At 43.2% G+C, this 53326-nt stretch carries 47 protein-coding genes and 2 tRNA genes; 9 read left to right on the top strand and 40 right to left on the bottom strand.

From position 1 onward, the window contains the following. Positions 1-6: 6 nt before the first annotated feature. On the bottom strand, positions 7-582 hold the full coding sequence (locus tag B5J93_RS01980) for a DUF4424 family protein (RefSeq protein ID WP_079324184.1): 576 nt from the start codon (positions 580-582) through the stop codon (positions 7-9). Between the two features lie 84 nt (positions 583-666). On the opposite strand from B5J93_RS01980, the gene hemB reads away from it, so the two are divergent. Continuing rightward, a complete protein-coding gene (hemB, locus tag B5J93_RS01975) occupies positions 667-1674 on the top strand; it encodes a porphobilinogen synthase (RefSeq protein ID WP_079324189.1) in 1008 nt (335 codons plus the stop codon). A gap of 180 nt (positions 1675-1854) precedes the next feature. On the opposite strand, the gene B5J93_RS01970 is transcribed toward hemB, so the two are convergent. Both B5J93_RS01970 and B5J93_RS01965 read right to left on the bottom strand, forming a co-directional pair. Beyond that, complete coding sequence (locus B5J93_RS01970; RefSeq protein ID WP_079324183.1) at positions 1855-2916, bottom strand: mechanosensitive ion channel family protein; 1062 nt, start codon at positions 2914-2916, stop codon at positions 1855-1857. Between the two features lie 33 nt (positions 2917-2949). Next, on the bottom strand, positions 2950-3825 hold the full coding sequence (locus B5J93_RS01965) for an energy transducer TonB (protein WP_228144834.1): 876 nt from the start codon (positions 3823-3825) through the stop codon (positions 2950-2952). Between the two features lie 163 nt (positions 3826-3988). On the opposite strand from B5J93_RS01965, the gene B5J93_RS01960 reads away from it, so the two are divergent. Continuing rightward, positions 3989-4079 (top strand) — tRNA-Ser (locus B5J93_RS01960). 41 nt (positions 4080-4120) lie between these two features. Here the strand turns inward: B5J93_RS01960 and B5J93_RS01955 are convergent. The 11 genes from B5J93_RS01955 to B5J93_RS01905 form a co-directional block, all read right to left on the bottom strand. Then, positions 4121-4429: a DUF3817 domain-containing protein gene (locus tag B5J93_RS01955; protein WP_079324182.1), complete on the bottom strand. Its 309-nt coding sequence runs from the start codon at positions 4427-4429 to the stop codon at positions 4121-4123. A gap of 66 nt (positions 4430-4495) precedes the next feature. Further along, positions 4496-4870: an MliC family protein gene (locus tag B5J93_RS01950; RefSeq protein WP_079324181.1), complete on the bottom strand. Its 375-nt coding sequence runs from the start codon at positions 4868-4870 to the stop codon at positions 4496-4498. A 108-nt stretch (positions 4871-4978) separates the two neighbouring features. Next, on the bottom strand, positions 4979-7666 hold the full coding sequence (gene topA, locus B5J93_RS01945) for a type I DNA topoisomerase (protein WP_079324180.1): 2688 nt from the start codon (positions 7664-7666) through the stop codon (positions 4979-4981). Between the two features lie 110 nt (positions 7667-7776). Then, the gene (locus tag B5J93_RS01940) at positions 7777-8304 is read right to left on the bottom strand and encodes a hypothetical protein (protein ID WP_079324179.1); all 528 of its coding nucleotides are present in this window, start codon (positions 8302-8304) and stop codon (positions 7777-7779) included. Positions 8305-8323: 19 nt separating this feature from the next. Then, entirely contained in the window at positions 8324-8707 is a 384-nt protein-coding gene (locus B5J93_RS01935) for a response regulator (RefSeq protein ID WP_079324178.1), read from the bottom strand. 69 nt (positions 8708-8776) lie between these two features. After that, entirely contained in the window at positions 8777-10777 is a 2001-nt protein-coding gene (locus B5J93_RS01930) for an ATP-binding protein (RefSeq protein ID WP_158080661.1), read from the bottom strand. Between the two features lie 240 nt (positions 10778-11017). After that, positions 11018-12010, bottom strand: a complete 993-nt coding sequence (locus B5J93_RS01925) for a galactose ABC transporter substrate-binding protein (RefSeq protein WP_228144833.1) — start codon at positions 12008-12010, stop codon at positions 11018-11020. A gap of 498 nt (positions 12011-12508) precedes the next feature. Then, on the bottom strand, positions 12509-12949 hold the full coding sequence (locus B5J93_RS01920; protein WP_079324176.1) for a roadblock/LC7 domain-containing protein: 441 nt from the start codon (positions 12947-12949) through the stop codon (positions 12509-12511). Between the two features lie 47 nt (positions 12950-12996). Next, complete coding sequence (locus tag B5J93_RS01915) at positions 12997-13524, bottom strand: GTP-binding protein (protein WP_079324175.1); 528 nt, start codon at positions 13522-13524, stop codon at positions 12997-12999. A gap of 257 nt (positions 13525-13781) precedes the next feature. Next, entirely contained in the window at positions 13782-14900 is a 1119-nt protein-coding gene (locus B5J93_RS01910; protein WP_143823472.1) for a hypothetical protein, read from the bottom strand. A gap of 779 nt (positions 14901-15679) precedes the next feature. Further along, on the bottom strand, positions 15680-16357 hold the full coding sequence (locus tag B5J93_RS01905; RefSeq protein WP_079324173.1) for a DUF4230 domain-containing protein: 678 nt from the start codon (positions 16355-16357) through the stop codon (positions 15680-15682). 162 nt (positions 16358-16519) lie between these two features. Here B5J93_RS01905 and B5J93_RS01900 point away from each other — a divergent pair, with 162 nt between their 5' ends. Both B5J93_RS01900 and B5J93_RS01895 read left to right on the top strand, forming a co-directional pair. Continuing rightward, positions 16520-18247: a proline--tRNA ligase gene (locus B5J93_RS01900; protein WP_079324172.1), complete on the top strand. Its 1728-nt coding sequence runs from the start codon at positions 16520-16522 to the stop codon at positions 18245-18247. Between the two features lie 126 nt (positions 18248-18373). Then, entirely contained in the window at positions 18374-20521 is a 2148-nt protein-coding gene (locus tag B5J93_RS01895; RefSeq protein ID WP_079324171.1) for a M3 family metallopeptidase, read from the top strand. Positions 20522-20667: 146 nt separating this feature from the next. Here the strand turns inward: B5J93_RS01895 and queF are convergent, their stop codons facing one another. From queF to B5J93_RS01870, 5 genes are all read right to left on the bottom strand, one after another. Further along, complete coding sequence (gene queF / locus B5J93_RS01890; RefSeq protein ID WP_079324170.1) at positions 20668-21525, bottom strand: NADPH-dependent 7-cyano-7-deazaguanine reductase QueF; 858 nt, start codon at positions 21523-21525, stop codon at positions 20668-20670. Positions 21526-21605: 80 nt separating this feature from the next. Beyond that, a complete protein-coding gene (locus tag B5J93_RS01885) occupies positions 21606-22376 on the bottom strand; it encodes an ABC transporter permease (RefSeq protein ID WP_079324169.1) in 771 nt (256 codons plus the stop codon). Next, positions 22369-23349, bottom strand: a complete 981-nt coding sequence (locus B5J93_RS01880) for an ABC transporter ATP-binding protein (RefSeq protein WP_079324168.1) — start codon at positions 23347-23349, stop codon at positions 22369-22371. The genes B5J93_RS01885 and B5J93_RS01880 overlap by 8 nt, the downstream gene beginning before the upstream one ends. A 95-nt stretch (positions 23350-23444) precedes the next feature. Then, the gene (locus tag B5J93_RS01875; RefSeq protein ID WP_079324167.1) at positions 23445-24128 is read right to left on the bottom strand and encodes a metallophosphoesterase; all 684 of its coding nucleotides are present in this window, start codon (positions 24126-24128) and stop codon (positions 23445-23447) included. 83 nt (positions 24129-24211) lie between these two features. Then, a complete protein-coding gene (locus B5J93_RS01870) occupies positions 24212-24757 on the bottom strand; it encodes a c-type cytochrome (RefSeq protein ID WP_079324166.1) in 546 nt (181 codons plus the stop codon). A gap of 192 nt (positions 24758-24949) precedes the next feature. On the opposite strand from B5J93_RS01870, the gene B5J93_RS01865 reads away from it, so the two are divergent. After that, positions 24950-25026: transfer RNA gene (locus B5J93_RS01865), tRNA-Arg, on the top strand. Between the two features lie 49 nt (positions 25027-25075). Here the strand turns inward: B5J93_RS01865 and gloA are convergent. From gloA to B5J93_RS01815, 10 genes are all read right to left on the bottom strand, one after another. After that, the gene (gene gloA / locus B5J93_RS01860) at positions 25076-25609 is read right to left on the bottom strand and encodes a lactoylglutathione lyase (protein WP_079324165.1); all 534 of its coding nucleotides are present in this window, start codon (positions 25607-25609) and stop codon (positions 25076-25078) included. Between the two features lie 55 nt (positions 25610-25664). Then, positions 25665-26288, bottom strand: a complete 624-nt coding sequence (locus B5J93_RS01855) for a carbonic anhydrase (RefSeq protein ID WP_079324164.1) — start codon at positions 26286-26288, stop codon at positions 25665-25667. Positions 26289-26343: 55 nt separating this feature from the next. Beyond that, the gene (locus tag B5J93_RS01850) at positions 26344-27345 is read right to left on the bottom strand and encodes a hypothetical protein (protein WP_079324163.1); all 1002 of its coding nucleotides are present in this window, start codon (positions 27343-27345) and stop codon (positions 26344-26346) included. Positions 27346-27390: 45 nt separating this feature from the next. Beyond that, positions 27391-28491, bottom strand: a complete 1101-nt coding sequence (gene aroB, locus B5J93_RS01845; protein WP_079324162.1) for a 3-dehydroquinate synthase — start codon at positions 28489-28491, stop codon at positions 27391-27393. 46 nt (positions 28492-28537) lie between these two features. Continuing rightward, complete coding sequence (locus B5J93_RS01840; RefSeq protein WP_079324161.1) at positions 28538-29146, bottom strand: shikimate kinase; 609 nt, start codon at positions 29144-29146, stop codon at positions 28538-28540. A gap of 121 nt (positions 29147-29267) precedes the next feature. Continuing rightward, a complete protein-coding gene (locus B5J93_RS01835) occupies positions 29268-31364 on the bottom strand; it encodes a type IV pilus secretin PilQ (RefSeq protein ID WP_079324160.1) in 2097 nt (698 codons plus the stop codon). 32 nt (positions 31365-31396) lie between these two features. Next, positions 31397-31927, bottom strand: coding sequence for a pilus assembly protein PilP (locus tag B5J93_RS01830; RefSeq protein WP_079324159.1), 531 nt, complete (start codon positions 31925-31927; stop codon positions 31397-31399). Next, a complete protein-coding gene (locus B5J93_RS01825) occupies positions 31924-32778 on the bottom strand; it encodes a type IV pilus inner membrane component PilO (protein ID WP_079324158.1) in 855 nt (284 codons plus the stop codon). The genes B5J93_RS01830 and B5J93_RS01825 overlap by 4 nt, the downstream gene beginning before the upstream one ends. After that, positions 32747-33640 carry a PilN domain-containing protein gene (locus B5J93_RS01820; protein ID WP_079324157.1) on the bottom strand — a complete coding sequence of 298 codons (894 nt, stop codon included), beginning with the start codon at positions 33638-33640 and terminating at the stop codon, positions 32747-32749. Before B5J93_RS01820 ends, B5J93_RS01825 begins: the two co-directional genes overlap by 32 nt. Beyond that, positions 33640-34695 carry a pilus assembly protein PilM gene (locus B5J93_RS01815; RefSeq protein ID WP_079324156.1) on the bottom strand — a complete coding sequence of 352 codons (1056 nt, stop codon included), beginning with the start codon at positions 34693-34695 and terminating at the stop codon, positions 33640-33642. Before B5J93_RS01815 ends, B5J93_RS01820 begins: the two co-directional genes overlap by 1 nt. A gap of 261 nt (positions 34696-34956) precedes the next feature. Between B5J93_RS01815 and B5J93_RS01810 the strand changes: the two genes are divergently transcribed. Further along, on the top strand, positions 34957-37668 hold the full coding sequence (locus B5J93_RS01810) for a penicillin-binding protein 1A (RefSeq protein WP_079324155.1): 2712 nt from the start codon (positions 34957-34959) through the stop codon (positions 37666-37668). A gap of 309 nt (positions 37669-37977) precedes the next feature. On the opposite strand, the gene B5J93_RS01805 is transcribed toward B5J93_RS01810, so the two are convergent. The 9 genes from B5J93_RS01805 to ribH form a co-directional block, all read right to left on the bottom strand. Next, a complete protein-coding gene (locus B5J93_RS01805; RefSeq protein WP_079324154.1) occupies positions 37978-39291 on the bottom strand; it encodes a CitMHS family transporter in 1314 nt (437 codons plus the stop codon). A 713-nt stretch (positions 39292-40004) separates the two neighbouring features. Further along, a complete protein-coding gene (glmU, locus tag B5J93_RS01800) occupies positions 40005-41360 on the bottom strand; it encodes a bifunctional UDP-N-acetylglucosamine diphosphorylase/glucosamine-1-phosphate N-acetyltransferase GlmU (protein ID WP_079324153.1) in 1356 nt (451 codons plus the stop codon). Between the two features lie 98 nt (positions 41361-41458). Next, positions 41459-42166 carry a hypothetical protein gene (locus B5J93_RS01795; RefSeq protein ID WP_143823471.1) on the bottom strand — a complete coding sequence of 236 codons (708 nt, stop codon included), beginning with the start codon at positions 42164-42166 and terminating at the stop codon, positions 41459-41461. Further along, on the bottom strand, positions 42103-42954 hold the full coding sequence (locus B5J93_RS01790) for a hypothetical protein (RefSeq protein ID WP_079324151.1): 852 nt from the start codon (positions 42952-42954) through the stop codon (positions 42103-42105). The genes B5J93_RS01795 and B5J93_RS01790 overlap by 64 nt, the downstream gene beginning before the upstream one ends. A 17-nt stretch (positions 42955-42971) precedes the next feature. Further along, positions 42972-43553, bottom strand: coding sequence for a phosphatidylglycerophosphatase A family protein (locus B5J93_RS01785; RefSeq protein WP_079324150.1), 582 nt, complete (start codon positions 43551-43553; stop codon positions 42972-42974). A gap of 13 nt (positions 43554-43566) precedes the next feature. Then, positions 43567-44268, bottom strand: coding sequence for a hypothetical protein (locus tag B5J93_RS01780; RefSeq protein ID WP_079324149.1), 702 nt, complete (start codon positions 44266-44268; stop codon positions 43567-43569). 30 nt (positions 44269-44298) lie between these two features. Next, on the bottom strand, positions 44299-45276 hold the full coding sequence (gene thiL / locus B5J93_RS01775; RefSeq protein WP_079324148.1) for a thiamine-phosphate kinase: 978 nt from the start codon (positions 45274-45276) through the stop codon (positions 44299-44301). A gap of 35 nt (positions 45277-45311) precedes the next feature. After that, entirely contained in the window at positions 45312-45884 is a 573-nt protein-coding gene (nusB, locus tag B5J93_RS01770; RefSeq protein WP_079324147.1) for a transcription antitermination factor NusB, read from the bottom strand. Between the two features lie 165 nt (positions 45885-46049). Next, a complete protein-coding gene (gene ribH / locus B5J93_RS01765; RefSeq protein ID WP_079324186.1) occupies positions 46050-46544 on the bottom strand; it encodes a 6,7-dimethyl-8-ribityllumazine synthase in 495 nt (164 codons plus the stop codon). 112 nt (positions 46545-46656) lie between these two features. Between ribH and B5J93_RS01760 the strand changes: the two genes are divergently transcribed. After that, the gene (locus tag B5J93_RS01760) at positions 46657-47289 is read left to right on the top strand and encodes a DedA family protein (protein ID WP_079324146.1); all 633 of its coding nucleotides are present in this window, start codon (positions 46657-46659) and stop codon (positions 47287-47289) included. A 43-nt stretch (positions 47290-47332) separates the two neighbouring features. Here the strand turns inward: B5J93_RS01760 and B5J93_RS01755 are convergent, their stop codons facing one another. Together B5J93_RS01755 and B5J93_RS01745 are read right to left on the bottom strand one after the other, a co-directional pair. Beyond that, positions 47333-49957, bottom strand: a complete 2625-nt coding sequence (locus tag B5J93_RS01755; RefSeq protein WP_079324185.1) for a bifunctional aconitate hydratase 2/2-methylisocitrate dehydratase — start codon at positions 49955-49957, stop codon at positions 47333-47335. A 258-nt stretch (positions 49958-50215) separates the two neighbouring features. Further along, the gene (locus tag B5J93_RS01745) at positions 50216-50932 is read right to left on the bottom strand and encodes an alpha-ketoglutarate-dependent dioxygenase AlkB family protein (RefSeq protein ID WP_079324144.1); all 717 of its coding nucleotides are present in this window, start codon (positions 50930-50932) and stop codon (positions 50216-50218) included. Positions 50933-51304: 372 nt separating this feature from the next. Here B5J93_RS01745 and lipA point away from each other — a divergent pair, with 372 nt between their 5' ends. Together lipA and B5J93_RS13260 are read left to right on the top strand one after the other, a co-directional pair. Continuing rightward, positions 51305-52369: a lipoyl synthase gene (lipA, locus tag B5J93_RS01740; protein WP_079324143.1), complete on the top strand. Its 1065-nt coding sequence runs from the start codon at positions 51305-51307 to the stop codon at positions 52367-52369. Between the two features lie 124 nt (positions 52370-52493). Then, a complete protein-coding gene (locus B5J93_RS13260; protein WP_143823470.1) occupies positions 52494-52853 on the top strand; it encodes a hypothetical protein in 360 nt (119 codons plus the stop codon). The last annotated feature ends 473 nt before the right edge of the window (positions 52854-53326 follow it).

Below are 53326 nucleotides of genomic sequence, written 5' to 3'. Positions count from 1 at the left end.
TAGTTTTTAAGTTCGGTTGGTATAGATTGCCTGCGACTTCCAATGCGTGTCTTTTTCGGTGATAAGGCGATATAGCGCTGGGTGCTTGTAGGCTCGGATTTTGGCGTATATATTGGGCAAACTTTCATCATAATTAACATGATGATACGCAGACAAAATCTCTTTATCCGAAAAACCGCATTGCCTAAACGCATCCGTTACATCAAGCTCTGATTGCTCATCATGTCCTTTATGCAAAAGGGCTCGCACGTGCATTTTTGGGGTAATGGCTTTGCCGTTCGCCCACACCTTAAAGCTGTTAAGTGTCTCCTCTGTGTCCGCAAAATCCCCATCGTGTTGAATGCTCATCTTTGGCAAGGGAAACGGCACCGTTTGGCGAATGTCTTTATTGGTTAGGTTTTTAAATTCGTACGCCACTTTGATGATGTCTTTGCTGATGTACAAATCCTCGCTTTTCATGGCGATATTGGGATTTTTGATGTATTCCACCCCGCCTACGCCCACATAGCCCGTGCTGTCGTTGGCGTGGACTGTGATACTTAACAATAATAGTGCCAATAGGGAAAATTTAAAACGTTTCATGATTTATCCTAATAATCCTAAAAAAGGTGTATAATTATCTTGCTATCTTTTAATATCTTTATCAAGCTTATCAAGGTCAAAAATATGTCAAATTACACCTTTAACCGCACTTTTCCCCATACCCGCCTACGCCGTTTGCGTGTCTCGGACGGCATTCGTGAGATGGTCGCCGAAACTCATCTAAAACCTTGCCATCTCATCGCCCCTGTGTTTGTCATCGAAGGGCAAAACCAACGCCAAGCCATCAAAAGCATGCCAAATATCGAACGGCTATCCATTGACCTACTCATCAAGCATTGCAAAGAACTGTATGAGACGGGCGTGCGAATGGTGGATATTTTCCCCGTGATTGACCCTACCCTAAAATCGCCCAATGGTGATAATGCCTATGACGCAGATACCCTCGCCGTGCGTGCCGTCTCTGCCATCAAGGACGCCTGCCCCGAGCTTATCGTCATGACTGATGTCGCCCTAGACCCCTACACCACACACGGTCAAGACGGCATTATTGATGAGTCAGGCTATGTGGTCAACGACATCACCACCGAAGCACTCATCAAACAAACACTTGCCCACGCTCGAGCAGGGACGGACGTCATCTCGCCATCGGACATGATGGATGGTCGCATTCGTGCCATGCGTGATGCCCTAGAAGCAGAGGGTTTTGTCAATACTGCCATCATGGCATATTCCGCCAAATACGCCTCCGCCTACTATGGACCTTTTCGTGATGCGGTCGGCTCATCAGGCAACCTAAAAGGACACAAAAAACAATACCAAATGAACCCTGCTAACCGAGCCGAAGCCTTACATGAAGTCGCCCTTGACATCTCTGAGGGGGCGGACATGGTCATGGTAAAACCCGGTCAGCCCTATTTGGACGTGGTGCGTGAAGTTAAAGACAATTTTGGCGTACCAACCTTTGCCTATCAAGTCTCTGGCGAGTATGCCATGCACATGGCGGCCATTCAAAATGGCTGGCTCACCGAAGCGGTCATTTTAGAGAGTCTAATCGGATTTAGACGGGCAGGCTGTGATGGGGTATTAAGTTATTTTGCCTTACCTGCTGGGCGAATGCTTGCCGAGATTTAAACCTGCCATACCCCAGAAACTTAAAAATTACTACAAATTCAATGATGTATAGGCGTAGGGGCGTGCTGAGCACGCCTTGTAAAATAATATCACAAAGGGCATGTTCAACACACCTCTACAAAGCCTATGGTAAATATTGAGTTCGTTAGGTATATAAAGGTAGGCACATCCGTGTCGTTATTATTTCATTTCTATCTCATGGGCATCTGCCTTGTCATCTCCCACATGAGTCATTATCTTATCAAGCCCATCAATTTGCACCGTACGAATGGGAAAGGGAATGTTAACCCCCGCTTCATCAAAGGCATATTTGATACGCTCTAACAGGTCGCATTGCACCGCCCACCAGTCATTATTATTTGTCCATACATACATGATAAGATTTACCGAACTGTCGGCAAGCTCGGTAACACGCACGATAGGCTCTGGGTCTTTTAGTACCAACTCATGCTCTTGTGCCATCTGCATCATGATGTGGCGCGCAGTCTTAATGTCACTGTCATAACCGATGCCAACAGGCACTTCTATACGACGGTTGGGCAGGGATGAATAGTTGATACTTGCCGATGTCATGATGTCGCCATTGGGAATGATGACTTCATGGTTATTAGGCGTGCGTATGCGAGTATTTACCAGTGTAATCTCCTGCACCGTGCCTGTCTGCCCACCCACTTCTACATAATCACCACGACGAAACGGATGGAATACCACAATCAACACGCCTGCCGCTAGGTTGGATACTTGGTCTTTTAAGGACACACCAATGGCAACTGTCATGGCACCAAGTACTGCCACAAAAGACGTGGTACTGATGCCAAGCTGGTTTAAGGATGCCAAAATGACCGCTGCCAGCATGACCCCATAAAGTAAATTACCTAGAAAACTGACCGCCGTGCCGTCCACCGAGCTACGCACCATGGCACGTTTGGCAAGATTGACAATGTGTTTACCAATCCACTTGCCCACATAAAAAATGATGATGGCAAGCACCGCTTTGACGGCAAATTCGGCAGAGTTGGCGATAAGTGTGCGAGTATCCACCGTAATGCCCAACAGCTCCAAAGTGTAGTCACTGGCAGTCTCTACGGTTCTGGTCGTACCTGTCACGACTTCTCGGGTGGTTTCCGCCACCACTTCGCCTGTTCTTGACGCTGTGGTTTCTAGGCGTTCGGCAGACTCTTCGGCACTGTTTTTTAGTTCACCAAGAATCGGTGACGGGGTTTGTTTGGTATCTTCAGTCATGGTCGGGTACATTAATTATTAATTGGTTATTGATTAATTAGTCACTTCAATCTTATCACTATATCGCCATGTGCGAATAATTCTAAGCTCGCTAAGCTCACCCATCTCTTCATCGAAATGCCCATAAGGAGCAGATTGGCGTACCGACTGCTTGGCGGCTTCATCCAAAATGGCAGAACCTGATGATTCAAGCAAGCGAATGGCTTTAACATAGCCATCAGGCGAGATGACCACCATCAGACGGACATCGCCCATGATGTTGTTGCGACGTGCTTCGCTAGGATAATACTGGTTAGCAATACGCTCCACATGGCGGCGAAAATTCTCCAAATATCCTGCCGCCACCCCATGCGTGGTCGCATTGCTATTGACCGTATGAATGTTAGATTTGGATGCAAAGACTTGCTGTTTTTGGGACAGCTGAGCTTCTAGCGTGCGGATTTTTTTGCGGATACGCTCTTCTTGAGCTTCTAGGTCGTCTTGCTTTTTCTCGCTGTCATTGTCATTTTGGCTATTGACATAACGCACAGACAGCGTGGTGCGAAGATAGCTTTCTTGGTAGGCTTGCTGACGGCTTTGTTTTTGTAGGTTGATGATGTCTTGGGTCTCTTCCATGTCATCACTGGTGTCAGGACTAATCTCGGTCGTCTCTTGACGCAACTGCTGGCGTACTTCTCCGCCCCCTTCTTGACTGGCGTTCGCCACAAAGCGTGCGTCTTCGTTTTTCTCTTTGTTGTCGCTTAGCACCGTTGCCACTTCCTGTGCCATCTCATCGAGTGACATGCCTGCACTAAACCCTACCCCAAAAATCACAAAGGCATGCACCGCCACTGCAATGACGGTCGCCATGGGAATGTCTAGGTTTTTGTCTGCTAAAACATCTCTTAGTGAATCAGGCAAGCTAGGCACAGGCTTTCTCTTAAATCAAAATGGCTCATATTTTACCTTATTTTACCAAAACTGACAAATAAAAAAGCAACAAACTGCCGATGGGTATTTTTATGATTTTATCACGAATAATCAACAAAAAAGATGACAAACCTCAAAAACTCTGCTATAATTCGCCCCCATTGGTGACGTGGCTGAGTGGTTGAAAGTGCACGCCTGGAAAGTGTGTATACGTTAATAGCGTATCGAGAGTTCGAATCTCTCCGTCACCGCCATATTTTAAGCCCTGATGTTTGTCAGGGCTTTTTTATTTTTATCATTCATCTGCCATCAGCTCATCTTCTGCCAGTTCAAGCTTGTAGATATACCGCTCAAACCAAAATGGAGCAAACGGCAAAATCGATGCCACAAGCCCGATGACAAATACCTTCAAAGACCAGCCCTTGACCTGACACACCACAAGCAGTAGCACGATAAAAGCAACAAACATCACGCCATGAAACATACCTGCATACGGCACCAAAAATGGCTTGTCCATCATGTATTTTAAGGGCATGGCAACCCCTAAAAGTAGGATAAAAGATATCCCTTCCAAAAAACTTACCAAACGCAATAACTTTGTCATCGTTTTTCCTGTTTAAAAAATAAAACAAAACACCGAACGAGCGGTGTTTTGTGGGTAGGCTGTTGGTTATTCTGCGGTGCAGTTCACTTGGGCAGGAGTGCCGTGTACGCCTTTGTAGCTAAATACCGCCATGTCGCCTTTTTGGTGCCATTCACCGCTGTGACCGAAGATGCCAGCATCTGTCACATAACGCTCGCCTGATGCTGAAGGTGCGATATTTAAGGTGGTGGTCACGCCTTCTAAGGTTAGCTGGGCTTGGCTGTCGTTAGGGTAGTACAGAGATGGTGCGATGCCGTTATCGCACAAGAAAGCCTTGGTAAATGGCTGATATTCTGATGCCACAACCGCTGATGCACTGGCAGTTTCATTAAGTGCTTTGGTGTTGTTACAGCCTGTCAATACAAGGGCAACAGCCGTTAGGGCAAATGCAAATTTTTTCATGGATAGCTCCTTAAAAGCATGGTTAAAAATAAAACAAATTGAGAATTATTTAACCATTGTACGGGAAAATTAGGAAAAATGCAACTTTATTACAAAATTCCCAAAACATCACTCACCAACCCAAGCCCCGCCTCTCCACACCAACGCAAACTTGGTCGCCTTACCGTCCTTTTCTGAGCCGACATATTGCTCGGCATTTTTGCGAGACCAACGTAATATGGTCGGGTTGCCGTCATTGTCGGTTGTGGGGGCGGACAGCAGGTAGTGGAATTTGGGGTCAAGCTCGCCTTGTATGGCTTGTAATTCTGCCACTTTGGGCGGACGGGTTTCACGGATTTTAGGGAACTTGGACGCTGCCAAGAACAGCCCTGCCGCCCCTTCACGCAAGATATAATGGTCATCAAACCGCTGTGAGCGTAAATGCGGCATGGGAATTGCCGTCATGCGTGGCGGTGCAGGTTGTCCGTCTTTTTGGACTTTGCGGGTATTGTCGCATTTTTGGCAAGCAAAATACGCCCCAAACCGCCCTGTTTTTAACTCCATTTGCCCATCGCATTTGTCGCAGTCAATGGTCGGTGCGTCATTGCCTTTGTGGGTGTCAAACACACCTTTTTCTAACAAATAGCCATCGCAGTCAGGATTATTACCACAAACGTGCAACTTCAGCCCACCGTCCACGATATAGCCGTCCATTGCTGTGTGGCATTTTGGGCAACGCTTTTTTTCTAATAACGACAAAATCTCGTCCGACTCATCGTCTACCGTCTGATTGGCGAAGGCTTCCACCGCCATGAGATTTTTGGTTCCCTTACACCGCTCTTTTGGCGGTAAGTTATAGCCTGTACAGCCCAAAAACACGCCTGTACCACCTGTACGAATCTGCATGGGGCGACCGCACAAATCGCAATGCACGTCAGGCACGTCCGTGGGGTCGTTGGGTTTCATGCCGTCTTTGGCTTTGGCGGTTTCTAATTTGCCCTTAAAATCACCGTAAAACTCATCAAGCACCGCCTTATAATCCACGTCCCCTTCTGCCACATGGTCAAGTTTATCCTCCAAATTGGCGGTAAAAGTGTAGTCCATCAGGTCAGGAAAACTGCCTGTCAAGCGGTCGGTTACAATGTCGCCCATTTTTTCGGCAAATAGGCGTTTGTTTTCGGTGCGGACATAGCCACGCTCTTGAATGGTGGAGATGATAGACGCATAGGTGGACGGTCGCCCAATGCCACGTTTTTCAAGCTCTTTGACAAGGCTCGCTTCGGTATAACGGGCTGGCGGTTTGGTAAAATGCTGGCTTGGGATAATCTCATTTACCGTCAAACTCTCGCCCACTTTGACATCAGGCAGTAGCACGTCATCGCTTTTGGCAGGGGGCTGGGCTTTGGTATAGCCATCAAAGGTCATGACACGCCCTTTTGCCTTTAATTCCACATTGCCAGACGACACGGTCAAGGTCATGGATAGGTACTGGGCAGGAGGCATTTGACACGCCACAAACTGTCGCCAAATCAGCTCATAAAGCCTTTGGGCATCTCGCTCCATGTCTTTTAGATGAACCGACAACACCGCCACATCAGACGGACGAATGGCTTCGTGGGCTTCTTGGGCGTTTTGTTTATTGCCATAGACGTTGGGGCTTTTTGGCAGGTATTGACTGCCGTAACTGGTCTCAATGTACGTTCGTACACTTGATAAAGCGTCCGCACTCAAAAACGTGCTGTCGGTACGCATATAAGTGATATAGCCTGCTTCGTACAGACGTTGGGCGAGCATCATCGTTTTTTTGACATTAAAGCCAAGGCGTGTGCTTGCCGACTGCTGTAGGGTGGACGTGATAAAGGGGGCGGACGGCTTGGACTGGGTGGGCTTTTGCTCACGGTCAGACACGATAAAGGGGTTGTTGTTTAAAATATCAACGACCGCCACCGCTTCTTGTTCATTGGCAAGGCTTAACTCTTTGCCGTTTTGGCGGACGGCTTCTAGGTAAATGTTTTCTTTTGAACTGCTTAATGTATCGGCATGAATTTGCCAATATTCAGTGGGCGTAAAGGCACGAATCTCACGCTCTTTTTCCACGACAAGGCGAGTGGCAACCGACTGCACACGCCCTGCCGACAAGCCACGAGCGACCTTCGCCCACAGTAGGGGCGACACCATAAAACCGACCACACGGTCAAGAAAACGGCGAGCTTGCTGGGCGTTCACACGGTCATAATTTAAGCTACTGGGGTGTCTAAAGGCTTCGGTAATGGCGGATTTGGTAATCTCGTTAAACACCACACGACTGTATTTACTGTCGCTGCCGCCAATGACTTCCTTTAAATGCCATGCTATTGCCTCTCCCTCACGGTCTAAGTCCGTTGCCAGATAAATGGTATCAGCGTCTTTGGCAAGGGCTTTTAGCTCTTTGATGACTTTGGTTTTGTTGGGCAAAATCTCATAGACCGCCTGCCAATCGTTCTCAGGGTCAACCCCCATACGGCGAACCAGAGCGTTATACGCCTTCTGTTCACGAGACAGTCCCGACTCGTCCGCTTTTTCGGCTTTGCCCGTCCCCGATACAGGCAAATCACGCACATGACCCACACTAGACCGCACGATATAGCCCGAGCCTAGATATTTGTTAATGGTTTTGGCTTTGGCGGGGGATTCCACGATAACTAGGGCTTTGCCTTTGCCTGACACGGGGGTATCTACCATGTCGTCCTTGGCGGCTTTGGTTGTTTTTTTGGTGGGTGCTTTTGTGGCTTTGACGGTATTTTTGGTGCGTGTGCTGGGTTTTTTGGGAAGTGCCATGAGTTGCCTATTTGTCTTATAATGTTAAAATGTTCACTTTATAAGGGGGCTTTGGCATTTTGTCAATAGTCTGGTAAAATATTTTAACAATTTTATACACAAGTGGTCGCCTAGCGGGACGATTTTAGAGTATTGATATTTTGCACGCTTTGCAAAAAGGTTTTGAGTGCCAATAAATCCTGCTCCATGATTGACATCGCTTGCTCGTCTTTGATGGCAAAACTTTTGGCGTATTTTTCATCGTGCCAGTAGATGGTTATGCTATTGGCTTTGGTGGTCAGTCCTTGGATATAGGACAGTAGTGGCTCGGGGGGTATACCCACACTGATAGGCACGCCATCTTCGTTTTGCCAGTCGCCCCCCGTCCACAGCAGGCGTTTGGCAGGCAACTGCCAGCTGTCATCAATGACAGTGTACTGGGCTATCATGCCGTGATTATTTGTCTGCTTGTCCTGCCTGCTCTCTTTGTGCTGTCTTAGCCAATCGGGCATGGCAACCAGTTTGGGATGCAAGTCTATCTTGCGGGCAAACATTCGCATGTCGCCCACTCGCACCTCACTCATCTTTGGCTTTAAGCCCATGATGTTGCCAAGCACAAACAGCACGGCAACGATGACGACAATGACCCCGATACTCACAACTGGCTACTTATTTTACTTATTTCTTAGCTTTGGCACTAAGTTCAATCAGGCGTTGCATGCCTGCAATCAGCTCTTCGTCATTAAACGGCTTATAAATAAAGCCCCTTGCTCCGACTTGCAAGGCTTGTAGTGCCGTCATACGGTCAGAGAGTGCCGAGACAACCAAAATACTCACGCCCGTTCCTTTGCCCACGATACGCTTGATGCATTCAAGTCCATCCATCTGTGGCATGGTCAAGTCCATGGTAATAAAATCAGGACGAAATTCATCAAATTTTAATACGGCATCCACGCCATTATTGGCGGTCGCCACAATCTCAATACTACCACCCTCAAAACAACGCTCAATGCGGTTACGAATAATATTAGAATCATCAACAATCATCAGACGATAAGCCATTCTTTACTCCAAAATCTAAAAATCACAAGCAGACCTGAATCTGAATATTCAGGTCTGTTTTTATTTATATTACTGTGCATCAAAGTTGATGACAATCTTTGTATTTAGCCCTGGCTGACTCTCGACATTGATTTTGCCATTAACTTCTTTGACCCACTCACGCACGATGTCCATGCCCACACCACGCCCACTGTCTTCATCGACACCATTGGCAGTTGAGATACCTGAGCGGAACATCAAGGCATACAGACGGCTGTCGGGCAGACTTGATGCTTGTTCAGCAGTCATAAGATTCATCTCAATGGCTTTTTGACGTAGTTTTTGTAAATCCACACCTGCCCCATCATCAATGATACTCATGCGTAGCTGACTGCCATACTGTAAAAGCATTAGCTTGATTTGACCTACTTTGCTTTTACCTGCCTGCACACGCACATCAGGTGTCTCAATGCCATGAGCAATGGCATTTTTAAGTAGCTGAATGCCGACATCTTGGCAGAACTTTTTGAGCTTATCGGTCATCTGAATATCTTCAAAACCTGTTAAGTTGACCTTAACTTTTTTGCCTTGACGTTCGGCGATTTGCTGAGCATAATCACCAAAGTAGCTTTGCCAATCTAGCGAATGACTACTTGGAGCGACAGTAGCAGGCTTGCCATTTGTTTGTGCCATGACACTTTGTACGCTTTGACCAACATCATCTTTGTCTATTTCTTTTGCCACACGGCTAATGCGTTGCAAGAGTTTTTCGACAAACTGGTTTAGGTCTAGGATTTCGTTTAGAACCATGGTAAAACCCAAAAAGTCCTGACCTGAGACCGTGCTTTGGTTGCGGATTAATACCAGTTTTTCTTCTGCCTGCTCAGCAAGACGTACAAAACTACTCATCTTAATGGCAGATGCTTCACCTTTTAAGCTATGCATTTTTCTAAATAAGGTCTGAGCTTTATTATGTAGCTGACCCTCGACTCGTAGCACCTCGTTCATCTCATTAACACGCCCATAAGTATTCTCAATAAACTCGTTAAGCACGTTAATATCCACATTAAGGATATGCCCAATCATCTCAATCTGACGGTCATGCTGTGCTTTTTCACTCTCCAAAGTTTTTTCAAGCAACACCGAGTCGGTCACATCAACAACACTCACAAAGATTTCTTCAACTTCGTCATTTTCACTCTCCTGAACACGCAGGAAACTAAACGACAGGTATTTGACCACCGTATCATCTTGGTCGTCAACCACATTAACCTTAACCTGTTTGAGCGGGTTCAGATCGCTAATCAAGTCTGAGACCACCCAAGGATTGTACAACTGCTCAACAAACAACTTGGTCGCCTCAACATCATCACGCCCAATCATACCTTGCAATAAATCAGTTAAGGTCGTGCTAGCGATGTCTTTACACCCCAAGACAGTCTCTAGGTTCTTTGAATAGGCATCTGAGATAACAAAATTTTTATCAATCAAGAACAAACCTTCTTGTACCGTACCTAAGATGTTGGTAGTTTGGCGTTGAGCCAATAAAAGCTTTGCATCTGATTGCAATAATTGACGGAGCGAACCAAAAATAATTACCAAAAATAGCATGAATGCAATAGAGATACCGCTAACCTGCACCATTTTAAGTTGGTCGGTGCTGTTTTGAATAAGATGACCTCTGTAACCCGTAAAATCAGTCGTTTCTATCTGCAATGCATTGCTGTACAAACGGGTATAATCCACCAAGTAATCACTGGTTTTTTTTGAAATTACTCCTTTTTCAGAATCCTCAACAAATCTGTCAAGCAAACCTAAATAAGGAGTCCAAATGGTTTCAATATCCACCAAGATTTTTTGCAAATAGTCAGAATCAACTGCCTTAACAGCCACTTCTTGACCTAAAGCATTCTTAACTGTACCGCCTGATTTTAATGCATGTAGAACCTGGGTAAACTCTTGAGTCTCTGTTTTTAGCTCATCGAGTTGGTAAATAGCCGTCTGTGGCAACAGATCAATAGGAAGGTTATTTTGATCAACAACTACAGGCTGTTCTGACTGAATCGTGTTTTGTGATTGTGTTGCGTTCAAATACAAATTTAAGTCCAATAATTTTTTGGATAAACGTTGAACCAAAACTGTTTGCTGGGCAGCAAGCTCTAATTCCTTGGTCGCATTCGCAATTCTTTGTGATGCAACAAAGGTATAACTAGATAAAATAATAACAAGTGCAAAAAATGCTAATGACAATAGAATCAAAGAACGGTATTTAACAATACCTGATTTTTGAAATGTTTGTAAAATATCTCGAGACATGACAACCTTCCTCCTTTACTGCACTTCTTGATAAGGCACTTGAATTATCCGGTGCTCCATACGATAATCTATTCCATTCAAAGGATCGGTTTCTGCCGCCAAATTTGATGCCAATCTTAATGCGACTTTTGCTTGGTTTTTTGCATCATTTAGCACAGTTGCCGTCATTCGACCTGACTTCACAGCCTCCAAAGCCTCGCTAGTTGCATCAATACCAAAAAGAGGTACGTTGATTTGTTTTTCTGACAAAGCCTCGGCAGCACCTAATGCCATCGCATCATTATTTGCCAAGACAACCTCTACACGTGCAAACTCAGGGTTTAAAATCCATTGACCGACCACACCTTTCGCTACATCTTTATTAAACATAGCATGCTCATGAAACACCAACTCAGTCGGTACACCCAGTGTTGGGTAGTTTTCCATAGTACTCATCGACCACTTGGTGCGAGCTTGAGCTCCTGCATGCCCAACAAGTCCTTCTAACATCGCAAATTGAATTTTCCCGTCTTGATTTTTATCCCAACTGGGATTTTTTTTCCATAAATCAAGCACTTTTAGTCCTTGAAGGATGCCTGCCTGTGTCGCATCACCATCCACAAAATAGGCATTCTGACATTTGGCAAGTGCCTTATCTCCTGGACTACGATTAAAAAATACCAACGAAACTTTGTCACAATATCTTTGGATAACCACCTCGCCTTGATTGACATCAACCAAGTTAACAACCAGTGCTTTTGCACCTTTACTAATCATAGTCTCAATCTGCTGATTTTGTGCTTCTTGATCGTTATTAGCATTATCCAAAAATGCGGTTACGGATGACTGAGCCGCAACTTCTGTCTCATAGGCATCATAAAAGGCCTTAAAAAATGTGTTTTGAGTATTACTAATTGTCAGACCCACGGTTGATTGCGGATAATCACTCATCTGCACCTGATCCATCGAATTTGAACAAGCTCCCAACAAGACTGCACTTGTTAGTAACCATAAATAAGTTAATTTCATTAAAAACACCTTTACAATCTAACAAAGAAAAATCATGTCAACCTAAAAAGCATGCTATGAGTATTTAAAAAAAAAAGAAAATACGATAACGCCAAAAAATAAAAGTATCAATAAAGCTTAGTAATTATCATACATTTGTAACATGCTTTTTGAACTACAGTCAAAAATAATAAATCTATTCAACAAATAGAGTCATACGTGCGAATTAAACAATCGGACGTTAGTCCAACAAATTAAATCATTAAACTTCTTGCGAAAGACAGGTTTCCGTTGATAATAAATTGCCAAACTACAGCATAATCAATCCATAGACAAACTTCAGAGAAATACTTTTTTAACCATTACAATGAATAAGCATCTTATGAAAATCTGATTTTATCGGATTTTTGTATTTGTCAAGCACTATGAAAATCAAAGGTTTTAAAGGACTCACTGATGAATTTCACAAGAAATCTAATAACACATTAAGAAAACTCAATAAAATTGGGTTGCATCATCCTATTTTCCGTGATGCTGACCGTCAAGCTCCACCAAACGAGTGGTGGCTTTATTCATGGCGTGCATGATTTGCCCGAGCAGAACCTGCTGTTTGGTGACCACAATCAAAATCATGGGCTGATTGACATTTGGCACGGCACTAATCATAATTTTGCCATTTTCAGCATCCAAAATCACCGAACGGCACCCAGTCAGCTGAGCCTCAGCAGTCAAGGCTTGTACCAGTGCCAAGATGGATGAACCCACTGCTGAGAGTTTATTGCCATCATAGTTTTTTTGAAAGATAGATAATACTTCAAAACCATCAGTCGATGCCAGTAATACACCATCTACGCCTGTGGTAGAATGCACCAACTCGTGAAGCACTTCTTTTGAAAGTGCCAAAAATTGCTCAGCAGGCTTGACACGATTAGAATCCAATTTAAAAGGACTAAGGCTCATTATTTTACTCCAAGATGTTTATTTGTATGTCAGTGTTGTCAAGTGATTTACTCAGACTGTTCTAGGCTAGCGATGATGCTCTCAACGAGCAACAAGACATCTTCACGTTTACGCATGTCCACAGGAAATAGCGGTAAATTACGCCCAATGCTCGCTAGATAATCACGATAAATGGAGAATTCACGCTCGGGCATTTTGTCCACTTGACTGATACCCAGCACGATACGACCATCATAAATGCCATCAAAAGTCTTTAAATAATGTGCCAAATCTGCCACAGGATCAGGCGCCGAATGATCAATCAAAATCACCACGCCCAAAGCACCTTGGGATAGGATGGGCCAAATGAAGTTAAAACGCTCCTGCCCTGGGGTGCCATAAAGACCAATACTTGCCCCACCATCAATGGTCAGCTCACCATAGTCCATGCCGACTGTGGTCAAAAGCTTGGCGTTGGTATCAAGGTCGGTATTCATGACCTCGGTTGAGACCACAGGAATGTCAGAGAGACTAGAGATGGCCTGGGTCTTACCTGCACCCATAGGACCACTAAATACGATTTTAAGACGTTGCATAAGTGCTACCCAAATAACTATATTAAATATATTGGCTTTGGTTCAAAAAAGTATGCTACAAAGAAAACCATTCGTGGTGAGCTTGTCGAACCATAACGGTTTTCCAACCCTTCGACAGGCTCAGGGCGAACGGAAAACCTAGTTCAGCATACTTTTTGGACTACTATCAATATATTAAATATAAATAACATGAAAATGTAAATAATGATAAATTTATTGTATGATAAAAATAAAAACATTGCAATTAGGACGTGTCATCACAGCCCCAGTTTGCGACGCAGACGTGACAAGAAACCGATTTTCTCTTGTTGTTCGGCGGTTTTTGGCTCAGGTCTTGGTTCAGGCTCGCTCACAGATGCAGACGCTGTGACTGTCACTGGTGCCACGGTCGATGTCTGCATGATGGTCGCATTCACGTTTTGGTAGTTATCATCCATCAAATGCTGAGAGAGCAGTAGCGAGACAATCACTTTTTGGACGACAGGACGACCCAGTCCCGTGCGTGCCACAATTTCATCTACCGTACGTGCCGTATCTTCTAGGGCAACCATTGTCCGCAAGATAATGCGTCTGTCGGCGTTATTATCAGGCTTTGCCCATGAACGAAGCTGATAGCGGGCATTGCCATCGATGAGTGGTAATAACTTCTCAGCATTCGCCCATGCCATCTGATACAGCCACTGATTCATGTCGAGGGCTTGCTTAGGCTCGCCTGCCACACCGCCATACACACGCAGTCGCCATGCCGTCACGTCTGCCACTTTGGCACTTTTTAGCCATACCAGCTGGCGCGCCCCATCAATGACAGCCAACACCTCTCCATCTTGGGTTAACTCAAATAAGGACTTAGGACGAGCGTGCAACGTCTTAATCAAGTCTATCACGTCATCTAACTTTGATGTGGTAGACTGTGGCGATTGTGCTGTGTGAGCAGTTTGGGCTGACTGGCTGGTTTGACTCTCCTGATTGGTTTGGGTGCTTGTTTTGTCAGGCGCACCAGACGTGCTTGATTTTTGATAAGGCAGACCCTTTAATACATCCACTTTTTCATAAAGCCAGTCATTGAAGACATTGATTTGTTTTAGGGGCAATACCAGTGAATCGCCAGCGATACCACCATCACCTGTCAGGTTGCGACTGACGTATAAGATGGGTGTGCGTGGGTGCAATTCTATTAGTTTTTGCACGCTGGTAGAATTTTTAAAATCCTGATTAATGACATACAAATCAACCTCACCCATCTGAGCGGACACCCAATCCAAATCTACGTCCAAACGCAATAGGACACGCAGATATCCTTTAAAAGTAATTTGGTCAGCAGGGCTAACACCAACCATGGCAATACGCATGGCTTTTTTGCTATTAGTACTCGTCATGATTTACTCTCAACCAAAGCAATTGCTTGGAGATTATTGGTCTAAATTGTCTAACGCCATTGTCCTGATATTTTTGACAAAGAAAACATCTGCTTGATTTTATAAGCAAACCGATACGCCATAAATCAATGTTTGATTCATGTTTTTCTTTTATCCCAATATCACATTTAATTAATACGACCATCAGTGATAATTGTTGATTTTAAATAACTTTTAAAAATTCGGTCAGAAAATTTTAAAATTTAATAAAATACCATTATCTAATATCGTGTTAAAAAATTTGGTATGGCAGTTAGAATGAGTGCTTTATTTTCATCCAAAATGAAATCGCTTCATGATGCCAATAAAAGTAATTATTAAAAGCAATTATTGATAATTCATAAAAATTTATCAAATACCAACTTGTTATTAACAAACATTGATAAAACTTAATTTTAATCAATAGTTTACAAAATTAGGCACATTTAGCGGTTATTTTGGCATGAGACCACACCAAAACATTCATTTTAAATAAACAATTAAAGATAAATCAGCAAATTTAGGTTGTTAATTTGCTGATTCTATTTTATAACATAATTTGGTTTACGGCTATACCAAACAGTAAAAATATTTTACCATTGAGCAATATTTTTATACCCATAAAAATATTATGGATATAAATTAGGCATGTTTTGTGTGTTATTTGGGCAAATTGATGATTTTATGGGCAGGTTTACCCATTTTATCAATTTGATGAAATGTTATTATTTAACATTTAAATGATTAAAAAACATACAAATTCACACCCTACACGCCCCCACATCGCCATTGACCACCACAGTCGCCCCTGTCAAGGCAAATAAGCCCTTGATTTGTTCGATGGCGTTATCGGTGGCGAGGGTCATGATGTCGCCTTGACACGCTTTTTTTAGCACTTCGGCTTTGGCGGATGTTTGGGCTTGATTTAAAATCTCAGGGTCATTATCGGCCACGCCAAACAGCCCTGTTTTCCAGTCATAGACCTGTATGTCATCAAGGAACACCTCAAACACTTGCGATGGCGGGAGCGTTACCGTGATGTTGGCGTGCGGGGCAACTTTTGGGTCGGTCTGGGGGTCAAAGGTAACTTGCACGTTGTCCGCCGTGATTTTACCCAAATCCACGCCTGCCAAAACCCGCCCACGAGCAACAAACAGCCCCTTTTGCTCGTCCTGCCATAGCTTGTACCAATTGCCTTCTTTTTGGGCGGTAATGACCGTGTCCACGCCAAAAGCAACGGTATTTAGGCGAGCCATTTTTTGGATTTCGGTAACAACACCGTCTCGGCTAATGGCGGATACGGCAGGCTCTTCGGTCAATTTTAACGTCCAAAAAACCGCCAAAAACACAATCATCGCCATGACTGCCACGATACAAAACAAGGTGAATTTATTGGCTTTTTTTACTTTGGGGGTGATAGGTGGGGTGGATGTGGTCATAACTCTCCTTTTAAAAATGCAAATTGACGTAAAACAACTCATTTAATACCATAATAGGGACAATTTTAGCATTTATCAAAAAAATTACTTGCACTGTTACCAAAGTTTACTTTAATATAATACGTTTTTACCAAATTTAAAATCAAACTTGCCGAGAATCTTATGAAAGCCAGTCAATTTACCCTAGCCACCCTTCGCAACACCCCAAGCGATGCCGACATCATCTCCGCCCAGCTTATGATAAAAGCAGGTCTGATTCGCAAACTTGCCTCAGGCTTGTATGTGTGGATGCCAACAGGCTTACGTGTGCTAAAACGAGTGGAAAAAATCGTCCGTGAAGAAATGGAGCGTATCGGTGCCCAAGAGCTACTCATGCCTGTCACCCAACCTGCCGAACTGTGGCAAGAGTCGGGACGTTGGGAAGACTATGGGGCGGAATTGCTTCGCTTTAAAGACCGTCATAGCCGTAATTTTGTGCTAGGGCCTACGCATGAAGAAGTCATCACCGACATCGCTCGGGGTGAACTAAAAAGCTACAAACAGCTCCCTGCCACTTATTATCAAATTCAAACCAAATTCCGTGATGAGATTCGCCCACGTTTTGGGGTGATGAGAGCTCGTGAATTTACCATGAAAGATGCGTATTCTTTTCATATCGACAAAGACAGCCTTGCCAAGACTTATCAAGACTTTTATGAAGCGTACAGTCGTATCTTTACCCGTTTGGGGCTTGATTTTAGGGCGGTGCAAGCGGACACGGGGTCTATTGGCGGATTTGCCAGTCATGAATTTCATGTATTAGCCGACAGTGGAGAAGACGACATTGCATTTAGCAGTGAGTCCGACTACTCGGCGAACGTGGAGCTTGCTGAAGCGGTCTGCCACGACACACGCCAGCCCCCAAGTGAGCCACGCACGGACGTGGATACGCCAAATATGCCAACCTGTGAAGAAGTGGCACAGCATTTGGGCATGGACTTGACACGCACGGTAAAAACGCTCATCGTCAAAGGCTCGTACTCAGATGACACGCCTGATATGCCAAAACTTGTCGCCCTTGTCTTGCGTGGCGACCACACCCTAAACGAGCTAAAAGCCGAGAAACTGCCCCAAATCAAAGCACCGCTAGAAATGGCAAGCGAAGATGAGATGAAAGAAGCTGGTCTCGTTAAGGGCTATATCAGTGTGGACTTGGCAAAATATGACATACCTGTGATTGCCGACAGAAGTGCATCCGTCATGGCGGATTTTGTGAGTGGGGCGAACATCGCCGATAAGCACACAAAAGGCATGAACTGGGAGCGTGATGCGGTCTATGCAGATGTTGCCGACATTCGCAACGTGGTAGACGGCGACCCAAGCCCAGACGGTAAAGGCGTACTACAAATCAAGCGTGGCATTGAAGTCGGACACATCTTTCAATTGGGCGATAAATATTCGCACGCCTTGGGCTGTATCGTCCTTGGTAAAGAAGGCAAGCCTGTTACGCTGATGATGGGCTGTTATGGCATTGGGGTTAGCCGTATCATCTCGGCAAGCCTAGAACAAAACCATGATGATAAGGGCTGTTTGTGGGCGGACACGCCAGACCCTGACGACAACATCGCCCCATTCTATGTGGCGGTCGTCCCCATGAAATCCAAAGACGGCTCAGCAGAAGCCAAAGCGGACGAGCTGTATAGCACCCTAAAAGCCAAAGGCGTAAACGTCCTATTAGACGACAGAGACGAGCGAGCGGGCGTGAAATTTGCCGATTTGGAGCTTATCGGTATCTCTCATCGTATCGTAGTGTCCGAGCGTAACTTGGCAGAGAGCAAATACGAATACGCCAAGCGTGGGAGTGATGATAAGGAGCTGCTAAGCCTTGATGAAGTGCTTGCGAAGTTCTAATACTTGCTTTAACTTTTAAAAAGGCAGACCATGCGGTTTGTCTTTTTTTCATCCATGTTCATCCATGATAACCCTTGATTTTTTAAATCACTTTGCGTAAGATAAAGTTTTTTATCAGGAGACATCATGGAACGCCGTCAATTTTTACAATTAGGAATCGGTAGCTTATTTGCCCTAAGTCTGCCTAAATTCGGCATGGCACACCCCCTACCCTTAGATTTGCCCACCACTTTACAAGACAACCCCCTACTGCATTTTGACGGCTTGCCGAGCTTTGGGGCGGTTGAGATTTCGCACATCACGCCTGCCATTGACTTTTTATTAAAACACAACAAAGACGTGGTCAAGCGTGTCTGCACCCAAAAGAGCATAACATGGGATAACTTCTACGCCCCGATAGAAGACGCCCAAAACAAACTAGACCGTGTGTGGGGCGTGGTCGCTCACTTGCATTCGGTCAAAAACTCAGATGCCCTGCGAGCGGTGTATCAAGACATCACCAAAAGCACAAGCGACTATGAGTCGTGGTTTGGTATGTATCGCCCTTTATATGAAGGCTTTAAAAAACTTGCCAAAAGCGATGCGTTTAAAACCTACACCCAAGTCCAACAAAAAGCGATAAACGATGCCTTGCTGGATTTTAAACTCTCGGGCGTGGCATTGACAGGCGACAAAGCCGAACGTTATACCCAAGTGGTCGCTCGTTTATCCGAACTATCCACCCAGTTTAGCAACAACGTACTAGATGCCGACATGGGTTGGGAGCTTATCATTGATGACAAAGCCAAACTATCAGGACTTAGCGACATTGCCCTACAAAAAGCAGAGCAATCCGCCAAATCCAAAGACAAAACAGGCTACCGTTTTGGGCTGGACGTGCCAAGCTATCTGGCAATCACCACCTACGCCGATGACAGAGAGCTACGCAAACAAATGTACGAAGCCTATCGCACTCGTGCGTCCGACAAAGGTCAAAATGCAGGCAAATGGGACAACACCCCTATTATCAACGAACTCATTGATTTGCGGCTTGAGCTTGCCCAGCTACTTGGCTACAAAAACTACGCCCAATACGTGCTTGCCAAACGCATGGCAAAAGACACCGATGAAGTATTGAGCTTTTTAAAAGATTTGCTTGCCAAAACTCGCCCCACCGCCAAAAAACAAATGCAAGAGTTGCAACAATACGGACGTGATATTGGCGTGCTAGGTCAAGATGATAAGATTGAGCCGTGGGATTTTACCTATTTGTCCGAAAAGCAAAAGCAAGCACTCTATGACATTGACAAAGAAGCCTTACGGGTGTATTTTCCTGTGGATAAAGTGTTAAACGGCATGTTTGAAGTCACTCGCCGTCTGTTTGGCGTGGACGTGCGTGAAAAAACAGGCGTATCCTTGCCCCACCCCGACACTCGCTTTTTTGAGCTGTATCAAGATGACAAACACATCGCATCATTTTATCTGGATTTATTTGCTCGTGAAAACAAGCGTGGCGGTGCGTGGCATAGCACAGCGATTGGGCATTTTAAAAAATCCACTGGCGACACCCAAAAACCTGTCTCCATGCTCGTGTGCAACTTTGGCGGAGCAACCAGCGACAAACCTGCCCTGCTACTACATGGCGAAGTAGAAACGCTGTTTCATGAGTTCGGGCATGGCTTACATCATATGCTCACGCAGGTAGACGTGCTTGCCCTGTCGGGTACTCGTGTGCCAAGAGATGCCGTGGAGTTCCCAAGCCAAATGCTAGAAAACTGGACGTGGGATAAAGATGTGCTTGCCCTTATCTCGGCTCATTATGAGACAGGCGAACCTATTGCCATGGACATGGTTCAAAAAATGCAAACCGCCAAAAACCACCTATCGGCAACTTCTATCGTCCGCCAGTTAGAGTACGCCCTATTTGATTTTCGTTTGCACGTTGAACATAAACAAGGCGACAAAAAAACACTTGCTCGCCTGCGTGATGACATTCGCCAAAACGTCTCGGTACTGGGCGAACCTGACTGGGTGCGTATGGCTCACAGCTTTAACCACATTTTTTCAGGCGGTTATTCGGCAGGGTATTATAGCTATCTGTGGTCGGAAGTGTTAGCAAGCGATGCCTTTACTCGCTTTGAGAATGAAGGGCTGTTTAACCAACAAACAGGGCAGGATTTTATCAATGCCATTTTGTCCCAAGGCGGTGCTGATGAGCCGATGAGATTGTTTGAGCGGTTTATGGGTCGCAAACCCAAAAACGATGCTCTGTTAAAGGCTCGTGGGATTGGCTAGGGCGTGCCTGTCATTGATAACATTTTTATAAAATAAGATGAAAATTTAACGTTTTAATCCATTTTTGCATGAAAAATTGCAAATACCAAAGGCAGGCACGCCCTAATAAATAAACCCTGTGATTGCAGGGTTTATTTGTATTTATGCTATTGACGAATAAGCCGTTTAATTTGCCCCTTGTCCGCATTAAATACCCGCACAGGGTTAATGTCAATCCCGCCACGTCTTGTATAATTCGCCAGCACCTTTAAAGAGACTGGCTTAAAATACGTCATCATATCAGCAAATATTCGCTCTACGCATTGCTCATGAAAGCCATTGTGCTGTCTAAACGATAAGATGTATTTTAAAAATTCGCCAAAATCCAAATCGTATTCGCTCGTCATTTCAATTTGCACCACCCCCCAGTCAGGCTGATTGGTAACAGGGCAATTTGAACGTAACAGATTGCTATAAAATTGATAAGTTACCAGTTCGCCTTTTTTGGCATTTTTTAAAAACTCACTGTCAATATCATCACTTAAAATAATGTCATCGGATGAATCATTTAAGACATCATCAATACAACTGCCGATAGGTTTTACGATATTGAGCTCATCGCCATTTAAATCAATAATCTCCACGCCCACATCAGCACCCACGCAGATAGATAAATCTTTTTGCAAAATAGTTTTTAATTCATCAATACTGCTAAATTTGGTAAAATTTAGGCTATTAAGGTAGAGTTTTAAAGATTTGGATTCCACGATATTTGGCGAATTGGCAGGAATGGTAAAACGAGCCATTGCCACCTGTGAAATGCCAATCGGATTTAGCCATGACAATTCAAAGGCTTGCCAAATATCCACGCCATGTTTTAGGTCGTCATAGCAGTTATTAAAATCAAATCCCACGTCTTTTAAAATCTCATCTCGTCCGATTTGCCGAGAAATGGGATATAAAATGGTGGGGTCATAGGTTTTTGAATAAGTGGTGCTTTCGCCTAGTACGCCGTGAATGCTCATTTGTGTTTGCCTTTTGATTTATCTTTTATTATGGTGGGCAAATTGCAATTCACCCCTACAAATTTAAATTTAATATTAAATTAAGAAAGCCGAATTCTTTTACCATCTTTTAATATTTTATATGCCACGCCATAAAACATTGCACAAAATATCAAAATCGCCAATAACGAATAACCGACATTGACATCAGAATGCCCCAATATGCCATAGCGAAAAGCATTGACCATATAAACAATGGGGTTGAGTAGGGATAAATTTTGCCAAAATGGTGATAAATTTTCCAACGAATAAAATACCCCACCCAAATAAGTCAAAGGCGTTAAAATAAAACTTGGCACAATAGAAATATCATCAAACGAGCGGGCAAATACCGCATTGATAAAACCGCCCAATGAAAATAATACGGAAGTGCCAATAATGGTAATCAGCATAATTGGCAAACTGCTAATCGTCAATTTAGTAAAAAATAACGCCACAATGCTCACAATCAAGGCAATGGCAAGCCCACGAAACACACCACCGCCCACATAGCCCAATAATATAGCGTGCTTGGATATGGGCGAGACCAGCATTTCATCAATACTGCCATGAAATTTGGTGCTAAAAAATGATGAAACAACATTAGAATAACTGTTGGTAATGACCGACATCATAATGAGACCTGGCACGATAAACTGCATATAACTAACACCGCCCATTTTTCCGACACGAGAGCCAATCATTTGCCCGAATATCACAAAATACAGCGTCATGGTAATGACAGGTGGTAATAAGGTTTGGGGCCAAATACGAACAATGCGTTTAATTTCTTTAAATAATAGGGTGTTAAAGGCGGTTAATTGATTATTCATGATTTTCCCCATTATTTAATTTATTTTCATCTTTCATTTTGCCTTTATGAAAATGGCTATCTACCACACCCATAAATAATTCTTCTAGGCGGTTGGCTTTATTTCTCATGCTGACAATTTGGATATTTAGGTTGTTTAATTGGGTAAATACGTCATTTAAATGTTGGGTTTTATTAAGCGTGATTTCTAAAGTTTTATTATCTGCCAAAGTGATATGGCTAATGTTATTTAGAACTGGGGTATTTTTTAATTCATCTTTTAAATCAAAGACAAAGGTTTCTAAGGATAACTGCGTCAGCAATGATTTCATCTCAGTGTTAATTAAAATCTCGCCATGATTTAATATGGCGATGTATTTACATAACTGCTCGGCTTCTTCTAAATAATGGGTCGTCAAAATAATACTTGTGCCTTCATCTTTATTAATACGCTCCATAAAATCCCACATAGAACGGCGCAATTCAATATCCACCCCTGCAGTCGGCTCGTCTAATATCAAAAGCCTAGGGCGATGCATTAAAGCACGGGCAATCATCAAACGGCGTTTCATACCGCCAGAGAGTGAACGAGCCTTTTCATCTCGCTTATCCCAAAGCCCCAATTCTTTTAATAAAAATTCGGCTCGTGGCAAGGCGTCTTTCTTTTTTATGCCATAATAGCCCGCTTGCGTGATAAGAATGTCCAAGCATTTCTCAAATTGATTAAAATTAAATTCTTGGGGAACAACGCCCAAATAAGACTTGGCAAGGCTTGGATTTTTGTGCAAATCCACACCAAAAATCTCCACCGTGCCGTCTGTTTGGGGAAATAATGAGCTGATGATACCAATCATCGTGGATTTGCCCGCTCCATTTGCCCCAAGCAAGGCAAAAAATTCACCCTGTGGCACGGTCAAATCCACGCCTTTTAGGGCGGCAGTGCCATTGGGATAGGTTTTTTTAAGGTTGGTTATTTTTAAAGCTGGTGTGGTCATGATTTAGTTTTTAAAAATTTTATAATTAAATTAGGGCAAATAACAAAAAGACAAATTCACTTTTTAAATAAGTTATTTAAATCAATACAAGTTAATTAAAAGAAATTGCTTACGTCTGTAACATAGAAATCGCCGTCATTATCCGCCTGATAGAGCTTTTTGCCATTTACTTCTATCGCCGTCAAACAACCGTCCCCATACGCCCAAGTGTCAATGCAGATAATGCCGTTTTGAAATAACACCTGTCCGTCTCGCTGTTCGGTATGCCCGCAAATCACGGTTTTGCCTGAGACATGAGCGACATGGTCGTTTTCTAATGTACGCCAGCGTAGGGCATAATCATTTTGTTTATCCATTGGCAAATATGGATAAATGGACGCATGACAAAAGATAAAATCTTCTGTTTCATGATAATCCACGGTTTTATTTAAAAAACCCACATAATTAAATGGCAAATGTAAACACTCTGACCGCATGGGCATTAGATTAAAAGATTGCAAGGTTTTATCGCCACCGACTTTCAGCCAAAATTCAAAGTCATCTTTGTATTTTAACCCTGCCAGCATAATCAGCTCGTGATTACCCATGATAAAGACCGTTTGGCAGATGTCAGATAAATTCATCAATATATCCAGCACGCCTTTGCTGTCATCGCCACGATTGACATAATCGCCCAAAAAGATAAGTGTGTCATCGAAGGTTGGCTGTATGCCGTCTATCAGCGTGGCTAGGGCAACCTTACTGCCGTGAATGTCGCCAATGGCGAAAACTCTTGCCATGATTTACCTTTTAATACAAAAGACAAAAAACGCCAAACAGCCTAAGCGGTTATCCACCTAAGCCATTTGAACTATTTAATGAATTATTGCGATTGGGAAATGATATAATCAACCGCGTTTTTCACTTCATCATCAGAGATGTCTGCACCGCCACGAGCAGGCATGGCGTTAAAGCCATTGATGGCGTGGTCGTACAAAGTTGCCTTACCTTTGGCGATACGTGGAGCCCAATCGGCTGTACCTTTTTTTGGCGCTCCCACCAAGCCCGCATCATGACAGGTCGCACAGATGGCATTATAAAGCTGGTCACCAGGGCGAGCCACACCTTCTACCGCAGGGGCTAGCACAGTGATGTTAATGTCGCACTCTTCGCCATCAAAGCACACTTTACCCACAGGGGCAATACGTGCCACCAGTTGTGGGTACATGGCGATGAGCTTTTTGACCTGAGCACTGTCCTCAGGGATGGCTTCTTTTTTGGCTTCTGCTTTGGGTGCTTCTGCAATCGCGGTCTCTGCCTGAGTCTCGGTCGTTGCTTCTGCATTGGCAGGTGCTTCACTTGCTTGGCTGGTCATCACGCCAGAAATTGCCAACAATGTGGCAAAAGATAAAGTTACAATTTTTTTCATTGTCTTATCTCGTTTGGCCTTGAATAATCTTGTTATTCTGGGTTTGGGAAATTTACCCTACTATTATAAGGGAAAATAGGGATGAAATGCCACGTTTTTTATGTAATTTGTAAAAAATTAGCAAGATTTTTTGGTATTTTTACAAAAACATGGTAATTTTGGCAAAAATCTGCTAAAATACCGCCCTTAAATGTGCCTGTAGCTCAGTTGGATAGAGTGTTGGCCTCCGAAGCCAAAGGTCGTGGGTTCAATTCCCGCCAGGCACGCCATTTATCATTGATAAAATGAAAAACACGCCCAAAAGCGTGTTTTTTGTTTTTAACCTTTTAGCTCAATAATCTCCACCCAGTAGCCATCTGGGTCTTTGATAAAGGCGATGTCTTTCATGCTACCATCTTCGGGGCGTTTTTGGAATACGACATTGTTTTCATCAAACCACGCCACTGCTTTTGCCAAATCAGGCACGGCAAAGCAGATATGCCCAAAGCCTCTGGGGTCGCTGTTGCCGTCATGATAGCTAAAATCAGCATCATTTTCGGTGCCGTAGTTGTGCGTGAGTTCTAGAATACCACGTTGGCGAGAGACATAAGCAGTCAGGTTCTCTGTGGCAGGCAAATTATCACGCTCATCTTTGGTTAATTTTGCCAAAAAATACAAGTCAAATTTGGCATCAGGGAATTGGCTATGGCGTAACAAAGTCATGCCAAGCACGCCTGTATAAAATTCTAGCGACTTGACAGGGTCTTTGATGCGTAGCATGGTGTGGTTAAAGGTAAAGCCCTCGGACGCTATTGGAATGTCTTTAACGCCATTGGCGGTCAAGGCTTGGGTAGGTTGGGTGATGGTCGTCATAATGACTCCTCTTTTTGATTTAACATACTTTCAAAACACTTTTGCAATAACAAATTTATTCAAAAAAATTCACTTTGCCAGTTGCCACATCATACTCTGCTCCGACAATGGTCAGTCTCCCACTATTAACCATGTCCTCTAAACTGCGTGAGCCTGATTTTAATTGGCTCACCGACAGTCGCACATTGGCACGCACAGCATGGTCAATGAACTCGTCTATGTTTATCTTGCCATCGCCTGCGGTGAGTATCTCATGTAGGTTGTACACGCTGGGGCGAATTCTATCAACGATGGATTGCAAATTGGGCGAATAATACTGCTCAGGATTGATGAGTGTCTCAACACATGCCGTTACCGCCCCGCAGTGGCTATGTCCTAGCACCACCACAAGTTCGGTGCCAAATTTCTCGGCAGCGAACTCTACCGAACCAATCTGTGACGGGGCAACGACATTGCCCGCCACTCGGATGACAAACAACTCGCCCAATTTTTGGTCAAAGATGAGCTCTACTGGCACACGAGCGTCCGAACACCCCAAAATAATGGCAGATGGCAACTGCTCTTCTACCAGTATCGGCGGAGGCTGATGATGTTCTTTGGCGTTTTTGATTTTTTCAACATAACGCAAATTACCCGCTTTTAACTGTTCTAGCACCGCTTGGGCATTTAAGTTTTTCATGGCACTTTCTGTTGGAGTTATTTAATTTGATACGTGACCGACCATTCAAATACAATCAATCATCACCTGGCATGGTCATGGGCGGGGCAGGCTCTAAGTCCGCCACATTCGCCTCCTTGGTGGGTGCAGGCTTTTCATTCTTAGGTTCAGGCTTTGGTTCATTTTTGGGTTCAGGGGTTGGCTCGGGTCTTGTTTGAGGTTTTGGCTCGACCTGACTTTCTGCTTTATTGCTACTCTTGGTATCAGCTTTTGGTTTTTCTGCCGTCTCTTTGGGTTTGATGGTAGGCGGAGCTTTGAGTTGTTTGGTCGGCTCACTCTCCTGCTCATTTAAGTCGGCAATCACGTCTTCTGCCACTGCTTTTTTGGGCGTCTCTTTTACTTCCTCTTTTGGCTTAGGTGCCTCGGCAGGGATTTCTTTTTTGGTTGGTGTTAAACGAACTGCACGAGGTGATGATTCCGAAGAATCAATCACCACTTCCGCTGAACGTTCGTAATTATCTATCATACCAACATAACGCTTCATTTCCTCAGGCATGGGTGTGACACTTTTGGGCAGTCCAAAATCCACCGTCTTTATCGCACCCAATGCCTCCTGGGTACTACCCATGATGCCATAAGTTAGGATATAACGCTGTTCGTTATTGGCATTATGATAGCGAAAATAAGCAAACTTATCACGGTCTCTGCGTCCTTTGAGATATTCGGTGATAATCTCATTTTGTGCCACATCCATGACTTGCACCGTCCAGCGTTTGTCATTGTCTTCAAAAAATTTTTTACCCTTAAACTGGGCAGGATAATTACGCAGGTCTCGCACCACCGTCGCAAAGTCAATGGGTGGCACTTCTTTGGAGAGCTCATTAAGATTGTCAATGGTTACTGGTAAGGCAAAGTCTTCTGCCACCGCTTTGGTTTTTTGACGTTCTTTGGTAATCTCTGGTGTGGCGTGAGAAAGCGACATTAAGAACCACAGTATCAGCATGACGCCTGCCATGATAAGCCATATCATCGCCTGTCTTCTGGATTTTTTATTAATCATCGCTACACTTTGGGTCATGGTCTTGCCTTTAATTAATACAATATTTTTAAAATTTAAAAAAAATCAATGGTTGGCGTTGAGCACTTCTGTCAACATTGCCATATCAAAATCTTTGGTGACAAACGCCTTGCCAAGCTCTTTTAATAACACCAATCGAATACTGCCGTTTTGCACTTTTTTGTCATGCCCCATCAAATCCAGTGCCACCGATGGTTCTATATAGGGTGGTTTGACGGGCAAATCAAAGATTTGTAACAAATCAACGACACGGACAACTTCGTCTTCACCAATCAATCCAAGTTTTTGCGACATTATCATCGCCTGCACCATACCCGCCGCCACTGCCTCGCCATGAAGCCAATTACCATAGCCCATGTGCGTCTCAATGACGTGTCCAAAGGTATGTCCGAAGTTTAGCAAAGCACGCACACCCGACTCACGTTCATCGCTGGCAACGATTTTGGCTTTATAGTCACAGCAGCGATACACCATCTCGCTTAGCGTCGCACCATCTCTGGCGGTGATTTTAGCAGCATTGACTTCAAGCCAATCCAAAAAGGTCTTATCAAAAATGAGTGCATATTTTACCACTTCTGCCAGTCCTGCCGCAAATTCTCTTTTGGGCAATGTATCAAATGTCGTCATGTCCGCCAACACGCACACAGGTTGCCAAAATGCCCCAATCATGTTCTTGCCAAGGGGGTGATTAATGCCTGTCTTGCCACCCACTGACGAGTCCACTTGTGCCAGTAGTGTGGTCGGCACTTGAATGAAATTTACCCCACGCATAAAGCTTGCCGCCGCAAAGCCTGTCATGTCGCCAATCACCCCGCCACCCAAGGCGATGAGCGTACAATCCCGAGCAAAGTGGTTTTTCATGAGTGCATCATAAATGGCATTGATATGCTCTTGGTTTTTATACTGCTCACCATCGGGCAAGACACAGCTCTCAACCATCAAGCCCTGTGCTGCCAAATGTTTAGTTAAATCGGTCAAATACAAAGGGGCAATGGTCGTATTGGTCACGATAAGCACCTGCTTGCCTTTGATGAATGGCAAAATAGGAATTGCCAAATCTATCTGACCTGCGGTGCTAGCACCAATAAAAATGGGATAATCGTGACTCTGGGTTTGGACAGTGAGTGTATTGGTAATGTGTGTCATGATGCTACTTTGAAATTTACTGTAAATGTCTTAATTGATTTAAATATTAAGATGTTTGCTGATTCTCAATATTTTTGGCATAAGCGATAAGAACATCAAGTATCTCTGCCATCATTTGCTTGGGGTAAGCCCTTCCTGTGGCGACAGTAATGTCTGCCACCTCTTGATATAATGGTGATCGTCTTTGATAAAGCGTTTCTAATACCGCTCTGGGATTATCTGTTTGGAGTAGGGGGCGATTTTTGTCTTTTTTGGTGCGATGGATTTGGGTGTCCACGCTCGCATCCAAAAATATCACCAAACCACGTTTTAGATATTCTCGATTGCATTCACGCTCAACCACACCGCCACCTGTAGCCAGTACAATGCTTGACATGGTGGACAGCTCATCCATGGCACAACTCTCACGCTCACGAAAGCCTGACTCACCCTCTTTTTGAAAAATCCATGGAATGTCCGCCCCTGCTTTTTCGCTGATACACCAATCTATATCCCAAAAAGGGCGTTTTAAATGTTTGGCAAGCAGTTTACCAATGGTTGTCTTACCCGCCCCCATCGGTCCCACCAAAAAGATAGACGGCAATAAATGGGCATAGTGATGAATGGGTTTTTGGACAAACACCTCTTCAATCACCGCCGATTCTTCTATACTCATAATAACATCACTAAAAATAAATGTTCTATGATACAAGTTTTGGGCGATTATGGCTAGTGCTTTTTTGTGAACACAAAACAAAAAGCAGACTATTAGCCTGCTTTTTGTTTGAACTGTAAAATTAGTAGCGACTCACACCGTCATTAATAATCTTAGGTGTGATAAAAATAAGAAGCTCTTCTTTTACATTTGACTTAACATCACTTCTAAATAAACGTCCCACACCAGGTAAATCACCTAAAAATGGTACTTTAGATTGAGTATTACCAATGGTATTGCGGAATACTCCACCAAGCACTACAGTTTGCCCATCTTCCAAAATAACATTAGTCTGAACCGAGTCCTCATTAATTGGCACTGCACCAAATCTTGCATTCGCATAATCAGGTACTCCATTCTTAATATCTAACTCAAGACCAATCTTGCCTTCTGGTGTAATGTTTGGGGTTGCCTCCAATATGAGTGCAGCATCTTTAAATGTTACAGCAGTTGCACCACTAGCTGAAGCTTGTAAATAGGGGACTTGTGTACCAGAGGCCACCCTAGCTTTTTGCTTATCAGCCGTTAGCACTTTTGGTGAAGAGATAACTTCACCACGATTGTCTGCTTGCATTGCTGATAATTCCAACTGAAGAATAGAATCAGCAATATTTAATAAACCAAGAGAGATGCCACTAGTCGCTGCGGTCAAACCCAAATCAACTGCATATCTCGGGGTGGTATTGTTTTTTGCATCAAAACCATCAATTCCCATAATAACACCATCATTACCATGATGTTGCAGACCCCATCTTACACCAAGTTCTTTAGAAAAACTATCCGACGCCTTAACAATACGTGCTTCAATCATGACCTGCTTAACAGGAATGTCAATTTTTTCAATGAGCTCACGAATGCTAGCAATGCTTTCTGCCGTATCGTTAATAATAATGGTATTAGTTCGGCCATCAAAGGTTGCACTACCACGAGGGCTAAATAACGAAGTTTGATTTGAGCCAGTTCCAGATGATGAGCTATCTGCTTTATCTAATAATTCGTGAACATCTTCCGCCTTTGCATAATTCAAACGAATATATTCTTTACGCAAAGGTGCAAGATCTGTTACCTTTTTAGCATCTTCTAACTCTTTAATTTCGCGTGCTGCCAACTCTTCAGCAGGAGCTACCAAAATCACATTACCATTTTTGCGTTGACCCAAATTTTTACTTTTTAGGATAATATCCAAAGCCTGATCCCATGGCACATTAATAAGTCTTAATGTAATATTACCCTGCACATTATCAGCAGCAACAATATTGTTTTCGGTGAATTGGCCTAATACATCTAGCACTGTACGTACTGACACATCCTGGAATTCCATTGATAACGGTTCACCAGTATAGACCTTCTCTTCAATGGTCGGTTCACGGAGCATTTTTGGTGGCAATACTGAGATGTTAAGTGTTGCACCTGATTGATAGGCTTGGTACTCAAAATCACCTTTCATGTTAACTGTAATAACACCGCTTTGACCTTGGTTTCTTGCATCAATATCTGCCACCAAGCCACTGCCGTTAATACGTTTTAGCAAGTGCCGTGGAATGGTAGTGCCACTGGTGCGAACAACCAATTTATTGCCTTGACGCTGTACATCCACAGGAATAGACTCATTGGTCAGCCCCACAGTGATATTACCACCGTTCGCATTACCAGAATAATTAACTGTTGACACGCCATCATAATTACTTGCCAATGAACCAGAGGTAGGGGCAAGTAAAGGATTAACTTTAACAGTCATCGCTTGAGAAGTTGGTGCAGGTTGATTGTTAATCACTTGAGAGCTTGCCACTCCACCTTGTTTGATATTTACCAATAACACATTTCCTTCAACGGTACTGGTATAACTTGCTTGGTCTTTCAAGTCAATCATTAGACGAGTCATTGAGCCGTTGTTGAGTGCTGTTACCTCATTGATGACACCGCGGTTGATCGGCATATTTCTTGGCAAGCCTCCACTGGATACTTGATTAAAATCAAGAGCAAGCTGTTTGCCACCTGCTTGTTGATATGCAACTGGAGTTACAGGCTGACCATCAAAGGCAACTTTAAGTTGAGTGGTATCAGCACTGATTTGATTGGCTGATAAACCTTGAATGGCAAGAGCATGTGCTTCAACTGTGATTAGACTGATTGCTAATGCAGAGTAAGCAAAGGCAGATTTTTTGGTGAAAATATTCATTATTTTATCCTCGGAATAAATCTAGTTGGCTTTTAATTTGGCGAAACCAAATTGGCGGTTTTTTCAACATATTGATCATTAGTATCTTTGACAATCTCAATCAAATTGACTTGCGTTGAAGTTATCTCAATAATACGCCCATGGTTTTTACCCAAGTAACGACCAACCTGAACGTCATGCACCATACCATCCGGAGCCTGCACAAGTCCATACTCTTGACCGTTTGGTGCAACAACTTTGCCACGATATACCAACTCTGATAATTCAAAACCTTCAAGTGGTTCTTTAATACGATTCTCATCAGGCTTAACAGCAGGGGCTTCCGCAATTTTCTGTTGTCGCTCCAACAGACTCTTCGCCACAAATGGATCACGCACATTTTGTGCACCATATTTAAAGTCTTCAATCTTTAATGGCTCTGGCGGAGGTTCAATCGTCTTAGCCTCTTGCTTGCGAATATCTTCCATCTCCGCTTCAGCAAGACTGACGCGATCTGTGCAACCTACCAATAAAGACAGAAGTATCGCCAAACCAACATTGGTTTTTAGAGAAAAATTAATCATTTGACCTCTCCTTCAGTTGACTTAACTTCTCCAGCAGTTGCATTTAAATCCACTTCTTTAGAGCGATAAGTTTTAGTTTGCAAAACCAGTTGAAGCTCAGGCATTCTATCAAGCGAAGGTTGGGGATTCTTAATCTCAAAATCATGCATGGTGATAATTCGTGGCAAAGCAGCAATACCGCTCACAAATGAACCGAATTGATGGTAATCCCCCAAACCAATAATTTGTATCGGCTGTTCAATAAAGAATTCTTGCTCTACTTCAGGTTGGACAGAAATGTCTTGGAAGCGAAGACCACTACCACTACCCACCATATTAATACCATCAACCAACTCAGGAACACGGGTATCTTTAGGAAGTTGATTAAGAAGATCAGCAAAGTCTCTTTTCATTTGTGCTACTTGATCTTCGTAAGCTTTTAGGTGACGAGCCTTAGACTCTTTCTCTCTATATTGCTCCAACAACGTTACCTGTTGAGCTTCAGCAGCTTTAATCTCGTCTAGCTTCTTGGAAATCAAAAGCACCCACGCCAAAACCAAAATAAGCACCACCATCATCACTAAGATAAAAATCTTAACCGGCAATGGTGCAGAGCCATAGTTTTGAGCATTCAATGAATTAACTTCTGCCATGAATTTTTTTGAATCAAAGGCAGGTTTTTTATTTTTGGATGTATGCTTCTTAGTCTTAGTTTTCACCTTATTCTTGGTTAAACTTTTAGACTTGGACAAACTGGGCTTACTAAGCTTAATTTTATTTCCACCATCCTCTGTTGCGACAGAAGTTTCAGCAGTAGATTTATTTTTTTCAATGGTAGTTTCATTGTTGACCTCCTGCTTGGTTATCGCCATTGGCAGTGGCAGGTTGTACGGCTTGCTCTGGAGTAATGGGTTGTGTTTCTGTTGTTGTTACCGAATTTGATTGAACTGTGGGTGCGACAGGATTTTGTGCATTATCCTGTTGTTGCACTTCAGGTGCAGGTGCATTTTCAATCCCGATTGGTACCACTTCAGGTATTGGTTCTGAACTTGACTCCACAGGTGGTAGAACAACGTCGCCACCAGATTCCAATTCAGCTTGTGCTTTTTCTTCATCACTTATTTGCGGGTTTTGCACCTTGGTTGTGACAACAAATTCTATATAATTGTCTTCAGGATAGGTAGGTCGATCAAGTTTATCATTGCTTCCACTGGTTGCTTTTTGAGTGGCAGTCTCCTGATAGGCTTCAAGCTTACTTTTAATACTAACCACTGCTGAACCATCCAACCATTCACTGGCATTTAAGTTACGAACTAAAGCTGCCACCACATTGGGGTTGTCAGCAAAACCTGTCAAAGTAATAACATCTGCTTCACGCTTAATGTTATTAAGATACATTGCTACAGGTATGGCTCTTGCCATATCATCCCATACACGTACAGGAATAGAACGACGACCTTGCAAATCTTGAATGACTTTCATCTGTGATAACATTTGCTCACGCTGAGCTTCCAAATCCTCAATGGACTTTAAAGCCACATCAAGCTGAGCATTAGCATCTTCAATACGCTTATTAGCATCTTGTTGATTGGACAAATCTTTATTTAACAGAGAAAACGCCAAAATTATTGCTAGAATTGCAAGACCTGCAGTTGCTCCTGCCAATAAATTAAATTCTTTATTTCTGCGCTCGCGTTGCTCTTTACGCCAAGGTAATAAGTTAATACGTGCCATCAGTCAAACCCTCTTAAAGCCAATCCACACGCCGCCATAAGACTTGGTGCGTCTTTTTGCAATAACGCACCGTCAATTCGAGCATCAATTGACATACTTTCAAATGGGTTTGCCACTGAAACCATGCCGCCCACACGTTGTTGCACCATCTGAGCAAGCCCAGGCAAGGCTGACGTACCACCGCACAAGACAATGTGGTCGACATTATTATATTCACTTGATGAGAAATAGAACTGCAAAGAACGACTGATTTGCTGAACAATATTTTCCATAAAAGGTGTGAGCACACTTTCATGATAATCAGCAGGCAGTGTATGTTCATGCTTACCAATGGTAGCATCATGGTAAGGAATGCTATAGCGTGACTGAATCTCCTCGGTCAACTGTGCACCGCCAAAACCTTGTTCACGGTTATAGATAAACTCACCGTCTTTAGCAATGTACAGTGTAGACTGTTTATGTCCCAAATCAATAAGTGCAACCACTTGTGGATCATTGGGCAAATTATCCACAATTAAATCAAAGGCGCGCTCAATGGCATGAGATTCAATATCCATTACCTTTGTTGTTAGACCACCCATCAGCAACGCTTCCACACGCTGATCCACATTCTCAGAACGGGAAGCGGCTAGTAGGACACGCACCAAATTCGGATCGGTCGTCGATGGTCCTAGCACCTCAAAATCCATATTCACCTCTGCCAGTGGATATGGAATATATTGTTCAGCATCTAGCTTGATTTGGGCTTCCCGGTCAGAATCAGACATGTTTGTTTCCATGTCAATGATTTTGGTAATCACTGCTGAACCTGATACCGCCGTTGCCACATCTTTGGTGCCAGCACCAGCACGACGTACCAAGCGAGCGATCGCCTCACCCACTTCTTCGCTGTTAACAATATTTTTATCAACAACCCAACCCGGCTCAAGTGGCTCAACGCCATAAGACTTCAAATGAAGTCTTCCTTGTTGTCTTGTTAGCTCAACAAGTTTAACGGAAGTGGTACTGACATCTAAGCCGATAAGATGCCGACCCTTAGGAGAAAATAGCCCCACAGACTTTATTCCTTATATTTTGACGCCGACTAAATACAATACTGCACTTAGAATAATGGCTTTTAAAGTACAATACGTTACCTTTTATTCACTAACTTGACCAGTTTAACAGTTTTGTTTACCAGTTTTGTCAGAAATCTGCTATACTTACCTGCAATTTTAACATGAATTTTGCAAAATTACACATACTTTGTAACGCATTCTTTACATAAAGAATATGATACAACATTTTGACAACAATTTTAACCACCCAGTAATGCTATGTCTCAAAAAAATACTGCCGTTCGTCTGATTTCTTATCTAAAAAACCTAATTTTGGCAATTTTTGCCTTGATTTTGATTTTGGTACTTGCCTTTCCTATCGGTTTTTATGGCATGGCAATGTACTTAGAGCCCAGTTTGCCCAACATTAAAGAATTAAAGAAGATGCCCCTAGAGATGCCTTTGCAAATCTATACAGCAGACCATAAACTCATCGGACAATATGGCAACAGATATTCATTACCTGTAGCTTATGATGACATACCAGAAACCATGATTCAAGCGTTTTTGGCGGCAGAGGATGATACCTTTTTCGAGCATAGTGGCATTAGCGTCAAAGGGCTTGGGCGTGCCATCACTGAGATGATTTCAACCACAGATGGACAAACGGGCGGTTCAAGCATTACCCAGCAAGTTGCCAAAAACTACTTTTTAAGCCCCGAGCAAACTTTTGAGCGTAAGCTAAACGAGCTGTTCATTGCCCGTAAAATCGAAAACGAGCTGTCCAAAAAAGAAATCATGACATTATATGTCAATAAGATCTACTTAGGTCAAGGAGCTTATGGTATCCGTGCCGCCGCCAAACGTTATTATAGTAAGTCATTAAATAATCTTACCATTGCAGAGATGGCAATGTTGGCGGGTCTACCCAAAGCCCCTTCTGAGTTCAACCCAGTCATCAACCCCAAACGTGCCTTAGAACGGCGCAACTGGATTATTAAGCGAATGCTTGCCAAAGGCTACATCACCCAAGCCGAGCACGATGAAGCATTAACTGCTGACATCGGGCTTAATATGTACCAAGAACAGCTTGATCTAAACCTGCCTTATATCGCTGAAATGGCACGTTCGGCACTGGTCGAGCGTTATGGGGCACAAGTCATGGACAGTGGCTGGCGAGTACAGCTGACCATTGACAGTGCCGACCAATTAAAAGCAAGGCAAGCCGTGCTAAATGGCACTTATAGTCACAATGCCTACACCAATACTGTTTATCGTGGTGTTGAAGCTCTAACGGGCGATTTGGCATATTTTAAACCTTTTACTTTTAGAGATGGCGAGCGGTTTCGTGACATGCTTCCTGCCAAAGTGGTAGAAGTCAAGAACGGTCAAATTCGTGCCGAACTCCAATCAGGCGAGACAGTGCGTGTCTTTATGAACATGCACTATGCTGACAGCAAAGTCGGGGGTAAAAGACGGGGCTTTGGCACCAACCTTGTCGCTGGCGACCGTAAAGAGCTAAAACCTGCCATTGAAGTGGGTAACATCATCCGTGTGACTAAGCAAGGCAATAGTTGGTATGTAACCCAGCCCCCACGCACCCAAGGGGCACTTGTCGCCATGAACCCCCAAAATGGTGCATTGGAAGCTGTCGCTGGCGGTTTTCATTTCAACCAAAGCAAGTTTAACCGTGCCACCCAAGGCTATCGTCAACCTGGTTCTATCATCAAACCCTTAATCTATGCTGCCACTTTTGAAAACAGCAAACTAAGCCCTGGCGATGTCATCTCAAACGCCCCCATCAAAATTGGTAATTGGCGACCTAAAAATGCAGGCGGTGGTGCTGGCGGTGCAGTTTCCATTTCTAGTGCTTTGGCACGTTCACTAAACCTACCGTCGATTCGCATGATGCAAAAGGCAGGTGTTGAACCCACTCGAGAAATGCTCTCACAGTTTGGTCTAGAAAAAGACCGCCTGCCCCAGTCTCTCACCTTAGCACTGGGGGCAACTGATGCCACTCCTTTACAGATGGCAACCGCCTATGCCACTTTCGCCAATGGCGGTCACCGCATCCAGCCTTATTTTATTGAACGTATCTATAACTTTGACAACCAAACCATCTTCCAAGCCAATCCTGTTCAAGCTTGTGCCGTTTGCTTTAATAAAGAACTTAGTAAAGTCAATACCAAACTATTAGATGGTTTTGGTCATGTCTCAGAACAAAACGAAGAAACGATGGATGAAAACAGCTTAGAACAGGCAGATAACAAAAAAACCAGCAAAGACAAGAGTGAGGAAACAAAGAAAGAAAAAGATGCAGATAAAGACACACCAAAAGTTACTGATAAAACCAAAGTACTGGTAATGCGTGTTAATACCGCTCAAAAAGAACTGGAATCTCAAATCAACGCCTACCGCAAAAAGAATCCTACGCTAGATGCCGCACCCATCTTTGACCGCCTAAGACCCAAACAAGCCATTCAGTTTGGTATTGCCGAGCAAGCACCACGCATCTTATCGGTACGCACATCTCGCTACATGGCAAGTATGCTAAAAGGTGTTATGACAGGCGGTACAGGTCGTAAGGGTAATTTCCGCTCTGACTTAGGCGGTAAAACAGGCACCACCAACCAAGCCAAAGATGTTTGGTTTGCCGGCTTGCAACGCAACCATGTGGCTGTGGTGTGGATTGGCTATGACGAGCCTGCTTCACTGGGTGCAAAAGCCTATGGTGGCACGCTTGCTATGCCTGTTTGGGTGGATTATATGAAGCATCAACTCAAAGACGAACCCACCAAATGGGTTGATGACGGTAATCTTGCCAAGAGCAAAAAAACCGAGCAAAGAATCATCGACATCACCAATGAGAATGAAGCCGAAGAAGCTCTTGCTAATGAGATTTTAGGTGATGGTGATTCAGAGATGGTAGAAAGCTCAGGCGATGAAGTTATTCCTGAGGGGGACGGCGAGAACATTCCCGAAGGACAATAACCCCCTATCCATTCTATAAAAACACGGCTATTGGTCGTGTTTTTATTTTATGGTTCATACTATAATCATATACCCAAGAGATTTTAAAATTGCTACAAACGCAATGATGAGATGCAAGGGCTAAAAATGACGACAATAAAGGATGTGCGGAGCCAACCCCTACAAACTCATGACAAATTAGGGTGTATGACATGGCTGTGGTAAATCAAGTTCATGAAATACAGCGAACCACCTCAGCACACCCACCACATACCCACAAAAAAACACGGCTCACCCACCGTGTTTTTAAACCTTAAATCGCCTTGATAATCATGGCAAAGGCACAACCCCAATCACAATCGCACTGGCAAGGGTTAATAGCGATAGCCCCCAAATCCAAAAGAACGAATAACGAATGTGCTTGCCCATAGACAGATTGGCAAGACCCAAGCCCATCCATAGTGCTGGCGATAATGGTGTAACAAACGTACCCACGATGCTACCGATAAGCATGGCATAGCCTGCCGATGTCGGAGCCACCCCTGCTTGGGTGGTGATTTGCTCAACCACAGGGAACAGTCCAAAATAATACGCATCCGTACTTAACACCAGCTCCAACGGAATGCCGATGATACCGATGATGATGTGTAGATAAGGTAGGCTTGCCGAAGGTAGTACTTTTACCAAGTCATGAGCAATCGAATCAAGCATGCCCGAACCCTTTAAGATACCCAAAAACGTCCCTGCCGCCAAGATGATACTTGCCATGACAATCGCCCCGCCTGCGTGAGCGTTAATGCGAGCAAGCTGTTCTTTGGGACTGCGATAATTGACAAGCAATATCACAGACGTGGCAATCATAAAGACATAGCCTGGGGGTAACTTGCCAGAAAACAGCAACGCCATGGTCAGCACAAAAATCGCCACATTCACCCAAAATAGTTTAGGGCGTGCCAATGCTTTTTCTTCATCACTTAGCTCAACAGGCTTGATAAGCTCACTCACATCAGGCAACACCCCAAATTCCTTGGTGATGCGTCTTTTTTCTTTGATGCCCAAAAATGTCGCCAATGCAACAATATACGTCAGAGCAATGACTTGCACACTAAACAGCGGTTGATACAACTCATTTACATCCATTTCTAGCACGGTCGCCACACGTCCTGTCGGGCCGCCCCAAGGAAGCATATTCACCACCCCGGCACTAGACGCCAACAGTAAAAACAGCATATACGGATTCATGTGTAGCTTTTTGTACAGTGGTAGTAAAGCAGGCACAACAAGCAAAAACGTGGTCGCCCCCGCTCCATCAAGCTGTGCCACCACCGACACCAGCACTGTCCCCACGCTCACGGCAACGATGTTACCCCGAGTTAGCTGAACCAATTTGTCAATCAAAGGGCGAAACAGCCCCACATCGCTCATAATCCCAAAAAACAAAATGGCGAAGATGAACATAATCACAATCTGAATGACTGATTTTGCCCCGTCGCCATAAAATTCTTTAATCTGTCCCAAATCAAATCCTGCCACCAAAATGCCAATAAATGGCACAAGCACCATGGCGATGACAGGCGAGACTTTTTCGGTAATAAGCAAACCGACAATCACAAGAATGATTGCCAAGCCGATGAGTGTCAGCATATATTTTCCTTAATCATGATGAAATACTAGACATTTATCACAGACAAGCAGTGCGTTATTTTTATGGGAATAAGTGATTTTATGATAAAAATAAATAGGCTTTGGTTCAAAAAGTATGCTAACAAGAAAACCGTTTGTGGTGAGTTTGTCGAACCATGACGGTTTTCCTATCCGTAGGCAGGCTCAGGGCGAACGGAAAACCTAGTTTGGCATACTTTTTAGACTACTACCAATAAATAATTATTTTAAAAATAATTATTTCATGTTATAAAATAGCACAAAAACCAAATTAAAATTCAACTTATTATATGATAAACATCGGTTTTGTACTTTATCACAGGATAATGAATTTGTCTTGATATTTTTTAATATTTTTTAGAAATGATAAAAAACATCACATTCACTAGGGTGTACCTACCTTTTGTATTTGCAATGAAAAATGCCCGTTTAAAAAAGCAGGGGAATCGCCCGTTTTTCAAGGAAAAATTGAAGTTTGATAGTTATTCTATCAAACAAGCTTTTATTATGAAAAACAATCCGACCACTTAACTGGGTAAATTTTTAAGAATTTTAACCTAATTTTTAAATTAGTGGTCGGATAGCCATTTTTCATGCAAAAACATCATTTTATTTTTAAAATATTTTTAAATTTTAAATTGTGTTATAAAGGGTAGGCACGCCCTAAATAAATGAATGCGATATTTGATTAAAACTTAGCCTTTTTTAACAGGACGCTTCCAACCGTCAATGGTCGTCTGTCTATTACGAGCAACTGTCAATTTATCATCAGGCGTATCTTTGGTAATCACCGACCCCGCTCCAATCGTGGCGTTTGCCCCAATCTTGACAGGAGCGACAAGCGAGCTGTTACTGCCCACAAAAGCATTATCGCCAATGTAGGTCTTAAATTTATTCACGCCGTCATAATTACAGGTGATTACCCCTGCCCCGATATTGACATCACGCCCCACATCGGCATCGCCAATATAGCTTAAATGGCTTACCTTTGCCCCTTGGTTTAAGGTAGATTTTTTGATTTCTACAAAATTGCCAATTTTGACGTTGTCTTTAATATCTGCTTTTGGGCGAATATGAGCAAAAGGACCAATGGCAACATCTGCCCCAATCGTGCTGTCATCAAGCACACAATTTGGCTTGATGTGGGTATTATTACCAATGGCACAATTAGAGATAACATTGCCTGCATCAATTTGTACATTATCACCCAATACCACATCGCCAATAAATACGGTGTTAATATCAATAAACACATCACTACCACATTTTAATGAGCCACGAATATCCACACGATTAGGGTCGGCAAATTGTACGCCATTTAATTGTAATTCGTGAATCAAATGAGCTTGATAAGTGCGTTCTAAATTGGCAAGTTGAATACGGTCATTCACGCCATCTATTTCAAATTCAAAAGTCGGGCTAATCGTTTTTATCTCAATATTATCCGCCACCGCCATTTTGATAATATCGGTCAGATAATATTCGCCTTGGGCGTTGTTATTATCGAGCTTTGGCAAATATTTATGCAATAGAGCATTATCCACACAATAAATACCGCTATTGATTTCTTTAATTTGTCTTTGGGCATCGGTGGCGTCTTTTTGCTCCACAATGGCGATGACTTTATCATCTTGGCGGACAATTCGCCCAAGCCCAAAAGGATTGTCCACATTCATCGTCAGCATACTAATGCCATGCGTGTTTTGCTCAATGAGATTTTGCAAGGTATCCAATCTTGTCAATGGCACATCGCCATATAAAATCAGGCTTTTGCCGTCTTTTGGCAAATGGGGCAATGCCATTTGCACCGCATGACCCGTGCCGAGCTGTTCGACTTGCTCTGCCCATATCAAATCGCTGTCGATAATCTCATCTTTGACCATTTGACCGTTATAACCATAAATCAAAATGGTATTATCGGCATTTAATGCACGGCAAGTATCTAATACATGGCGAAGTAGCGGTTTGCCTGCTAAAGTTTGTAATACTTTTGGCTTAACCGACTTCATGCGAGTGCCTTTGCCACCTGCTAGAATGATGATATTTAACATGGTAATTCCTTACTAAAATTAGGTAAAATTATTATAACATGGAATTTGGAAAAATATATGGTTACGAAACTTGCATAATACTCTTTTGCTAAAATATTTTATTTGTCATGCCTTTTAAAAATCTTATTTAAGGCTAGAAATTTATCTGATTGTTGCAATTCTTTCCAATAGAATTGACTAAAAGAATGTCTATCAAAACCCTGATTAACCCTCTCAAATAACCATAAAGAGTTTTTATCAGCAACAATTAGTAATGTTGCTGATAGCCTTAATCCATATGACCAAACCGGTCTGAAGGCAGATTCAAAATCTTTATGATTTTTAATTATAAATTTTGCTTCAAATAAAATCTTGGCTTGCTCAAAACCCTTATCTTTATTTGAAAGCAAGGCATAATCAGGAAAGACCCTCTCGCCTCTACCCATTTTAACAACTAATTGACGCACCCAATCATTATCACTGTAACCCAAATCACGCAACAACGGCTCTATTAAAAATTTTTCAACATCTTTTTCATTATTTAAGTTTTCATTACCTTTATAAGAAGAAGAAAATAAAACAGGCAAATCATTTATATCATCTTGATTGCTTTCAATGATATTTATTAGATTTTGATAATCTACAGCATTCCAAGAAAATCCATTTACACCCTGAAAATTTTTTCTAACCAAGCTGTTTTTAGAAAAATAAGTATCCGTCTTTAATTGATTAAGTGGTATTGGCTTTATCTTTTTGCCATAGCCTATATAAATATGGCTATAATAATGAAAAATGGGTCTGCAATCCCATTGGAAGTCGCTCGCCAAATAGAATGTATGTAGCTTCTTGGGCTTAGGCAATACATAATGATAATATCTCCTTTTTTAGTCTCCAAATTTCCTTGCCAAAAGTGTGTACTACTGTCATTTATACCATCTAAAAAATTAAAATCTCCACCCGTCTTATTTGCCCCCACCAACCAGATATTTGTTGGATTTGGCAGACTAACCTCCTTGTTTTTCTGAGAAGAAAGATATTTAGGTGCAAAGTCATATAAGAAAGCACAAATTTCGTTTGAATCAAGATTGTTTTTTATTTGAAAATTATATATCGATTCACAAAAACCCCAATAATAAGCAAAACGTGATTGTTTATCAGATTTTTTGGGGATTTCAGGTAATTCTATCCCAAACTCATCACAAATTGATATTAAGTCCCTAAATTTATGAATAAAAAGATATGGCTTGAAAAAATCACTATTAATTAGATATAGACATAAAGATATAGGTACAATACATTGCAAAAACCATTCAAAATTTGGTTCTACATGCTCAATGATAGAGCCATCTCTTTTTTCAGATATATCAAAATCAATACCATTATCACAAAGGTCATGAAAAATATGTTTAGCTTGCTCTAGATTATCTATCTTGGCATTTGATAAACTTGAAAACAATAAAAATTCATCTATATAAGCATAGACTTCATCTATATCCAAATAATAATCTACCAGATATTCCCTTAAAAAATCTTGTGGCAATTCTTTAAAATTATCAATAAAATTCCCTCCCGACTTACTCTCTTTGTAATTACGCCAAATAAATTCATTAAACATAAAAGCCCCAAAATACGTTAAAGTATAAGCATTATTAAAGCAAACAACACCGCCGACATTATCCCTGCCAATATATCATCAATCAATATCCCAAATCCACCAGAGACGTTTTTATCCACCCATTTGATGGGAAAAGGCTTAATAATATCAAAAAAGCGAAATAAAATAAATGGAATAATCAAAAGTAAAATTAAACTTGGGTGCCAATATGCCAATCCGCTTTTATCATCTGGTATACCTATCAACGACCAAACGCTTGGCAATAACGCAATCCACATTCCTACCCATTCATCAAAGACGATATGCGGGTCATCGTGAGTATTCATCAAATCTGATGTCTTACCACAAATATAACTACCAATCAGACAGCCAATAATGGTAATCGCCAAAAATCGCCAAAATCCCAATAAAAGCATGGGCAAGGCGATAATAAGCCCACCCACCGTCCCCCAAGTACCAGCAGCTTTTTTGGGCAGACCAGAACCTAAGCCAATCCCTAGCCAATATACGCATTTTTCAAAGGCGGTGGCGGTAGGCGGACAAGGCGGACAAGGGTTTGATTTACGAATGTCGGGTTTGTGGTTGGTAGCTTGGTTCATTGTGCAATCTTATTTATTGAGTTTTGATATGATAAAGCATTTCATCCATGTGAAATCCCACACCACTAATATCATCAATTTGGCTTAATTTTTGAAGGGGTGCTTTGGGTAAGGTATGCCATGTTGTTTTAAACTTTGGCACATCACTATCTCTGCTTTTATTCATGTTTTCTTGATGACGGAATTTATGCGTTAAAAAATTAACACTGTGCGTATATTCAATATAAGGACCACGATTGGATGATGAATCATAGCCAATCAGATAAAAGTCTTTATTATTAATGGCACGGTAATCAAAAATATATTGCCAACTGCCATAGCGTCCATGACCGTAATAAAAGATAAGTTTATTCCCTTCGGCTTCAATCTCCAATTCTGGGGCAAAATATACGCCACCGTCTTCATTTTCGGACGCAAATAATGCTTTATTTTCCAAAACTTTTTGGTAGCCTTGATTGGTTTTAAATAAAATAACAATCCCTCGCCGATTTCTATCCACCATAGTTCCATAGTATGTTTCCACCCATGCTGATTTTTTAGTGTCTTTGATGAGTAACACGCAGTCGTTTTTGCCATCTTTATTAAAATCAGCTTGGCAATGCCTTTGATTTAATTTAAATCCTTTGGGAATAAACTTTTGAAAAGTTTGATGATTGGCAAATGCTTGATTGCATAATCCACAAGATAGTAAAACCGCTAAAATAAATTTATTCATGATTAACGCCTTTTGATAGGCAAGCATTCATCAAAAATGCTCCCACCCTTTTACCAATAACCCCACTTCTTTTTTATTGTGTAAAAACACCAACCCTTTATCCGCCACAATTTGCCCAATGGAATAAATCGGCATATCAGGATTTTGCTGTTTAAATAAATCAAGTTTAGCAGAAGGTGTGGTAAAGCACAACTGATAATCATCGCCCCCATTGATTTGATGTTGCCATTTTTGGGCGTGGGGCAAGGCATCAAGCAGAGCATGGCTTGGTATGGCATCAAGGTCAATCACTGCCCCCACGCCACTTGCCGTCAAAATATGCCCCAAATCCTGCCCCAAGCCGTCCGAGATGTCAATCATGCTACTTGCAAAGCCGATGAGTCGCCCTCCAAGTGCCACCTGTGGGGCAGGGTATTGCATGGCTTGGCGTAAGTCGTGGGGCAGACTGTCTGGCGGTCGGTTGGCATGCCCGTCTCCGTTCAAATCGTCCAAAATCCCATGTAGGGCAAGGCTTGCAAGCCCCACCGTGCCACTCACACACACCACATCGCCCACGCATGCCCCTTGCCGTGTGATCGCCTGATTGGACGGAACAAAGCCCAAAGCCGTAACCGAAATCGTCAAAATAGGCGAGCCTGTGGTATCACCCCCAATCAGCTCCACACCAAAGGGCTTGCAAGCGTCCGCCAAACCGTGTGCAAATGCCTTGCAAAAATCATCGTTTGCCATCGCCTTTGGTAAGGACAATCCCACCAAAATGGCGTACGGTGTTGCCCCCATGCTGGCAAGGTCGGACAGATTAACCGCCACCGACTTGTAGGCAATGGCGTGTGGGTCGGTCTCAAACACAAAATGCCGTCCTGCCACGAGCGTATCCACACAGCTGACAAGCTGGCTATTTGGTGGAATGTGGCTTATCGCACAATCATCACCAATACCCAAAATGGTGCTTGGGTGGCGTGTGGTGGCATATTTAAAATGGGTGTAGATTAGGGAAAATTCGGACATGGTTATTTATTTGATGATTTTAAAAAAGGGCAGAATTATCCGCCCTTTTTATTATTCACTTTCTTTTTTGGCTTTTTTCTCAGCTTTATTGGCCCATATTCCAATTCTCGCACGTCTTTGGCATATCTATCCAAAATGGCATTGATAAATTTATGAGCATCGGTTGCCCCAAAATGAGTGTTTAATTGCATGGCTTCATCAAGCACCACTTTATAAGGGATATGCAAGCTGTGTTTTAGCTCGTACGCCCCAATCAACAAAATCGCCTTTTCAATGGTGTCTAACTTTTCAAAACTGCGGTCAAGATAACGAGAAATCTCCACAATCAGCTCGCCTGTTTTGTCAGGAATTTGACGCATGAGCTCGTGATAATAGCCCAAATGCACGGTGTGCATGGCGTTATCAGCTCGTGTGCGAGCGACAATGGTATATGGCTCATTACCGCCTAATAAATCACGGCTTTCATTGGCAAAACGATAATCCGTCATCAGCCATTCATAAAGACCTTGCACGGCAAAACGGCGAGCCTTGCGAATGGCGGTATAGCTGGTTTTATAGCCAGTTTCATTGATGTCAAATTGGTCATTTTGGGGGTTGGGTGTGGTCATATTTAGCCTTAAAATAATACTGCATTAAAATCATCTTTTAATGGGAAAATGGGAAATGAACATTGTTTATTTTTAATAAACCATCTTAGAGCAAATTGCAATTCGCCCCTACATTTTTAATTTAAAATAAGTTTAATAAAAAAACAATGCCAAATTTATTAGAGATTACAAAGCTTTTAACACGCTCACCATTTCAATGGCGGTCATGCCTGCTTCATAGCCTTTGTTACCTGCTTTGGTGCCAGCTCGTTCGATGGTTTGCTCAATGTTTTCGGTGGTCAAAATGCCATTAATTACAGGAATGTCGTGATGTAGAGCCACGTGCGACAGGCCTTTGGCAGACTCGCTTGCCACGATATCAAAATGCGGTGTCGCTCCACGGATAATCGCCCCAAGCACGACAATGGCGTCATAGTTGCCCGTTACCGCCATGCGTTTGGCGGTCAGGGGTAGCTCAAACGCCCCCGGCACACGCACTACCGTGATGTTCTCGCCAAGCACGCCATGACGTAGCAGAACATCCAACGCCCCTTCTACCAAACTTTCAACCAAAAAGCCATTAAACCGCCCCACGGCAATCCCAATACGCAGATTGGCATTGTCATGTAAGGCACCGTCAATGTGGGTTACGGCATTTTTTTGTTCGGTAAATGTGGTCATAAGGCTCTCATCATAAATAAAGGGTTGGTTGTCCATTATATCAAATTTACCTTTGCCAACAAAGTATTTTTTCTGTTATGATAAGACCTTTTTTAAAGATTGGGGGGTATTCATGGACAGCATGAGTGCGTGGATTTTGGCAATCATGGATAAGCTTGGACTGGCAGGGGTTACGCTGATGATGTTTTTAGAAAACGTCTTTCCGCCCATACCGAGCGAGCTTATCATGCCTATGGCGGGATTTTGGTCAGCCATGGGTAACATGAACATCATTGCCGTCATCATCGCAGGGACAGCAGGGTCGGTGCTTGGAGCATTGCCACTGTACTATCTGGGGACGGTGTTTGATGAGAAACGCCTGTACGCTCTGACCGAAAAATACGGCAAATACCTACTCATCAAGCCGTCCGACATCACCAATGCGACCCTTTGGTTTAACAAACACGGAAAGGCGGTGGTATTTTTTGGGCGAATGATACCTGCCATTCGCTCGCTCATCTCCATCCCTGCGGGTATGAACCGCATGCCGATATTGCCATTTTTGGTGCTGACGACATTAGGCTCTGCCATTTGGACGACCCTGTTGGCGTATGCCGGCTATGTACTTGGGGCGAACTATGAACAAGTGGCGGAGTTCATCGCCCCCATTAGTAAAGGCGTGGCGGTCGTGGTGGGGCTTGTCTTGGTGGTCGTGGCATTTTTGCGGATTAGAAGTGTTTTTTTGATAAAAATTGACAAAAAATAAAACACCGCCAATCGCTTGACGGTGTCTTTTTAATCAAATCAGATTAGGCAAGTTGTGCCACGCTGATTTTGTCTGATTTTTCGGTGTACTCACTCATTTGGTCAAAGTTTAGGTAGTTGTACACTTCGGCCTCCATAGATTCAAGTTTACCTGCGTATGCCATGTACTCTTCAACGGTTGGTAGTTTACCAAGTACAGATGCTACTGATGCAAGCTCGGCAGAAGCTAGGTACACGTTCGCTCCTTGACCTAAGCGGTTCGGGAAGTTACGAGTAGAGGTGGATACTGCCGTTGAGTTTGGTGCGATACGAGCTTGGTTGCCCATGCACAGCGAGCAACCTGGCATCTCGGTACGTGCACCTGCTTGGGCATAGGTATTGTAATAACCTTCGTCCATAAGCTGACGTTCGTCCATTTTGGTCGGTGGTGCAATCCATAGACGAGTGGTCAAGCTACCTGCTGGCACTTCGGCAAGCAATTTACCTGCGGCACGGAAATGCCCGATGTTGGTCATGCATGAACCGATAAACACTTCGTCAATCTTGTCGCCAGCCACTTCTGATAGCAACTTAGCATCATCAGGGTCGTTTGGACAGCATAGGATTGGCTCTTTGATGTCAGCAAGGTCAATCTCATATACTTTGGTGTATTCGGCATCGGCATCGGCTTTTAGCAGACTTGGGTTGTCTAGCCATTTTTGCATATTTTCAGCACGGCGAGCAAGCGTACGAGCATCACCATAGCCCTCGGCAATCATCCATTTTAGCATGACGATGTTAGAACGCAGGTATTCGGCAACTTTTTCTTCTGAAACGGTAATCGCACAACCTGCTGCCGAGCGTTCGGCAGACGCATCAGAGAGTTCAAACGCTTGCTCAACGGTCAAGTCATTTTCCATTTCGGTCAAGTCAATCTCCAAGATACGACCAGAGAAGATATTTTTCTTACCCTTTTTCTCAACAGTCAAGTCGCCTGCTTGAATGGCATAGTAAGGAATGGCGTGTACCAAATCACGCAAAGTGATACCAGGTTGCATTTTGCCTTTGAACTTCACAAGCACCGACTCAGGCATATCCAGTGGCATCACACCAGTTGCAGCAGCGAACGCCACAAGACCCGAACCTGCTGGGAATGAGATACCAATCGGGAAACGGGTGTGCGAGTCGCCACCAGTACCTACGGTATCAGGCAGTAGCATACGGTTTAGCCATGAGTGAATCACACCATCCCCTGGGCGTAGAGATACACCACCACGGTTCATGATAAAGTCAGGCAAGGTGTGGTGTGTAACAACGTCAATCGGCTTAGGGTATGCAGCAGTATGACAGAACGACTGCATCACAAGATCAGATGAGAAGCCTAAGCACGCCAAGTCTTTTAGTTCATCACGAGTCATCGGACCTGTGGTGTCCTGACTGCCCACGGTGGTCATCTTAGGTTCGCAGTAGGTACCAGGGCGAATGCCTTGACCTTCTGGCAGACCACACGCACGACCGACCATTTTTTGAGCTAGCGTGAAGCCCTTGCCTGTGTCGGCAGGTTGCTCTGGGGTGCGGAACAAGGTAGATGGTTCAAGACCCAATGCTTCACGAGCCTTACCTGTCAAGTTACGACCGATGATAAGGTTGATACGACCGCCAGCACGCACTTCGTCTAGTAGCGCAGGGGTTTTTAGTTTGGATTCGGCAATTTGATTGCCGTCTTTGAATGCAGTAACAGTTGCGGTGGCGTGGTCGATTTTTAGGGTAACTTCATCACCCATATTCATGTCGGCAACGTCAATCTCAACAGGCAACGCCCCAGCGTCTTCCATGGTGTTAAAGAAAATCGGTGCGATTTTACCGCCTAGGCACACACCGCCATCACGCTTGTTTGGAATGTGTGGAATGTCATCACCAAAGAACCATAGCACAGAGTTGGTCGCTGATTTACGGCTAGAACCTGTACCCACAACGTCGCCCACATAGGCAACAGGATTGCCCTTAGCAATCAATTCTTTGATTTGGCTTAGAGGGCCAACTTCCCCATTTTTTTCTGGGCGAATGCCATCACGCTCATTTTTTAGCATGGCGTTGGCGTGTAGTGGAATGTCAGGACGGCTCCACGCATCTTGGGCAGGCGATAGGTCGTCTGTGTTAGTCTCGCCTGTTACCTTAAATACAGTAATGGTCATCTCGGTGGGGACTTCTGGGCGATTTGTAAACCACTCCGCTTCCGCCCAAGACTGCAGTACCGCTTTGGCGTTGGCATTACCTGCTTTGGCTTTTTCTTCTACGTCATGGAACGCATCAAAGACCAACAATGTCTTTTTCAAGGCTTCGGCAGCCAATCCACCAAGCTCGGCATTATCAAGCAGTTCAACGAGTGGAGCCACGTTATAACCACCAAGCATCGTGCCTAGTAGATATACCGCACGCTCTTTGCTAACTAGTGGGGAGGTTGCTTCGCCTTTGACAACGGCATTTAAAAAGGCAGCTTTGACATAGGCAGCTTGGTCAACCCCTGCTGGCACACGGTTTTCAAGTAAGTCCACCAAGTAGTCTTCTTCGCCTGCTGGTGGGTTTTTTAAAAGTTCTACCAAATCGGCAGTTTGGGCATCGGTCAATGGCTGTGGGGGTACGCCTAAGGCTTCACGCTCGGCGACGTGGGCTCTGTATTCGGTTAGCATTTGCGACATAGCAATTCTCCATGATAGTAGGTCATAAGTGCTTGACAATGATTTTCATTATTACAATAATTATCAAGTGCCTAGACGTTGATTTTAAAGGCAATCTTGCCCAAATTTACTCTTTGTATGATAACCGAAAAATGACATATTTTCAAAAAAATATTTGCCATAGCCAACATTTTTTAAAAAAATACCACCCATTTGTCAAGGTCTGGCATTGGGTGTGATTTTGGCTTAGGCGACACGTGGAGCATTGGGCTATTGGCGTATTTTGATGTTTCTAAACGTCAGATTCACCCGACTGCCCTGCACTCGCTTTTGCTTGGGTATGCTGTGTTGCCAATGGTGCTGAATCTGCCCTGCCATGACAAGCAGACTGCCATGATATAAAGGCAATTCTAATTTTACCGCATGATTGTCTTTAAGCCTTAATAAAAATCGTCTGGTCTGCCCAAAACTTACCGACGCTATCAAAGGATTTGCCCCAAGCTCTGATTCATCATCGGCATGCCAGCTAATATAATCATCGCTCGTGCGATAATGATTTAATAGCGCGCTATTAAATCGCCTTTTACAAACATTAAATAACGCCTGATTGATGGTAAGTAGCTCATCCGTCCAAGTATTTGACATAAGGCTAATACCCGAATACGCATAAGGACAATCCTTATCGCCATACCATGCCGACAGGCGGGGAACTGGGTGCGTTTTACCATACATATAAATGGTGTCTTGTTGCCAGTTGATATTGCCATCCGCCAATAAATAAGCCAAATAATCATCACAGAATTTTTTATCAAAGTAACATGGCGAATAATACAATCTACCAAATGGCACCACAATAACCACACCTTTGCTGTCATCGTGCAGATAAGCGGTAAAGTCGGTATTCATAAATTGACCGTTTTTTATTAATTGGTCTATGGGTAATTGATTTGGCGATTGATTGTTAAAAATATCATTAAATAAATCCATGAACTTACCTTTTTTATTTTACTTTTAAATAATTAAATTAGGATGTGTTAACCTTTATAATATGATTTACGATTTGACTTACAATTTGCAAGTATTTTAAAATACCATAATTTGACAAATGCTTATTTTATTTTTAAAAACAGCTTTAACCCACCCAAACTTTTACACCCATTTTAACAAATCAATCCGTCATTGCCAATCCACGCCCATGCCACGCTCAAACCATCTTTAAAAATGGCAAAACCCTATCAACGACAAGGGTTTATGGCGACAATCGCACCCACACGCCTTGATTTTTGTCATCGCTTTTTACCTTGAAATAAGGTAAAATATCCCAATTTATTCTCATATTTTTATAAAAATAGGCAAGCCATGACCGTCCAAACTTATACCCCAAGCCCCAAGCCCGCCCCCAAAAAAGCCGTCCAAGGCGAAAAACTGCGTGGCTATGACAAAGTCGCTCGCATTCCCATTAAGGTCATCCCCACCGTTGAAGCCCCCAAAAAGCCCGACTGGATTCGTGTCAAATTATCCAGCCCTGCCGAAGTGGAGCGTATCAAAGGCACACTGCGTAAGCAAAAACTCTACACCGTTTGCGAAGAAGCCGCTTGCCCCAACCTACCCCAATGCTTTGGAGACGGCACGGCGACCTTTATGATTATGGGCGACATTTGTACACGCCGTTGTCCGTTTTGTGAAGTGGCACACGGTCGCCCCAATCCCCTTGATGTGGACGAGCCACGCCACACCGCTGAGACCATTTTGGGGCTTGGGCTAAAATATGCCGTCATCACAAGTGTGGACAGAGACGACCTAAAAGACGGCGGTGCGGGGCATTTTGTGGAAGTTATCCAAGAATCCAAAGCCCTAAGCCCCAACTGCTTGATTGAAATTCTCGTGCCTGATTTCCGTGGACGTGAAAAAATCGCCATTGATCTACTTGCCGAAACCGCCCCCGATGTCTTTAACCACAACATTGAAACCGTGCCACGCCTATACAAGGCATTTCGCCCCGGCTCGGACTATCAGCACTCCCTAAACCTGCTAAAAGAATACAAGGCACGCCGTCCTGATGTTGCCACCAAATGTGGATTTATGGTGGGGCTTGGCGAGACCGAAGAAGAGGTTTATGCCCTACTTGACGACCTAAAAGCTCATGACGTGGACATCATCACGATCGGGCAATACCTAGCCCCAAGCAAAAACCACGCCCCTGTAGACAGATACGTCCACCCCGATGAGTTCGCTCGCTATACCGAATACGGCAAAAAGTTGGGCTTTTTTAACATCTGGGCAAATCCCATGGTGCGTTCAAGCTACTTTGCCGACCGCCAATACTATGGCGAAGACTGCCCACCGCCTGTGCGTTCGGCGAAGGCTTTGGCAGAAGAGAAATTGGCAAAGGCGGAGAAGGGTGAGAAGGTTGGGTGTTTTTAAATTACCAATCTAAATTTATTAAAAAAAATGGGCGTAAATTTTTAAATAGCATTTACGCCCATTAAATATAGAATGACAAAATTCATAATTCACACATAAATCCATTTGGATTGAAGTGATATTTATGACTATCAAAAAAATTATTACTCTCTTTACAATTTGCGTATTGTTTACACAATCCGCCCACGCCTTATCTGCACAAGTATGTTATGAACCTAGGCACACCTATCATATTCGCGTTCAAGATGCCCCAACAATAACAGTAATGGTAGCAGAAGAAATGGAGAGACTTACCATGAGGTATAGCAGTGTATTTTATGATCAAAGAACAAGTACTTTGATCATAAAAACCCTACCAACCTACTACCCTGATATCTTGGCATTTATCCAAAAACATGAGCCTAATGCCAAAGACTCTTTATCTATCAACAATGAGCAAAAGAAAACCGATTCTGATGGTCAAGAATATGAAAGCTCAAAATAAATAGCTGTTATATTTAGTCCAAATATTTGGATTTGAGGGGTTGTTTGTAACCATTTTACCCCATACTTATTTTGGTAATATTAGCATGAATAATGTGATCAACCTAGAACAATCCAAGCAAATTTTGGTAGCAAAAATTTGATTTAGACGGAAAATTTATTGTAGTGGCTTAGGAAAGTTAAAATATTGTAATATTTAGCACACTATCGGATTGTCAGGTGCGTATTACGCATCATTTTTGTTCTATATTTCAAACAATGGTATTTTCTAAAAAATTTATTGGTGCTTTTATCGTCAGTGCGTTATTGGTACAATCTGCTTACGCCTTATCCATTGTACCGTATAACCCATCTTGTCGATTTGGTATGATGTATATTCCTATTAGCGATAAAACTTCCATTGAACTGATGCAAATACTACAAAATGAATTTGATAAAGACACCAACGAATGTGGCAGTAGTAGCAACTGTATC

It is taken from the genome of Moraxella equi, from assembly GCF_002027555.1.
Classification (GTDB): Bacteria; Pseudomonadota; Gammaproteobacteria; order Pseudomonadales; family Moraxellaceae; genus Moraxella; species Moraxella equi.
Note: the sequence above shows the minus strand (reverse complement) of the source record. Positions and strands in the feature narration are given on the sequence as shown.

What these genes read in the sequence shown, in the direction of transcription:
- B5J93_RS01980 (WP_079324184.1), bottom strand. Translation starts at nt 582, where the DNA reads ATGAAACGTTTTAAATTTTCCCTATTGGCACTATTATTGTTAAGTATC.
- hemB (WP_079324189.1), top strand. Translation starts at nt 667, where the DNA reads ATGTCAAATTACACCTTTAACCGCACTTTTCCCCATACCCGCCTACGC.
- B5J93_RS01970 (WP_079324183.1), bottom strand. Translation starts at nt 2,916, where the DNA reads ATGACTGAAGATACCAAACAAACCCCGTCACCGATTCTTGGTGAACTA.
- B5J93_RS01955 (WP_079324182.1), bottom strand. Translation starts at nt 4,429, where the DNA reads ATGACAAAGTTATTGCGTTTGGTAAGTTTTTTGGAAGGGATATCTTTT.
- B5J93_RS01950 (WP_079324181.1), bottom strand. Translation starts at nt 4,870, where the DNA reads ATGAAAAAATTTGCATTTGCCCTAACGGCTGTTGCCCTTGTATTGACA.
- topA (WP_079324180.1), bottom strand. Translation starts at nt 7,666, where the DNA reads ATGGCACTTCCCAAAAAACCCAGCACACGCACCAAAAATACCGTCAAA.
- B5J93_RS01935 (WP_079324178.1), bottom strand. Translation starts at nt 8,707, where the DNA reads ATGGCTTATCGTCTGATGATTGTTGATGATTCTAATATTATTCGTAAC.
- B5J93_RS01925 (WP_228144833.1), bottom strand. Translation starts at nt 12,010, where the DNA reads ATGAAATTAACTTATTTATGGTTACTAACAAGTGCAGTCTTGTTGGGA.
- B5J93_RS01920 (WP_079324176.1), bottom strand. Translation starts at nt 12,949, where the DNA reads ATGAGCCTTAGTCCTTTTAAATTGGATTCTAATCGTGTCAAGCCTGCT.
- B5J93_RS01915 (WP_079324175.1), bottom strand. Translation starts at nt 13,524, where the DNA reads ATGCAACGTCTTAAAATCGTATTTAGTGGTCCTATGGGTGCAGGTAAG.
- B5J93_RS01910 (WP_143823472.1), bottom strand. Translation starts at nt 14,900, where the DNA reads ATGACGAGTACTAATAGCAAAAAAGCCATGCGTATTGCCATGGTTGGT.
- B5J93_RS01905 (WP_079324173.1), bottom strand. Translation starts at nt 16,357, where the DNA reads ATGACCACATCCACCCCACCTATCACCCCCAAAGTAAAAAAAGCCAAT.
- B5J93_RS01900 (WP_079324172.1), top strand. Translation starts at nt 16,520, where the DNA reads ATGAAAGCCAGTCAATTTACCCTAGCCACCCTTCGCAACACCCCAAGC.
- B5J93_RS01895 (WP_079324171.1), top strand. Translation starts at nt 18,374, where the DNA reads ATGGAACGCCGTCAATTTTTACAATTAGGAATCGGTAGCTTATTTGCC.
- queF (WP_079324170.1), bottom strand. Translation starts at nt 21,525, where the DNA reads ATGAGCATTCACGGCGTACTAGGCGAAAGCACCACTTATTCAAAAACC.
- B5J93_RS01885 (WP_079324169.1), bottom strand. Translation starts at nt 22,376, where the DNA reads ATGAATAATCAATTAACCGCCTTTAACACCCTATTATTTAAAGAAATT.
- B5J93_RS01880 (WP_079324168.1), bottom strand. Translation starts at nt 23,349, where the DNA reads ATGACCACACCAGCTTTAAAAATAACCAACCTTAAAAAAACCTATCCC.
- B5J93_RS01875 (WP_079324167.1), bottom strand. Translation starts at nt 24,128, where the DNA reads ATGGCAAGAGTTTTCGCCATTGGCGACATTCACGGCAGTAAGGTTGCC.
- B5J93_RS01870 (WP_079324166.1), bottom strand. Translation starts at nt 24,757, where the DNA reads ATGAAAAAAATTGTAACTTTATCTTTTGCCACATTGTTGGCAATTTCT.
- gloA (WP_079324165.1), bottom strand. Translation starts at nt 25,609, where the DNA reads ATGACGACCATCACCCAACCTACCCAAGCCTTGACCGCCAATGGCGTT.
- B5J93_RS01855 (WP_079324164.1), bottom strand. Translation starts at nt 26,288, where the DNA reads ATGAAAAACTTAAATGCCCAAGCGGTGCTAGAACAGTTAAAAGCGGGT.
- B5J93_RS01850 (WP_079324163.1), bottom strand. Translation starts at nt 27,345, where the DNA reads ATGACCCAAAGTGTAGCGATGATTAATAAAAAATCCAGAAGACAGGCG.
- aroB (WP_079324162.1), bottom strand. Translation starts at nt 28,491, where the DNA reads ATGACACACATTACCAATACACTCACTGTCCAAACCCAGAGTCACGAT.
- B5J93_RS01840 (WP_079324161.1), bottom strand. Translation starts at nt 29,146, where the DNA reads ATGAGTATAGAAGAATCGGCGGTGATTGAAGAGGTGTTTGTCCAAAAA.
- B5J93_RS01835 (WP_079324160.1), bottom strand. Translation starts at nt 31,364, where the DNA reads ATGAATATTTTCACCAAAAAATCTGCCTTTGCTTACTCTGCATTAGCA.
- B5J93_RS01830 (WP_079324159.1), bottom strand. Translation starts at nt 31,927, where the DNA reads ATGATTAATTTTTCTCTAAAAACCAATGTTGGTTTGGCGATACTTCTG.
- B5J93_RS01825 (WP_079324158.1), bottom strand. Translation starts at nt 32,778, where the DNA reads ATGGCGATAACCAAGCAGGAGGTCAACAATGAAACTACCATTGAAAAA.
- B5J93_RS01820 (WP_079324157.1), bottom strand. Translation starts at nt 33,640, where the DNA reads ATGGCACGTATTAACTTATTACCTTGGCGTAAAGAGCAACGCGAGCGC.
- B5J93_RS01810 (WP_079324155.1), top strand. Translation starts at nt 34,957, where the DNA reads ATGTCTCAAAAAAATACTGCCGTTCGTCTGATTTCTTATCTAAAAAAC.
- B5J93_RS01805 (WP_079324154.1), bottom strand. Translation starts at nt 39,291, where the DNA reads ATGCTGACACTCATCGGCTTGGCAATCATTCTTGTGATTGTCGGTTTG.
- glmU (WP_079324153.1), bottom strand. Translation starts at nt 41,360, where the DNA reads ATGTTAAATATCATCATTCTAGCAGGTGGCAAAGGCACTCGCATGAAG.
- B5J93_RS01790 (WP_079324151.1), bottom strand. Translation starts at nt 42,954, where the DNA reads ATGTTTAATGAATTTATTTGGCGTAATTACAAAGAGAGTAAGTCGGGA.
- B5J93_RS01785 (WP_079324150.1), bottom strand. Translation starts at nt 43,553, where the DNA reads ATGAACCAAGCTACCAACCACAAACCCGACATTCGTAAATCAAACCCT.
- B5J93_RS01780 (WP_079324149.1), bottom strand. Translation starts at nt 44,268, where the DNA reads ATGAATAAATTTATTTTAGCGGTTTTACTATCTTGTGGATTATGCAAT.
- thiL (WP_079324148.1), bottom strand. Translation starts at nt 45,276, where the DNA reads ATGTCCGAATTTTCCCTAATCTACACCCATTTTAAATATGCCACCACA.
- nusB (WP_079324147.1), bottom strand. Translation starts at nt 45,884, where the DNA reads ATGACCACACCCAACCCCCAAAATGACCAATTTGACATCAATGAAACT.
- ribH (WP_079324186.1), bottom strand. Translation starts at nt 46,544, where the DNA reads ATGACCACATTTACCGAACAAAAAAATGCCGTAACCCACATTGACGGT.
- B5J93_RS01760 (WP_079324146.1), top strand. Translation starts at nt 46,657, where the DNA reads ATGGACAGCATGAGTGCGTGGATTTTGGCAATCATGGATAAGCTTGGA.
- B5J93_RS01755 (WP_079324185.1), bottom strand. Translation starts at nt 49,957, where the DNA reads ATGCTAACCGAATACAGAGCCCACGTCGCCGAGCGTGAAGCCTTAGGC.
- B5J93_RS01745 (WP_079324144.1), bottom strand. Translation starts at nt 50,932, where the DNA reads ATGGATTTATTTAATGATATTTTTAACAATCAATCGCCAAATCAATTA.
- lipA (WP_079324143.1), top strand. Translation starts at nt 51,305, where the DNA reads ATGACCGTCCAAACTTATACCCCAAGCCCCAAGCCCGCCCCCAAAAAA.
- B5J93_RS13260 (WP_143823470.1), top strand. Translation starts at nt 52,494, where the DNA reads ATGACTATCAAAAAAATTATTACTCTCTTTACAATTTGCGTATTGTTT.